44 protein-coding genes (1 of these 44 cut by a window edge) are annotated in these 54,960 nt (G+C 42.9%); 20 read left to right on the top strand and 24 right to left on the bottom strand.

Features of this window, described 5'->3' with window-relative positions:
• From atpH to glmS, 8 genes are all read left to right on the top strand, one after another.
• A protein-coding gene (gene atpH / locus L2703_RS11900; RefSeq protein ID WP_248971309.1) for a F0F1 ATP synthase subunit delta crosses the window boundary here: on the top strand, window positions 1–362 show its 3' portion. It extends 172 nt beyond the left edge of the window; the window shows 362 of its 534 coding nt (coding positions 173–534); its start codon lies beyond the left edge, outside the window; the stop codon is at window positions 360–362.
• Between the two features lie 14 nt (window positions 363–376).
• The gene (gene atpA, locus L2703_RS11905) at window positions 377–1,918 is read left to right on the top strand and encodes a F0F1 ATP synthase subunit alpha (protein WP_188739951.1); all 1,542 of its coding nucleotides are present in this window, start codon (window positions 377–379) and stop codon (window positions 1,916–1,918) included.
• A gap of 53 nt (window positions 1,919–1,971) precedes the next feature.
• Window positions 1,972–2,832 carry a F0F1 ATP synthase subunit gamma gene (gene atpG / locus L2703_RS11910; RefSeq protein WP_248971310.1) on the top strand — a complete coding sequence of 287 codons (861 nt, stop codon included), beginning with the start codon at window positions 1,972–1,974 and terminating at the stop codon, window positions 2,830–2,832.
• 34 nt (window positions 2,833–2,866) lie between these two features.
• The gene (atpD, locus tag L2703_RS11915; RefSeq protein WP_188739949.1) at window positions 2,867–4,258 is read left to right on the top strand and encodes a F0F1 ATP synthase subunit beta; all 1,392 of its coding nucleotides are present in this window, start codon (window positions 2,867–2,869) and stop codon (window positions 4,256–4,258) included.
• Between the two features lie 36 nt (window positions 4,259–4,294).
• Window positions 4,295–4,723 carry a F0F1 ATP synthase subunit epsilon gene (locus tag L2703_RS11920; RefSeq protein ID WP_188739948.1) on the top strand — a complete coding sequence of 143 codons (429 nt, stop codon included), beginning with the start codon at window positions 4,295–4,297 and terminating at the stop codon, window positions 4,721–4,723.
• 147 nt (window positions 4,724–4,870) lie between these two features.
• Entirely contained in the window at window positions 4,871–6,235 is a 1,365-nt protein-coding gene (glmU, locus tag L2703_RS11925; protein ID WP_248971311.1) for a bifunctional UDP-N-acetylglucosamine diphosphorylase/glucosamine-1-phosphate N-acetyltransferase GlmU, read from the top strand.
• A gap of 159 nt (window positions 6,236–6,394) precedes the next feature.
• A complete protein-coding gene (locus L2703_RS11930; protein WP_248971312.1) occupies window positions 6,395–7,165 on the top strand; it encodes a DeoR/GlpR family DNA-binding transcription regulator in 771 nt (256 codons plus the stop codon).
• Between the two features lie 29 nt (window positions 7,166–7,194).
• Entirely contained in the window at window positions 7,195–9,024 is a 1,830-nt protein-coding gene (gene glmS / locus L2703_RS11935; protein WP_248971313.1) for a glutamine--fructose-6-phosphate transaminase (isomerizing), read from the top strand.
• Window positions 9,025–9,132: 108 nt separating this feature from the next.
• On the opposite strand, the gene L2703_RS19095 is transcribed toward glmS, so the two are convergent.
• The 3 genes from L2703_RS19095 to L2703_RS11945 form a co-directional block, all read right to left on the bottom strand.
• Complete coding sequence (locus tag L2703_RS19095; RefSeq protein ID WP_418357819.1) at window positions 9,133–9,315, bottom strand: transposase; 183 nt, start codon at window positions 9,313–9,315, stop codon at window positions 9,133–9,135.
• A 128-nt stretch (window positions 9,316–9,443) separates the two neighbouring features.
• Window positions 9,444–10,094, bottom strand: coding sequence for a hypothetical protein (locus L2703_RS11940; protein WP_248971314.1), 651 nt, complete (start codon window positions 10,092–10,094; stop codon window positions 9,444–9,446).
• A gap of 2 nt (window positions 10,095–10,096) precedes the next feature.
• Complete coding sequence (locus L2703_RS11945; RefSeq protein WP_248971315.1) at window positions 10,097–10,954, bottom strand: hypothetical protein; 858 nt, start codon at window positions 10,952–10,954, stop codon at window positions 10,097–10,099.
• A 676-nt stretch (window positions 10,955–11,630) separates the two neighbouring features.
• Here L2703_RS11945 and L2703_RS11950 point away from each other — a divergent pair.
• Window positions 11,631–12,317, top strand: coding sequence for an RHS repeat-associated core domain-containing protein (locus L2703_RS11950; protein ID WP_283107871.1), 687 nt, complete (start codon window positions 11,631–11,633; stop codon window positions 12,315–12,317).
• 346 nt (window positions 12,318–12,663) lie between these two features.
• Here L2703_RS11950 and L2703_RS11955 read toward each other — a convergent pair whose 3' ends face one another.
• Window positions 12,664–13,785 (bottom strand): ISAs1 family transposase, encoded by a 1,122-nt coding sequence (locus tag L2703_RS11955; protein ID WP_248971316.1) that lies wholly within the window; start codon window positions 13,783–13,785, stop codon window positions 12,664–12,666.
• A 150-nt stretch (window positions 13,786–13,935) separates the two neighbouring features.
• On the opposite strand from L2703_RS11955, the gene L2703_RS11960 reads away from it, so the two are divergent.
• Window positions 13,936–14,388, top strand: coding sequence for a hypothetical protein (locus L2703_RS11960; RefSeq protein ID WP_248971317.1), 453 nt, complete (start codon window positions 13,936–13,938; stop codon window positions 14,386–14,388).
• Between the two features lie 169 nt (window positions 14,389–14,557).
• The gene (gene tnpA, locus L2703_RS11965) at window positions 14,558–14,698 is read left to right on the top strand and encodes an IS66 family insertion sequence element accessory protein TnpA (RefSeq protein ID WP_248971318.1); all 141 of its coding nucleotides are present in this window, start codon (window positions 14,558–14,560) and stop codon (window positions 14,696–14,698) included.
• Between the two features lie 329 nt (window positions 14,699–15,027).
• Here tnpA and L2703_RS11970 read toward each other — a convergent pair whose 3' ends face one another.
• The 3 genes from L2703_RS11970 to L2703_RS11980 all read right to left on the bottom strand — a co-directional run bounded on the left by L2703_RS11970 (window position 15,028) and on the right by L2703_RS11980 (window position 17,707).
• Complete coding sequence (locus tag L2703_RS11970; protein ID WP_248971319.1) at window positions 15,028–15,252, bottom strand: tyrosine-type recombinase/integrase; 225 nt, start codon at window positions 15,250–15,252, stop codon at window positions 15,028–15,030.
• A gap of 165 nt (window positions 15,253–15,417) precedes the next feature.
• Complete coding sequence (locus L2703_RS11975; protein WP_248971320.1) at window positions 15,418–16,476, bottom strand: CDP-glycerol glycerophosphotransferase family protein; 1,059 nt, start codon at window positions 16,474–16,476, stop codon at window positions 15,418–15,420.
• A 37-nt stretch (window positions 16,477–16,513) separates the two neighbouring features.
• Complete coding sequence (locus L2703_RS11980) at window positions 16,514–17,707, bottom strand: class I SAM-dependent rRNA methyltransferase (RefSeq protein WP_248971321.1); 1,194 nt, start codon at window positions 17,705–17,707, stop codon at window positions 16,514–16,516.
• 401 nt (window positions 17,708–18,108) lie between these two features.
• Here L2703_RS11980 and L2703_RS11985 point away from each other — a divergent pair, with 401 nt between their 5' ends.
• The 3 genes from L2703_RS11985 (at window position 18,109) to L2703_RS11995 (ending at window position 20,709) form a co-directional block, all read left to right on the top strand.
• Complete coding sequence (locus tag L2703_RS11985) at window positions 18,109–19,284, top strand: porin (protein ID WP_248971322.1); 1,176 nt, start codon at window positions 18,109–18,111, stop codon at window positions 19,282–19,284.
• A gap of 121 nt (window positions 19,285–19,405) precedes the next feature.
• A complete protein-coding gene (locus tag L2703_RS11990) occupies window positions 19,406–19,930 on the top strand; it encodes an FMN-binding protein (protein WP_248971323.1) in 525 nt (174 codons plus the stop codon).
• 20 nt (window positions 19,931–19,950) lie between these two features.
• Window positions 19,951–20,709 carry a PepSY-associated TM helix domain-containing protein gene (locus L2703_RS11995; RefSeq protein WP_248971324.1) on the top strand — a complete coding sequence of 253 codons (759 nt, stop codon included), beginning with the start codon at window positions 19,951–19,953 and terminating at the stop codon, window positions 20,707–20,709.
• 112 nt (window positions 20,710–20,821) lie between these two features.
• Here L2703_RS11995 and L2703_RS12000 read toward each other — a convergent pair whose 3' ends face one another.
• The gene (locus L2703_RS12000; protein ID WP_248971325.1) at window positions 20,822–21,973 is read right to left on the bottom strand and encodes a hypothetical protein; all 1,152 of its coding nucleotides are present in this window, start codon (window positions 21,971–21,973) and stop codon (window positions 20,822–20,824) included.
• A 162-nt stretch (window positions 21,974–22,135) separates the two neighbouring features.
• Here L2703_RS12000 and L2703_RS12005 point away from each other — a divergent pair, with 162 nt between their 5' ends.
• On the top strand, window positions 22,136–25,756 hold the full coding sequence (locus tag L2703_RS12005; RefSeq protein ID WP_248971326.1) for a hydantoinase B/oxoprolinase family protein: 3,621 nt from the start codon (window positions 22,136–22,138) through the stop codon (window positions 25,754–25,756).
• A 45-nt stretch (window positions 25,757–25,801) separates the two neighbouring features.
• Window positions 25,802–27,031 carry an Nramp family divalent metal transporter gene (locus L2703_RS12010; RefSeq protein ID WP_248971327.1) on the top strand — a complete coding sequence of 410 codons (1,230 nt, stop codon included), beginning with the start codon at window positions 25,802–25,804 and terminating at the stop codon, window positions 27,029–27,031.
• Between the two features lie 43 nt (window positions 27,032–27,074).
• Here the strand turns inward: L2703_RS12010 and L2703_RS12015 are convergent, their stop codons facing one another.
• The 9 genes from L2703_RS12015 to L2703_RS12055 all read right to left on the bottom strand — a co-directional run bounded on the left by L2703_RS12015 (window position 27,075) and on the right by L2703_RS12055 (window position 41,159).
• Window positions 27,075–27,596: a winged helix DNA-binding protein gene (locus tag L2703_RS12015; RefSeq protein ID WP_188958513.1), complete on the bottom strand. Its 522-nt coding sequence runs from the start codon at window positions 27,594–27,596 to the stop codon at window positions 27,075–27,077.
• A 290-nt stretch (window positions 27,597–27,886) separates the two neighbouring features.
• Window positions 27,887–29,488, bottom strand: a complete 1,602-nt coding sequence (locus L2703_RS12020) for a methyl-accepting chemotaxis protein (protein WP_248971328.1) — start codon at window positions 29,486–29,488, stop codon at window positions 27,887–27,889.
• Between the two features lie 1,004 nt (window positions 29,489–30,492).
• Entirely contained in the window at window positions 30,493–31,944 is a 1,452-nt protein-coding gene (locus L2703_RS12025) for an SLC5 family protein (RefSeq protein ID WP_248971329.1), read from the bottom strand.
• Between the two features lie 34 nt (window positions 31,945–31,978).
• Window positions 31,979–32,740: a SapC family protein gene (locus L2703_RS12030; protein ID WP_248971330.1), complete on the bottom strand. Its 762-nt coding sequence runs from the start codon at window positions 32,738–32,740 to the stop codon at window positions 31,979–31,981.
• A gap of 9 nt (window positions 32,741–32,749) precedes the next feature.
• A complete protein-coding gene (locus L2703_RS12035) occupies window positions 32,750–34,273 on the bottom strand; it encodes a tryptophan halogenase family protein (protein WP_248971331.1) in 1,524 nt (507 codons plus the stop codon).
• 117 nt (window positions 34,274–34,390) lie between these two features.
• A complete protein-coding gene (locus tag L2703_RS12040) occupies window positions 34,391–37,153 on the bottom strand; it encodes a TonB-dependent receptor (RefSeq protein ID WP_248971332.1) in 2,763 nt (920 codons plus the stop codon).
• Window positions 37,154–37,513: 360 nt separating this feature from the next.
• Entirely contained in the window at window positions 37,514–38,860 is a 1,347-nt protein-coding gene (locus L2703_RS12045; protein ID WP_428848657.1) for an alpha/beta hydrolase family protein, read from the bottom strand.
• Between the two features lie 108 nt (window positions 38,861–38,968).
• On the bottom strand, window positions 38,969–40,117 hold the full coding sequence (gene galK / locus L2703_RS12050; RefSeq protein WP_248971334.1) for a galactokinase: 1,149 nt from the start codon (window positions 40,115–40,117) through the stop codon (window positions 38,969–38,971).
• Entirely contained in the window at window positions 40,110–41,159 is a 1,050-nt protein-coding gene (locus tag L2703_RS12055) for a UDP-glucose--hexose-1-phosphate uridylyltransferase (RefSeq protein WP_248971335.1), read from the bottom strand. The genes galK and L2703_RS12055 overlap by 8 nt, the downstream gene beginning before the upstream one ends.
• A gap of 242 nt (window positions 41,160–41,401) precedes the next feature.
• Here L2703_RS12055 and glpD point away from each other — a divergent pair, with 242 nt between their 5' ends.
• Window positions 41,402–42,925: a glycerol-3-phosphate dehydrogenase gene (glpD, locus tag L2703_RS12060; protein WP_248971336.1), complete on the top strand. Its 1,524-nt coding sequence runs from the start codon at window positions 41,402–41,404 to the stop codon at window positions 42,923–42,925.
• Window positions 42,926–42,969: 44 nt separating this feature from the next.
• Here the strand turns inward: glpD and L2703_RS12065 are convergent, their stop codons facing one another.
• From L2703_RS12065 to L2703_RS12075, 3 genes are read right to left on the bottom strand one after another with little or no spacing between them, the layout of a single operon-like run.
• Window positions 42,970–43,887 carry an SMP-30/gluconolactonase/LRE family protein gene (locus tag L2703_RS12065; protein WP_248971337.1) on the bottom strand — a complete coding sequence of 306 codons (918 nt, stop codon included), beginning with the start codon at window positions 43,885–43,887 and terminating at the stop codon, window positions 42,970–42,972.
• Window positions 43,877–44,842 carry a 2-dehydro-3-deoxygalactonokinase gene (locus L2703_RS12070; protein WP_248971338.1) on the bottom strand — a complete coding sequence of 322 codons (966 nt, stop codon included), beginning with the start codon at window positions 44,840–44,842 and terminating at the stop codon, window positions 43,877–43,879. Before L2703_RS12070 ends, L2703_RS12065 begins: the two co-directional genes overlap by 11 nt.
• A 1-nt stretch (window position 44,843) precedes the next feature.
• Entirely contained in the window at window positions 44,844–45,611 is a 768-nt protein-coding gene (locus L2703_RS12075; RefSeq protein ID WP_248971339.1) for an SDR family NAD(P)-dependent oxidoreductase, read from the bottom strand.
• Between the two features lie 195 nt (window positions 45,612–45,806).
• Here L2703_RS12075 and L2703_RS12080 point away from each other — a divergent pair, with 195 nt between their 5' ends.
• Window positions 45,807–46,505, top strand: a complete 699-nt coding sequence (locus tag L2703_RS12080; RefSeq protein WP_248971340.1) for a FadR/GntR family transcriptional regulator — start codon at window positions 45,807–45,809, stop codon at window positions 46,503–46,505.
• An 87-nt stretch (window positions 46,506–46,592) separates the two neighbouring features.
• On the opposite strand, the gene L2703_RS12085 is transcribed toward L2703_RS12080, so the two are convergent.
• A complete protein-coding gene (locus L2703_RS12085; protein ID WP_248971341.1) occupies window positions 46,593–48,728 on the bottom strand; it encodes an alpha-galactosidase in 2,136 nt (711 codons plus the stop codon).
• A gap of 278 nt (window positions 48,729–49,006) precedes the next feature.
• Here L2703_RS12085 and L2703_RS12090 point away from each other — a divergent pair, with 278 nt between their 5' ends.
• The gene (locus L2703_RS12090) at window positions 49,007–50,971 is read left to right on the top strand and encodes a beta-galactosidase (protein ID WP_248971342.1); all 1,965 of its coding nucleotides are present in this window, start codon (window positions 49,007–49,009) and stop codon (window positions 50,969–50,971) included.
• A gap of 49 nt (window positions 50,972–51,020) precedes the next feature.
• Here the strand turns inward: L2703_RS12090 and L2703_RS12095 are convergent, their stop codons facing one another.
• The 3 genes from L2703_RS12095 to L2703_RS12105 form a co-directional block, all read right to left on the bottom strand.
• Complete coding sequence (locus L2703_RS12095; RefSeq protein WP_248971343.1) at window positions 51,021–51,242, bottom strand: DUF2061 domain-containing protein; 222 nt, start codon at window positions 51,240–51,242, stop codon at window positions 51,021–51,023.
• 546 nt (window positions 51,243–51,788) lie between these two features.
• Window positions 51,789–52,703, bottom strand: a complete 915-nt coding sequence (locus tag L2703_RS12100) for a 1,4-dihydroxy-2-naphthoyl-CoA synthase (RefSeq protein ID WP_248971344.1) — start codon at window positions 52,701–52,703, stop codon at window positions 51,789–51,791.
• Between the two features lie 91 nt (window positions 52,704–52,794).
• The gene (locus tag L2703_RS12105; RefSeq protein WP_248971345.1) at window positions 52,795–53,142 is read right to left on the bottom strand and encodes a hypothetical protein; all 348 of its coding nucleotides are present in this window, start codon (window positions 53,140–53,142) and stop codon (window positions 52,795–52,797) included.
• Between the two features lie 76 nt (window positions 53,143–53,218).
• Here L2703_RS12105 and ccoG point away from each other — a divergent pair, with 76 nt between their 5' ends.
• Entirely contained in the window at window positions 53,219–54,646 is a 1,428-nt protein-coding gene (ccoG, locus tag L2703_RS12110; RefSeq protein ID WP_248971346.1) for a cytochrome c oxidase accessory protein CcoG, read from the top strand.
• Window positions 54,647–54,960 lie beyond the last annotated feature (314 nt).

The raw sequence follows: 54,960 nt of genomic DNA on the forward strand, positions 1-54,960 counted from the left end.
CCTCACTGTTTATTAAAATTTGCGGTGAGCAAGTCAACGAGCAAGGTCAGAACCTGATAAAGGTAATGGCTGAAAACGGTCGTTTAGGGATACTGCCAACAGTATCGCTACTTTTTGCTGAATACCGTAATGAGTGGGCAAAAGAAGTTGAGGCCGAAGTGGTTTCTGCTACTGAGCTAAGCTCTGAGCAACAGCAGCAAATTAGTGTTTCTCTAGAGAAACGTCTCGCACGCAAAGTTAAGCTGAATTGCAGCATCGACGCATCGCTTATTGGCGGTGTGATTATTAAATCAGGCGACCTAGTCATTGATGGCTCGGTAAGCGGTAAATTATCGCGTTTGTCTGATAAGCTGCAGTCGTAATTGGGAGTTTGAGCATGCAACTGAATTCCACTGAAATCAGCGATCTGATTAAGCAGCGGATCGAGCAGTTCGACGTCGTTAGTGAAGCTCGCAACGAAGGTACTATCGTTGCAGTAAGTGACGGCATCATTCGCATTAACGGCCTTGCCGATGTAATGCAAGGTGAAATGATCGAACTGCCTGGTGGCCGTTTTGCAATCGCGTTGAACTTAGAACGTGATTCTGTAGGCGCCGTAGTAATGGGCCCTTATGCTAATTTAGCAGAAGGTGCAAAAGTAAGAACCACTGGTCGTATTCTTGAAGTACCAGTGGGTCGTGGACTACTTGGTCGTGTTGTTAACACCCTTGGTGAGCCAATCGACGGTAAAGGACCTATCGACAACGATGGTTTCTCACCTGTTGAAGTGATTGCCCCTGGTGTTATTGAGCGTAAATCAGTAGATCAACCAATCCAAACTGGTTATAAAGCTGTTGATGCCATGATCCCAATTGGTCGTGGTCAACGTGAATTGATCATTGGTGACCGTCAGACTGGTAAAACAGCGATGGCTATCGATGCAATTATCAACCAGAAAGATTCAGGTATTAAATGTGTTTATGTTGCCGTTGGTCAGAAAGCTTCTACCATCGCTAACGTAGTACGTAAACTTGAAGAACATGGCGCACTAGCTAACACTATCGTTGTTGTTGCATCAGCTTCTGAAGCTGCAGCACTGCAATTCTTAGCACCATATTCTGGTTGTTCAATGGGTGAATACTTCCGTGACCGCGGTGAAGATTCTTTAATCGTATATGATGATTTGTCTAAGCAAGCTGTTGCTTACCGTCAAATTTCATTGCTATTGAAGCGTCCACCAGGACGTGAAGCATACCCAGGTGACGTATTCTATCTACACTCGCGTTTATTAGAGCGTGCATCACGCGTAAACGTGAACTATGTAGAAAAGTTCACAAACGGTGCAGTAAAAGGTCAAACCGGTTCGTTAACCGCGTTACCTATTATTGAAACCCAAGCTGGTGACGTATCAGCGTTCGTACCGACCAACGTAATTTCTATTACAGATGGTCAGATCTTCCTTGAGACTGACTTGTTTAACTCGGGCTTACGTCCAGCAGTTAACCCAGGTATTTCTGTTTCTCGTGTTGGTGGTGCAGCGCAGACTAAGATCATCAAGAAACTGTCTGGCGGTATCCGTACTGCACTTGCACAGTATCGAGAGCTTGCAGCGTTCTCACAGTTTGCATCTGATTTAGATGATGCAACACGTGCTCAACTTGAGCATGGTGAGCGTGTAACCGAACTAATGAAGCAAAAGCAATATGCTCCTATGAGCGTTGCAGCCCAAGCTGTGTCAATTTTCGCAGCTGAAAAAGGCTACCTAAAAGGTGTTGCTTTAAATGAAATCGGTCGCTTCGAAGCCGCTCTGCTTTCATACATGAACAGTCAACATGCTGAGCTAATCAAAACCATCAATGCTACTGGCGATTATAACGCTGATATCGAAGGTGAGTTGAAAGCAGGCATGGACAAGTTCATTGAAACCCAAACCTGGTAATAATGAACAAGAGGTGTCATTAGGCACCTCAGGTCCCAGATTGGAGAGTAGAGATGGCCGGCGCTAAAGAGATTAAAACCAAGATCGCGAGTGTTAAAAACACTCAGAAGATCACTTCAGCTATGGAAATGGTTGCAGCCAGCAAAATGCGTAAAGCGCAAGAACGCATGGCAGCGAGCCGTCCATATGCAGAAAATATGCGTAAGGTGATCGGTCACGTAGCGCAAGGTACTCTCGAGTATAAACACCCCTATTTAGAGGTGAGAGATGCCAAGCGGGTTGGTTACATTGTTGTAGCAACCGACCGTGGCCTTTGTGGTGGTTTGAACGTCAACCTGTTTAAAAAGGTTGTGTCAGACGTGAAGAAATGGAAAGAGCAAGGTGCTGAAATCGACTTTTGTCCAATCGGTGCTCGTTCGGTTCAATTCTTCAAAAGCTTTGGTGGTAATGTGACTGCCCATGCAGCTGGTTTAGGCGATTCGCCAAAACTTGCTGACTTGATTGGCACGGTTCGTGTCATGTTAAAAGCTTACAACGAAGGTAAACTGGATCGTCTGTACATTGTGTTTAACAAGTTTGTTAATACAATGGCCCAGACTCCTGTGATCGAACAGCTGCTACCTTTACCTAAGTCAGATGAAGAAGTAGCGAGTTACCCTTGGGATTATATATACGAGCCAGATCCAAAAGAAATTTTGGATATGCTGTTAACTCGTTATGTTGAGTCACAAGTGTATCAAGGTGTTGTTGAGAATCTTGCTTCTGAACAGGCTGCCCGAATGGTAGCGATGAAAGCAGCAACAGACAACGCTGGCGAAATGATCGATGATCTGCAATTAGTCTATAACAAAGCCCGTCAGGCTGCGATTACGCAAGAACTGTCGGAAATTGTTTCGGGCGCTGCAGCGGTTTAGGTTAGGTAACGAATTCAAGTTTAGAGGATTAATCATGAGCACAGGTACTGTTGTCCAAGTAATTGGCGCGGTTGTGGACGTCGAGTTTCCACAAGATTCTGTACCTCGGGTATATGACGCTCTGAAGATCACAGGTGAAGGCGCCTGTAATGGTTTGGTGCTGGAAGTTCAGCAGCAACTAGGTGGTGGTGTTGTTCGTACCATCGCTATGGGTTCTTCTGATGGTCTGCGTCGTGGTCTAGAGGTAGCAAACTCAGGTTCACCAATTTCTGTTCCGGTTGGGGTCAAGACCCTTGGCCGTATCATGAACGTATTAGGTGAGCCGATTGATGAAGCGGGCGAAATCGGTGAAGAAGAGCGTTATGAAATTCACCGTGCTGCACCTTCATACGAAGATCAATCAAACACAACTGAGCTTTTAGAGACAGGTATTAAGGTTATCGACCTAGTATGTCCTTTCGCTAAGGGTGGTAAAGTTGGTCTGTTCGGTGGTGCTGGTGTTGGTAAAACAGTTAACATGATGGAACTGATTAACAACATCGCTAAAGCTCACTCAGGTCTTTCTGTTTTCGCTGGTGTAGGTGAGCGTACTCGTGAGGGTAACGACTTCTACTACGAGATGGAAGATTCTGGCGTATTAGACAAAGTAGCCATGGTATATGGTCAGATGAACGAGCCTCCAGGAAACCGTTTACGCGTAGCGTTAACCGGTTTGACTATGGCTGAAAAGTTCCGTGACGAAGGTCGTGACGTACTGTTGTTCGTTGACAACATTTACCGTTATACCCTAGCCGGTACTGAAGTATCTGCACTATTAGGTCGTATGCCTTCTGCGGTAGGTTATCAGCCAACGCTAGCTGAAGAAATGGGTGTTCTACAAGAACGTATTACTTCAACTAAGACTGGTTCGATTACTTCTGTACAAGCAGTATATGTACCTGCGGACGACTTAACTGACCCGTCACCAGCGACAACCTTCGCTCACTTAGATGCGACAGTTGTATTGTCTCGTCAAATTGCTTCATTGGGTATTTACCCAGCCGTTGACCCGTTGGACTCGACTTCACGTCAGTTAGATCCACAGGTTGTTGGTCAAGAGCATTATGATGTTGCAAACGGTGTACAAACTGTATTACAGCGTTATAAAGAGCTGAAAGACATTATTGCTATTTTGGGTATGGATGAATTGTCAGATGATGACAAAACAACCGTATTCCGTGCACGTAAGATTGAGCGTTTCTTATCTCAACCTTTCTTCGTAGCAGAAGTGTTTACTGGTTCTCCAGGTAAGTACGTTTCTCTAAAAGACACCATCCGTGGCTTTAAGGGTATCTTGGACGGTGAATTCGATCACATTCCAGAGCAAGCGTTCTACATGGTTGGCTCAATCGATGAAGCTATCGAGAAAGCGAACAAAAAGAAATAACTAGGCCGTAAAGCTTAGTTCTTTAAGGAGAACTTGATGGCAGCCAAAACAGTCCAACTTGATATTGTTAGTGCAGAAGACAGCATCTACCACGGCGAAGTGAGCTTTTTTGAAGTGAACGGCGCTGAGGGTGAGTTAGGTATTATGCCTAACCACGTTGCTTTACTAACAAAAATCAAGCCTGGTATGGCGCGCTTTATCAAGCAAGATGGTAGTGAAGAAGTGTTGTACCTTTCTGGTGGTTTACTAGAAGTGCAACCTACTGCAATCTCAGTACTTGCTGATGTAGCATTACGTGCCGATGATATTGATGAGAAAGCCGCTTTAGAAGCGAAAGAACGTGCTGAGCAAGCAATTGCTAATGCTGGCGCCGACTTCAACTACGAAGCAGCAGCTATCGAATTGGCCAAGTCTTTGGCTCAATTGAAAGTAGTTGAAACCATCAAGAAAAATATCACCAGATAATCTGATTATTTGACGCAATAAAAGGCGACTCATTATGGGTCGCCTTTTTTATTGCTATTTTACCCGGTTGTCAGCTTTTCCATTTACCACGAGATTAAGCTAAAATAGCGCCAATTAGAATTTACGTTGTTTGAAGGGATCAATTTTATGTCGTTAAATGTTGTTATCTTAGCTGCAGGCAAAGGAACTCGCATGCGCTCAGATTTACCCAAGGTGCTGCATCCCATCGCCCATAAAAGCATGGTTCAGCATGTTATTGATACCGCGAATTCGTTAGGCGCACAGGGTATTCAATTAGTGTATGGTTACGGTGCTGAAAAATTACAGGCAACCTTAGGTGAGCAAGCGCTTAATTGGGTGTTGCAAGCTGAGCAGCTAGGTACTGGCCATGCTGTAGCACAGGCCAATCCTAACATTAACGACGACGATACCGTATTGATCCTTTACGGTGATGTACCGCTTATTCAACAATCTACACTCGAAAACTTGCTCGCCGCACGTGAAAAAAATGGCCTGGCGATTTTAACTGTTAATCTTGCTAACCCAACAGGTTACGGTCGTATCGTAAGAGAGTTTGGCAAAGTAGTGGGGATTGTGGAGCAAAAAGATGCTAATGCGGACCAGTTAAAAATTACCGAAGTTAACACAGGTATTATGGCGGTCCCCGGTAAGCAATTAAAAGCATGGTTAAATCGGTTATCAAACAACAATGCTCAAGGCGAATACTATTTAACTGACATTATTGCCATGGCACATGCTGATGGTGTCGCGATAACCACATCACAACCTCAGTCTGCAATTGAGGTAGAAGGTGCCAATAACCGTGTGCAACTAGCACAGTTAGAGCGAGCATACCAAGCCCGCGCCGCTGAAAAACTTATGTTAGAAGGTGCTAATTTACGTGATCCTGCTCGTATTGATATTCGCGGTGAAGTGAGCGTGGGTATGGATGTGATGATTGACGTTAATGTTATATTACAAGGTAAAGTAGTATTAGGTAATAATGTCACGATTGGCGCAGGTGCTATTCTGATTAACTGTGAAATAGCCGATAACGCAGAAATTAAGCCATACACTATTGTAGAAGGCGCAAAACTTGGCCAAGCAGCAAGTGCGGGACCTTTTGCCCGTTTACGTCCAGGGGCTGAATTAAAACAAGACGCCCATATCGGTAATTTTGTTGAAATCAAAAAATCAGTATTAGGTGTAGGCTCTAAAGCGGGTCACTTAAGTTACTTAGGCGATGCTGTCATTGGCTCAGGGGTCAATATTGGCGCAGGTACTATTACCTGTAACTACGACGGGGCTAACAAGTTTATTACCACCATTGAAGACGGTGTGTTTGTTGGCAGTGACACGCAATTAGTTGCGCCAGTCACTATTGGCAAAAATGCAACCTTAGGTGCTGGATCTACTATCACTAAAGATGTTGCACAAGATGAACTTGTTATCACTCGTGTAAAACAGCGTCATATCACTGGCTGGCAACGTCCAGTAAAAATAACCAAGTAATACAATAAACAGTACTTGCAATATCCCCTAAAACCTCTGCTTACCACAGAGGTTTTTTTGTACTTTTATTTCAAATTTCGCGATTAAAAACTAGAAAAAGTTTCATTTACTGTTAAAATATCTTTCGTTTCGAAACTTATATGAAAGATTTTTAATCAAATGACTAAACGTAATACCCAGCAACGTCGCCATTCGATCATTAAATTGGTTAACGAGCAAGGTGAAGTCAGTGTTGATGAATTGGCCAATATGTTCGCGACATCTGAAGTCACAATCCGAAAAGATTTAGCCATGTTAGAAACCCATGGCTTATTGTTACGCCGCTTTGGTGGGGCAGTTCCTGTACCACAAGAAATGACACAACTAGCCAACGAAACTTTGTCGCTTAATAAACAGGCGATTGCTGCAAAAGCAGCTGAGCTTATTCGTGATCATAATCGGATTATTATTGACAGCGGCAGTACCACCTCGGGGATTGTGCAGCAGCTTAACGATAAGCGTGGCCTCGTGGTGATGACTAATTCGTTGCAATTAGCCAATGCCATACACGAGCTTGAAAATGAACCCACATTATTGATGACCGGTGGCACCTGGGACCCACATTCAGAGTCTTTTCAAGGGCAGGTGGCAGAGCAGGTATTACGCTCTTATAACTTTGACCAATTATTTATCGGTGCAGACGGCATCGATCTTGAACGGGGAACCACCACGTTTAATGAGCTTACAGGCCTCAGTAAAGTGATGGCCGAAATGTCGCGTGAAGTTGTGGTGTTACTTGAGTCAACCAAAATAGGCCGGCGCATTCCCAACTTAGAACTGCCGTGGGATGTCATAAATGTAATGGTAACCGACGACAACATTAGCTCACAAGCCGTAGAAACTATTTCAGCACATGGTGTAAAAGTCATACTTGCGCCATATGCCAACTAACTTAAATTGATACAGTAAAGGAAAATAACATGTGTGGAATCGTAGGCGCTGTTGCGCAAAGGGATGTTGCAGAAATTTTAGTAGAAGGCCTGCGTCGCCTTGAATACCGTGGCTATGATTCTGCAGGTGTTGCAGTGATTAACCAAGGTGAATTAAGCCGCACTCGCCGTTTAGGTAAAGTACAAGAATTATCTTCAGCCTTAGATGCAGCGCCACTTGCTGGTGGTACCGGTATTGCTCACACTCGTTGGGCGACACACGGAGAACCAAGTGAACGTAATGCTCACCCACATTTATCTGAGGGTGACATCGCGGTTGTACATAACGGCATTATTGAAAACCATAATAAACTTCGAGAAATGCTTAAAGGTTTAGGTTATGTGTTCTCATCAGATACCGACACCGAAGTCATTTGTCATCTAGTGCATCATGAGCTTAAAACAACGGGTAATTTATTGGCAGCTGTTCAAGCAACAGTTAAACAACTTGAAGGTGCTTACGGTACTGTCGTTATCGACCGTCGTGACAGTGAGCGTATGGTTGTGGCTCGCAGTGGTAGCCCATTAGTGATTGGTTTTGGTCTTGGTGAAAACTTTGTAGCTTCAGATCAATTAGCATTATTGCCAGTAACCCGCTCATTTGCCTTTTTAGAAGAAGGTGATGTAGCCGAAGTGACGCGCCGTGAAGTCAATATTTTTGACGTAACAGGAAGCCCAGTTAAGCGCGAAATTAAAGAGTCTGAAGTGACCCATGACGCGGGTGATAAAGGCGAATATCGTCATTACATGCTTAAAGAAATTTACGAGCAGCCAACCGCCATCACCCATACTTTAGAGGGGCGTATTGCCGGCGGTAAAGTATTAGATTCAGCTTTTGGTGAAAATGCCGCAGAGTTTTTAAAAGACATTAAACACGTGCAAATTATTGCCTGTGGTACCAGCTATCATGCAGGTATGGCAGCGCGTTACTGGCTAGAAGACTGGGCTGGCGTATCGTGTAACGTAGAAATTGCATCTGAGTTCCGTTATCGCAAATCGCATTTATTCCCAAATAGCTTATTAGTGACCATTTCACAATCGGGCGAAACTGCTGACACATTAGCGGCAATGCGCTTAGCAAAACAGATGGGCTACAAAGCCACACTCACTATTTGTAACTCACAAGGTTCATCATTAGTGCGTGAATCTGACATGGCTTACATGATGAAAGCCGGTGCAGAAATTGGCGTAGCTTCAACCAAAGCCTTTACCGTGCAACTTGCAGGTTTGTTAATGTTGACCACAGTTATTGGTCGTTACAATGGCATGTCTAGCGAAATGGAGGCGGCGATTACCCAAAGCTTACTGTCAATGCCCGCTAAGGTTGAGCAAGCTCTAGGGTTAGACGATGCGATTGCTGAATTAGCAGAAGACTTTGCCGACAAGCACCACGCACTATTTTTAGGTCGTGGCGATCAATATCCAATCGCAATGGAAGGCGCACTTAAACTTAAAGAGATTTCGTATATTCACGCCGAAGCTTATGCATCAGGTGAATTAAAACACGGCCCATTAGCACTGATTGATGCTGATATGCCTGTGATTGTGGTTGCACCAAACAACGAACTGCTTGAAAAGCTAAAATCAAACGTTGAAGAAGTGCGCGCCCGTGGCGGTTTAATGTACGTATTTGCCGACAAAGACGCTGAATTTGAGTCAGACGACACCATGAAGGTTATCCCAGTACCACATTGCGATGAATTCATGGCACCACTGATTTACACCATCCCATTGCAGTTACTGTCATACCACGTGGCATTAATTAAAGGCACGGATGTGGATCAGCCACGTAACCTAGCAAAATCGGTGACGGTTGAGTAGGGAGTATGTGTAAGCTTTCCTGTTTGTGTGTTGAAAAAATAGTTTGACCTAAATTCATATAATTAAGCCTCCAGTTAATATCTATTATTGGAGGCTTTTTATGCGCGCTCAAAGAGCATCAGAACGATTACTATCAGCCAAACCCGCACCTGCTTTTAAATACTTATTTTGCCAAGAATACAAAGTCGATAAGTTGATATTTTCTCGCTTTGTGAATTGACTTAATGATAAGCCACTTTCAAGGAGCTTTCTAATGACAACTTGCTTGTGCTCTTCTGGGTAGTGCTTCACTCATAACTAACTTACCGCTCCCTGTTTTATTTTGATGAAAAACTTAGGCGACAACTATCCTGACACAGGGGGAAATAGCCGGTGCTTCTACTTTATAAAATTCGTTATTTAGAACAGCCATACATCACCTAAGCAGGTTCAGTTGAAAAATATTTAGCACGCGCAACAGTGACATCAATAAACTCTTGCGCCCTTGATACTAATACATCAACCGCACCGTCTTCCATTACGTCGGCTAGTGGAACCTCAAACGAGCTGTAATAAGCCTCACTATCAAAATTTTGCATTGGGTTGGGATCTTGTGTCGCTGGGAAATTAGGACACGTATTCCACATACCATAATGCCAGTTTTTCTCACTATCTTTATATGGAGCATAAATACTTATTTTTAGTGTACTTTTAGCTTCATCAACACTGGTGGAAAGACTTAGTGCATTTGGTTCCGATCCATTATTCGAATTCGACATCACAGCAGAGTCAGAATTAACTAAAAATTCAACCAGATATTCACCCACTCTCACTTTGTTATTATCTTCAACGTGTTTGAATACATAGTAAGTTGATAAAGCAGGCAACATATCCCAACCCCAGCGTTCGAATGGGCTTGTTGTCAGTTGCGCTGGGCGAGTAAACTCTTTAGGTGACCAGGTGTAAAAATCAACATTTAAGCCTTTCGCAATTTGCGCTAATGTTGGTAACAAGCGTTGGTAATACGCAGCTAATAATCGACTAGCGCTGCGGACCTGAATAAAAAGATCATCAGTTTCTGAATTTGGCATATTTAATCCTTTAAAATATTTTTAAAATAAGATGGTACGGAATGTAACTCAATCGTTTTAAGTGAGTGTGCCCAAAGGCTTTTCATCGTAAAAGGCTGGGGCTCACCAGCTACTAGCTCAACAAAATTACCTTCTAAAACATCATGATGCAGTGACAAATTATACAATGAGTGAGACTTCAGCTCTGCCCACTTAAAGGGTGATATCTGCAATCCATATAAACTTAACCCCTCCAACATATCAAACAGAATAAATCGATCTTGCTTTGACAAATTAAGGTTAAAACCTGCGCTCTCTTCATTGATTAACTCAACAAGTTGCTCGGTCACAACCGACCATTCTAAAGCAGCAATACTTTTTAAACTCTCAAACTTATCTAATAATGGCTTAGCCCATTTACTGGCATCTGCTGGTTTAATTCGTCCAATGGCTAAAAAGTATAAATCCTTACCCTGCCCTTGTTCTGACTGAATAAAAGACTCTATTTCTCTCTGCCACTGCACTAAGTATTGATCACCACCAGTAGGAGGTTTTACCTCGACGATAATATTACATAAATCAAAATGAAAAATTGAGTCAGGCTCAACTTGATTTGAAAGTGAAGCTTGATGAAGGGAGAAGCGTGGCCAATAAGTGATGCCTTTAAACTCACCAAAAACATCAGTGGGCTTGCCATGGTGTGACTTAAACCAATGACCTAGTAAACAGGCTTGCACTGCATCAGATAAATACGCAAAACGCTCAAACACGGTCGAAGTAAGTAAATCTTCACGTGCTTTAAAAAGGCTAGACCAGCTCACTGATTCATCAGTGTTTTGTTCAATGCGCCCAGCTTTGCCATGCAATATCGCTTTTAGCACTAATTAGTCCCTTAATTTCATATCCTTAAACCTAGCAGTGATATTACACCAACTTAGGATTCGAAGTTGTTAAATATCAACTCGCTAATTAAAATTTTTTAAACGAAATTAATAAGACACCCAAGATTGTTGGCTTGAGCCGTTTAAAAGCGTCTAACAGTGCGTTTGGGAATATTACATTCAAATATTATGCTGTCGGGAACTTACGCAATCGGACAATTACTGGCGGTAATTCATTAGGCGGTTCGCAGCATAATGCGACCATGAATTTCAACAACTTAAATCAAGTATCAAGTGTTGTTACACCTTCAGGGACTCGAAGTTTTGGCTACGATAGCCGAGGTAATGTTACAAATAATGGTATCTACTCCTTCAGCTATGATTTAGCTAACCAACCAACATCGCAAGGTTCGAGTATTTTCGTTTACGATGGGAATCTGAAGAGAGTTAAAAAACAGCCAATGGGAAAACCGTATATTTCGTATACACCAAAGAAGCTGGACTTGTCAGTCAATATAACAAAACGACCAGCCTACACACAGACCTTGTTCGACTCGGTAAGCAGTTAATTGCGAGAGTAGAGAGCGCAGGAAGCATTGTCGACAGTAGTACATTACCTTTTAATGACACAATCTATTCTAAACCTGCAGGTGGGTTATCTGGTTATGATTATTATCTGCCATTTGGAAAATCGATAAGTGATGAAAACAGTAGCGACAATGCCATCGGCTTTACTGGGCATGTAAAAGATGACTCTGGGTTAACTTATATGCAGGCACGATACTATGATCCAGTCATAGGTCGTTTCTATTCGAATGATCCGGATGGTACTATGGATCATTTAAGTATTGGCAATATTCAAGGGTTTAATCGCTATGCTTATGGGAATAATAACCCTTACCGATACATAGACCCAACTGGTATGGCACCTGAAGATATTGATGAGCCAAAATCGCAAGGGAATACTGAAAAAGCAATTGAAATGATTTCCGATTTCTTTAGTAGTACACAAGAAACTGCTGATACAGTACAAACTGAAATAAGTGAAGTCGCAGAAGAGATAACACCAAGCAGAGAGAAGGCTCATGCTGTTGGTTCAGTTACTGCTGTAGGATTAACTGTAGCTTCTGTTACAACACCTTGTACCGCTCTATGTGGAGGTGCAGCAACAGCAATAAGTGCAGCTCAGGCCACAGATCATGCAATACAAGGAAAACCTGTTGATGCTGCTCTTGCGTTACTGCCAGCAGGAGCAGGTAAAATAACATCGGCAACATTTAAGGCTACCCAACAGGTATCTAAAGCCGAAGCTGGTGCAATTGTGGATGCAACTTTAAGTGCGGTTCAAATTATTGATAAATAACAAAATGAAAAACATATATAAAATTTTATTTTTAGCAGTTAGTGTAGCTTGGTTGGTAATTAGCAGAATATTTTATACTGAGAATACTTCTATTGAGTATTGGGCTTTAGTAACTGTTATTTATTCGATAGGCATACATTGGATGTATGCATATGTATTTAACTTAGATATGCATTACAATGTTGGCAAAGTGAAACCTAGTGAAAATAAAATAGCACGTTTGTTATTGTTTCTTGCTGGGGCGGCAATATGTGTTGCTATAACTTGCTATGTTTAAATAAAATTTTTCCGTAATTCGTTAGATTGTTCTCAATGCCTCGGAAACCCAGAGCGACCGCATGAATGCTTAAATTTCAATCAAGCTAGCAAAACCAGCTCTTAATACATCTTCTAAATACTCAGGTTTCATCCATGCTCGTTTTTGTTTCATCGGGATACTTCCCTTAGAGGGTTCTGAGCGGAGCATATTTAACGATAGTTTGCGTAATAATGACCAATTCTCTGCTGCATGATTTTGATAAATCTGGCAATGGTCTTCACCCATTGAAGCATCTAGCACCCAGTGTAAACTGTTTTCGATAGACCAGTGAGAGCGCACGGCATCTGCAAATTTTTGCTCTGGTAATTCTGCCGAACTTATATAGTATCGATAAGTTAATGCTCCTTTACCATCGCAATGTCTATAGCTCATCGCCATACCAATTGAACGTAACCCTAGCCATTCACTAAAGTCACCTTCAAGTTCATTTGCACTAAGTACATGATAAGCTCGCGCTTCAACTCTACCGTGTTTGTTCTCGATAGCTAGCGGTGATAAAGGGGCTTGCCGTATTGAGGAAAAAGCCGAAACTATCGCATCATGCAATGATTTTTGATTCGATTTTACAGCAAGTAGATAATCACCATCTTGCTTTACTATTTGTGCCGCAATTGATTTCTGGCACCCCATCGCATCGATGGAAACAAGTTTTTCATTTATGTCTAAGAGTCGTAGTAAATCTGGAATGGCGGTGATTTCGTTAGATTTGTTACTGGTCTTTAATTGCCCCAGCACTAACTTATTTTCGCAAGCAAATGCGTTGACCATGTGTATCGTTGATAAACGGTCATTACGCTGATAAGAACCTTTTAACGTTTTTCCATCTATCGCTATAAGTTGGCCATCACTTGCATTGTGGACTGCTTGCATCCATTGTATGAAACATGCACTAAACTCATCGGGATCAATGCGAGAAATAATTCGTGCAATGGTATCATCAGCAGGTACACCTTCTTTTAAGTAACCGTGCTTTTGAAACCACGCTATATGACCATCAGCATAACAATGTATATCAGACCAACCTTCTGCGCCCGCGATGACGGCACATAAGCTCACAAATAATATATCCTCTAAAGGGTATGTTACCTTGGCCGTTTGGCGCTGGTCGATGATGTGACTAAAGTGGCTTGTGAAGGCTTCGATATACATGCTTATACTCCTGAAAAGAGAGTATAAGATCACGAACGCTGTATTAGGTCAAATAAGATTTAATCGATAGCGTATTTTGTTTAAAAAACGTTCGCGATCTCACCCTGACTACACAAGCAACTTTAAATGAAAATATAGATAAGGTTGAAGATGCAATTATCGAAATTGAAGAGTAAATTAAAAGCTTTGGGATTAGTTATTTTAATCTTTATTACGGCGTTTTTTTGGTTTGCATTTTTTAACTCTATATTATCTTCTGATAAAAATGTTGAAGGCGTTCTTATTGGATTTAATTGTGAAATAAACACCAAATATAAAACAAAATATGATTACGATATCTTTATCGAAGGTGGAATACATTACAGCAGTAGAAACATTATCGCGTGTGGTTCACTAGATAGTGCTATCATAGGTGAGCATATTTCTTTAATAGTAAGAGGTAATGAATTTCTATCAGTTTCACAAAATAATAGAGAATTACTCAGCTATTCTAGTTTAAGTAAAAACAATGCTAATGGGCTAGCAGGTATATTCATTATTTCATTGCTCCTTACAATGTTTTCTATTAGAGAATTTCAAAATTTTGTTCGCAAAAATGATTAAGCTGTATGCATTGAATCCAAAGCCTCGCACTCGCGGGGCTTTGTTTTTTCTTGCTCAGTGTGCTATCTGAGAGATTGAGTCATTTAGAGGTAAGCGTCTAGCCAAAGACACATACCTTTCACTATGCTGCTGATTTATGTTGTTCCCATATTTTATTGGGAGATACATAATGAAAACCTTTCGTAATCAACAGCAGTGGCAAGAGCTTATTCTTGCTCAGCAGCAGAACGGCTTAAATATCAGCGCTTATTGCCGCAAACATAGATTATCAACATCAAGTTTTATGCTCACAAAAAGCGCTTGGCATTGACTGAGGGCGCTTTCGTCTGCGCCCAAATTTCACAGCATAAAGTCACTGAGCATCAAGTGACCCAACTCGAACTCGTGCAGCCACAAGCGGCTATCATGTTAGAGTTTGCTCATGCTAAATTGCATTTGCCTCACTCAGCCTCGCCATGTTTTCTTGCGCAACTATTGCGAGAGCTTGCGCCATGAAGATGTTTATCGACCCGCCTGCTATTTATTTGCATCGTGATGCAAATAATTAAGATACCCAAGATTGTTGGCTAAATATTGTTCAAGAAATGGGTGGCTTAAGAAATGTTATAGAAAATTGAATGCTCAGTTTGTTATGGCAAACTAAAATAACCCGCTACCACCTTCAGCAGAAGGGTGAGTCGCTTCATAAACTTCAGACAATTTCTTGCGCCTAACGTGAGTGTATAACTGAGTCGTGAGGGTACTGGCATGACCTAGTATTTCTTGGATGTGGCGAAGGTCAGCGCCATTGTCTAACATCGTTGTTGAGGTGTTGTGGCGGTATAAATGACACGCGCCACTACGATCAAACTCTGCTAACTTCACATACAACTCATCCACTAATTAAATGAATACCTTGTGTGGCATCAATGGTAAATATGCACTTTCTATGAAGCAGGATGCTTAGGGCTATTTCATTTGTTGGCTCGGTTTTTTACTCTTTTAGATTGTAAAAAACCGAGCCAATTAGGTTGCGCTGTTAAAACTGAATTAACTCCATCGGTAATACTTTAATTTTTTTCGTATTTTTATTCTACGGATTAAATTTAAAGGTTTGGCTTTAAGGTGAGATGTTCCTGAAGCAACCAACTTATCAATAGCGTTTAATGTTCTGTCGCTCGACAGGCCATCTTGATAGGGATGAATAGCATTACAATGAGACGTTATGTTCTGTAAAAGTTCTTCGTTGCCTTGTAGTGCATTGTCTAGCATATTTTCTAGTTCGCTGGCTTGCTGAAAATTGATCATCCATTGTTCAGGCCGGCGATTATTAAATGCTACTACCACTTTTTCCTGTAATGCAAATTCTGCGAGTATTGACGAAGTATCTGACAATAATACATCTGCTGCTTGCAGTAGCGGTATGACATCTCCCGTTTCAATAAACTGCAACTTGTCATTTGATAATCCTTTAAACATTGCAATTTCTTCAGCGGTTGCTTTAGGGTGCAGTTTAACAATCCATTGCCACTCCCTGCTTTGCGATAATTGCTTGATATAAGGATATAACTCATGGGTGCTGGTTAAGCTTGGTGAAAATGTTGGCGCATACAAAATAACGGGTTTTTCTGATTTAAATTGATGCGTGTCAGGATGTAATGAAAATAATGGATCAAGTTTTGACCAGCCAGTCTCAACTACCTCACAAGTGCCATCATTAATTGCATTGAATCCCTGGGTAATGTTTGGCCCTTGGGTGCAATACAAATCAAAAAAGCCTCGAATATTAAATTTGCCTTTTTTGCCAGAGTCGAAACCATGAAAAACTTGTACTTTTATCCCAGGGAAAAAGTCTGGGATAAAATTACCTGGTGCAAGTGTCGCGTGCGGATTAAATTGTTTTACTTGGTATACATCGAGTAGCCGCACATCCTCTGGCTTTAAAAATTTTTCAGCTTCACTGCCATGGGGAATAAACCACGCGACTTTACCGCCACGTTTATTTATCGCTATTTCTAGGGGCCTAAGTACGCTAAAAGAGTATGACAATGTCACATAAAATAAATAGCGCATTTGAATATCTGTCTTATTATCTACTTGATTTAACATTATTTAATCCTACATTAACCGTAACAACTACACCTTGTTACCAAACACGCGCAATTAAGCCTTTTAGGTAATATCCTTCAGGAAATGCGCTGCTGATAGGGTGGTCGCTTGCTTGATGCATTCGCTCAATAAACTGGACATCTCGTTTGGCATCTAATGCGGCGTCAGCGACTACTTTTTGGAACAGTTCTGATTGCATTAAGCCTGAACATGAGAAGGTGAGTAATATTCCGCCAGGGTTAAGTAACTGCATGGCAATCATATTGATGTCTTTGTAGCCACGACAAGCACCGTCAAGTTGTGACTTATTTTCGGCAAATTTAGGTGGATCGAGTACGATAACATCGAAGGTTTTACCTTCATCTCGGTATTGGCGCAGTAGCTTAAATACGTCGGCTTCGTTGTAATGTACATGGTCATCATTAAGATGATTTATGGCCATATTGTCACGCGCCGTTTGTAGCGCTAAACCTGACACATCGACGTTTTCAATACTGGCTGCGCCCGCTTTAGCGGCGTATAAACCAAACGTGCCAGTGTAACAAAAACAGTTGAGGACCGATTTACCTTTAACGAAACGAGCCGTCATTGCGCGGTTGTCACGTTGGTCTAAATAAAACCCGGTTTTATGGCCTTTAACCACATCGACCGCGATTTTTATGCCATTTTCTTCGATGATGACAGGCATAGGAGGCAATTGACCGTGCAGTAAACCGACAACAGGCGCTAAACCTTCTTTTTTACGAGAGTCAACGTCGGAGCGTTCGTACACGGCGCAATCTGGGTATTGCAGTACAAGTTGTTCCACAATGGTGTCACGCCACTTTTCGGCGCCAGTGCTGAGTAGTTGGCATACTAGTACATTTGCATAGCGGTCAATGGTGATACCGGGTAACCCGTCTGACTCGGCGGCAACTAAACGGTATCCGGTAAGCCCTTGTTCAATAATCAGTTCATCGCGCCCGGCTTGGGCACGTTTAATGCGCCTTGCAAAAAAGTCGCTGTCAATTTCTTCTTGTTTATCGAAGGTCCATATTCTGACTTGAATTTGCGATTCGGGTGACCATGCACCGCGTCCTAACCAACGTCCATCGTGAGCCACGACATCAACGGTATCACCAGCTTGAGGTTTACCACCATTGACATTATGTATGCCGTTGGAAAACACCCAAGGGTGACGACGATCGAGTGAGCGTTCACGACCGGGTTTAAGTTTAATTCTGATAGCCATGGTGTTGCCTAATGTCGATAAAAAGTGAGTAACGTTTTCGCGATGCTTGTCATCTTTGCCGTTGTGATAAGAGATGTCATAAGCCTTGAGCGATGTGTGCTGATCATAGCGTGTTTTGTCTGTAAAAACCTGACAAATAATTATATTAGCCTCAATTATTCGGTTTGTTGTTAGGGCGATTAAGGCAATTTATTTTTGACAGCGACTTGAGCATTTGAATTGCGGTTGAGTTGTTGCAGCAAGGTGTAAATTGTTTATTACGTGATCTGTGTCACCACGAAGCTTAATGATAATAATTTGTATTAACACAGTTAATGTGTATAATTCGCGCGCCTTTACAATCTTTACACTTCTTTACATAAGTTTACGATATTATTCACATTGACCTATCAGGATAAAAAATGAAAAAAACGTTAATTGCGGCAACTTTATTAAGCCTGTTTTCTAGCCAATACGCTACGGCATCTGACGACACAACCGAATTACGCCAAATCATTGAACAACAACAAAAAGTATTAAAAGATCTTGAGAAGCGTCTTGAGCAAACTGAAAAACGCGTAGAGACAACTGCTGATGTTGTTGAATCAACAGCATCTAGTAAATCTGCCACTACCATTGGTGGTTACGGTGAATTGCACTACAACAACATCACCGACAACAAAACGGGTAAAGATAAAAAAGAATTCGATTTCCACCGTTTTGTATTATTTGTTGGCCATGAATTTAATAGCACAACCCGTTTTTTCTCTGAACTAGAAGTTGAGCACTCAATTGCTGGTGAAGGTAAAAAAGGTGAAGTTGAGTTAGAGCAAGCCTATATCGAACATGACTTTAACGAGATGTATACGGGTAAGGCGGGTCTATTTTTAATGCCAGTGGGTATTATTAACGAAACTCACGAACCAGATACTTTTTATGGCGTAGAGCGTAACCCAGTTGAAAAAGACATTATTCCAGCAACATGGTGGGAAGGCGGTTTAACGCTAAATGTTAAAGCGGCTCCTGGTTTAGCCTTTGACACAGCAGTGACCTCTGGTTTGTATTTAGACCAAAGCTCGGGTTACAAAATCCGTAATGGTCGTCAAAAAGTATCTGAAGCCAAAGGTGAAGATTTAGCTTACACCGGCCGTGTTAAGTACACTGCCGTGCCTGGTTTAGAGCTTGCTGCTACTGTTCAATATCAATCTGACTTAACTCAAGGTGAAGCTGCGGTTGATACAGCCTCTGCAACCTTGTTAACGGCACATGCTATTTACAGCATTGAAGACTTTACCGTTAAAGCGTTATATGCACAGTGGGATATTGATGGTAAAGAAGCTGAAGCATTAGGTCGCGACAAGCAAAATGGTTTCTACATTGAACCTTCTTACCGTATTAACGAGCAGTTTGGGGTATTTGCTCGTTACAACGAGTGGGATAACAATGCTGGTGACAATGCAGAAACAAAGAAAAAGCAAACTAACCTAGGTGTGAACTACTGGCTACACGAAAACGTAGTGTTTAAAGCTGACTTTGAAAGAATCACAGGCGCTGCTGATTCAGACGGCTTTAACCTAGGTGTTGGTTACCAGTTCTAATACCGATAAAGGTTAACGACATTGATTCGTTAAATGTCGATTATCGTTAAAATGGGTGTCAGCAGTATAGTATATTGTCGGCACCCTTATTTTTATGATTGTTTACGGATGGTATGTACCAATGTTTCGTTCAGCGTTAGTGTTTTTTATATTGTTATGTCTAGGGTGTTTGTCAACGCATCGCGCGCTGGCAGCGACTCAGTATCAGTCAAATGATGCGTTTATCAGTCAGGCATTTAACGGCAATAGCGGTGAAGCTAAGGTATTATGGTTAGATGATAATTTAAAACACGCGGTAGAGGCTATTTTGGCGCATCGCTTTAATAAAATGCGTGTGCGATACTGGCAACATAACAATGAAACTGTGTGGATTATGGATGAGATAGGTAAAGAGTCGCCGATCACCGTAGGTATCCATGTAAAAAATCAGCAAATTGCGCAAACTAAAGTGTTGGTATATCGAGAAAGCCGTGGTGATGAAGTTCGTCATGATTTTTTCACCGATCAATTTAAAGCCGCTAAGTTAACTGAACAACATCAGCTTGATAAACACATTGACGGTATTACTGGTGCGACGTTGTCGGTCCGAGCGCTAACCAAACTTTCGCGTATTGCACTGTTGCTTGATGCCCATATCAATCAATAAACCATGTTAAGCAGGTTAGTGTGACAAAACCCTCTAGAAACAGTCTACGAATTCAATTTTTACGCATACTCCGGCCTTGGCATCGTCGCTTGGGCTTGGCGAGTGCGTTATTTATTTTAGTGTTAACCTTAACGGGTGTGGCCATTAATCACAGCGACGATTTTGGGTTAGATAAAACCGGTGTAACCCAGGCATGGTTGTTGGATTATTACGGCATTGCAGCACCTAAGCATGTCGCTCAGTTTGGTGTTTCCCCTTCTGCTTTATACATTACCGATAACCTGTTGTGGCAAAACCAACAAATGATGTTAGAAGCTGCCGACACTCTGATAAGCGCGGCTCGCACCAGTAATATGATCATCGCGATAGACCCGCAGCAATTATATTTGTTTGATAAGCAAGGCCAGTTACAAGAAACACAAAATAGCAGTACAGGGCTGCCGTCTGATTTGCTTGGGCTTGCGGTTGTGGATGATCGAGTTTGGCTTAATACAAAAAACGGTGTGTACCAAGCCGATGAGCAGTTGATTGACTGGCAACATGCCACATTACCTGTTGGGTTTCATTCTTGGGTGAGTGCAAGTCGTGAGACTGATGGGGCGATAATTAATTTGGCCCGCAGTGCCAATTTGAGCTGGCAACGGGTGATGCTTGATTTACACAGCGGGCGCTTGTTTGGTCATTTAACAATATGGCTCTGGGACTTGTTTGCCCTAGCATTGTTAATGGTTTCATTAAGCGGATTTTGGATTTGGTTAAAACAAAAACCGCCAAGATAAATTAACACGATTAACCGGTAAGCCAATACCTGCTCTCACCGGGTGTTAAAAAGTGAGTTTGTAAGCGTTATTCGTTTAGACGATAACGCTTACAGCAATACACATCTTTTCGTTATAGCGCGCTTAATGAGTGTGCCAACATAGAGCGTATTTGCTCAACAATTTGTTTTTCGATTTCGGGCTCGTACTGCTGTATACGTGGGGTATGAATATGCCCTGTAGGAATGGTTGAGTTAAGTTGATTTCGTAAACGAATACTGCGGTAAGATATTTCATTGGACAAGTATCCCCCACCTGAGCCATTAACGGCTATTTCTTTGTCTAATTCAGCAAGTGAGTTTGGTTTATGTGTTTGCTTGTTAAGGCTGGTCACTTGATGATTGTCGATGACGTTATAAGGGCCTTTTGCTTGCTGCATTTGCTTAACTGGTAGGCTAAATTCAACAAACTCATCACCGGGCAACGGCCTATCGTTAAGTTTTGAAATAATAGGCTTTGTTTCGGTGCCACCAGCAATCACGTTGAGATTGTCTGGTGCGGTAACACTACGTCTTTTTCCTGGAAAACGTTCTAAATCGAAGTGCTCTCGACCCATACTCACAGTCACAATCATGTCGACATTATTAAGAGCGTAATATGGCGCTAGGATTGATTCGATTAATCCTTGATCAAAATCGGCATATCTAACGGGCACTATCACGGTATTTATTTCTGCTGTTATGCCATTGAGTTCAATAATTTGTCCGTCAAGTGCGATAGCAGCAATGCCTGATGGGTTGCTTTGGTTGATGTTTTTATCAAGTAAAAAGGGGTCAAAACCCGTAAGGAGAATTTTTTTATGGGTCTCTTGCGTGTACAGCAGATCGTGTTGGCCTCTTGAACCTTGCTCTAACATCTCCAGCAGTGCTTGGCGTTGGCCGGAGGTTATTTCAAATACAGGTTGTGCGCTTCTAATCACTTTGCTTGATGCAAGCCGAGTCCAATAAAGCGGTCTGTCATCCAATTTTGGGGCATTGCGCAGTTGCTTTTTGGCCCGTTGCCAAAGTTGATGTGAATACTCTGTCACTAGCGCTGATGCGGCATCAAAAGAGGCGGCTTTTTGTAAGGCCAACTGAAATGCTTTGGTCTCGTTGCTAAACACATTGGTCACGGCTGGGTGCGCGGCTTGCATTTTTTCAATGCGTAATTCTTCAACGGTAAGATCGGCTGCTAGAGTGCTAGTGCTTAAACTGATTAGGCTTAAAAAGAATAATTTTTTTAACATTTTTAGTTCTTTCAAGTTTGAGGTAGGTGCTTGAATTTCACACAACTGGTATTACATGTCAATATGATAACAACATAACGTTGATGATTTGTCATTGTAGTGTTATTTTTTAGTCAGTTCTGTTTATAAGTCGTTATGGATGTCATGCCATTTGGGAGTGTTATGAGTAACAATAATTTGATATCACCATCACAAGGTCGGTGGCAGTTTTGGATAGACAGAGGTGGTACTTTTACCGATATTGTTGCTAAAGATCCTGCAGGCACGCTGCATACTAAAAAGCTGTTATCTGAAAACCCTGAAGCATACGCAGATGCTGCACTGCAAGGTATCCGCGAGTTTTTAGGCATAGGTAAGCATGACCCTATCCCTGCGGAGCAAGTGAAAGTAGTCAAAATGGGCACCACAGTTGCCACTAATGCGTTGCTTGAGAAAAAAGGCGAGGCTACTGTGTTAGCCATTACTGCAGGGCTTGGTGATATTCTTGAGATTGGCCATCAAGCTCGCCCCAACATTTTTGCGTTAAATATTACCAAGTCACCGCTGTTATACAGTGATGTTATTGAAATAACTGAACGTGTTCTTGCCAATGGTGATGTTGAAACTCCCCTTGATGACAACCAAGCCCGCCAGGCATTTAAGCAGGCTTATGATAAAGGCTATCGCTCAATTGCGATTGTGTTGATGCATGCTTATCGTTTTCCTGAACATGAACAAACTCTTGCGCTAATAGCAAAAGAGATTGGGTTTACCCAAATATCGACTAGCCACGATGTCAGCCCACTGACAAAAATTGTCCCCCGTGGTGAAACCACCGTCGTTGATGCTTATTTAACGCCGATTTTAAGAAAGTACGTTGACCGAATAGAGTCGGCAATTAGCAATGACAACGAACAGGGTAAATTGTTGTTTATGCAATCGTCTGGCGGACTTACTGATGCAAGTAAATTTAGAGGCCGCGATGCGATATTGTCAGGCCCTGCTGGTGGCATAGTGGGCGCAGTACACACGGCAAAGCTTGCTGGGTTTACTAAAATGATTGGCTTTGACATGGGCGGCACGTCAACCGATGTGTCGCACTTTGCTGGCGAATACGAAAAGGTATACGAAACCGAGGTTGCAGGTGTGCGCATGCGCGTGCCTATGATGTTTATCCATACGGTTGCCGCGGGTGGTGGTTCGGTGCTGTCTTTTGATGGCAGTCGTTTTCGCGTTGGCCCAGATTCGGCGGGCGCTAATCCCGGGCCTAAGTGTTATCGCCGTGGCGGTTTGCTTGCCGTTACAGACATTAACGTGTGCCTAGGTAAGGTTCAGCCTGATTTTTTCCCGCATATTTTTGGCCCCAATCAAGATCAAGCCTTAGATCAACAAGCCGCATTTGATGCCTTTGTAGACATTGCCAATGAGGTCGCCGACGGACGCAGCGCCGAACAAGTCGCCCAAGGCTTTTTAGACATAACCATTGAACACATGGCGCAGGCGATTAAGAAAATTTCGGTTGCCCGTGGTTATAATCTTGCGCAGTACGTTTTAAATTGTTTTGGTGGTGCAGGTGGGCAACATGCCTGCTTGGTAGCCGAGCGGCTCGGCATGGATAAGGTGTTTTTGCATCCCTTTTCTGGGGTGCTGTCGGCTTATGGCATGGGGTTAGCCGATATCAGTGTTGAGCGTCAAATCGTCTTAGAGCAAGTATTAAGTGCGACGATGATGGCTGAATTACAAGACAGTATTGACGAGCTTACCGCGGCGAATGTTAGCGAATTAATTGAGCAAGGCTTAGCAGCTGATGAAACGACCCATACCGCTTGGGCACAGCTAAGGTACAAAGGCACTGACACTAGTCTTAAAGTGTTGTGCGCCGACCATGAATTAATGCGTGAAGAGTTTGAGCGTAACCACAAACGCCAATACGGTTTTATTATGTTGGATAAAGCCATTATTGTTGAAATGGCGGGGGTATTATCTTCTGGTGGCGGCGAGGGCATCGCTGAGGAAAAAGCGAGTCATAAAACCACCGCTAGCCCTGAGCATATTGCGTTAAAACCCATGTATTCAAAAGGGGCGTGGCATCAAACTCCGGTATATAACAGCACTCAACTCAGTTACGGCCATCTAATTACCGGACCTGCCATTATTATTGAGCCAACAGGCACCATTATTGTGGAGCAAGATTGGCAGGCTGAAGTGACCCAGTATGGGCATATTATTTTAAGCCACATTAATCAGGCCCAAACAGGGGCTGCATTAGCGGTTAAGTCAGATCCTGTCACATTAGAAATTTACAATAATCTGTTTATGTCGATTGCCCAACAAATGGGTTTTGTGCTGCAAAATACGGCTCAATCGGTCAACATAAAAGAACGGCTTGATTTTTCGTGCGCTATTTTTGATAAAACCGGCAGCCTGGTGGCAAATGCCCCTCATGTGCCGGTGCATTTAGGCTCAATGGACTCCAGCGTTAAGGTGATTATTAACAGCGGGCAAACCATTAACCCTGGTGACGTGTTTGTACAAAACAATCCTTACAATGGCGGCTCGCATTTACCCGATATTACCGTGATTACGCCAGTATTTGATGCAGACAATAAACAAGTGCTGTTTTATGTGGCAAGTCGTGCCCACCATGAGGACATTGGTGGGATAGCGCCAGGGTCGATGTCGTCACTGGCTAAAACCATTTATGAAGAAGGCATTGTGCTCGATTCAATAAAACTGGTAGACCAAGGCGTGTTTTTACATGATGTCATTCAGCAAAAACTCAGTGAAGGCCCATACCCTGCGCGTAATATCGAACAAAATATTGCCGACTTAATGGCGCAAATTGCGGCTAACAACACTGGGGTTAATGAGTTATTGAAGCTGGTGGATACCAATGGCATCGAGTCTGTACATGCCTACATGGGCTACATTCAAGACAGCGCCGAAGAAGCCGTAAGGCAGGCCATTACGTCGCTTAAAGACGGTCAATTTACCTATAAGATTGATTCGGGTGCAGTGATCCAGGTTGCAATCACAGTTGATAAAAATAACCGTAGTGCCACCATTGATTTTAGCGGTACAAGCAGTCAACAACCGTCTAATTTTAATGCTCCACAAGCGATTACTCATGCGGCGGTATTGTATGTATTCCGTTGTTTAGTTAACGATGATATTCCGTTAAATGCAGGCTGCATGAAACCGCTAAATGTGATTGTGCCTAGTGGCTCTATGTTAAACCCAGAGTTTCCTGCCGCTGTGGTCGCGGGCAATGTTGAAACCAGCCAAGCGGTCACCAATGCGTTGTTTGCAGCCTTAGGTGCACTTGGTACGAGTCAGGGCACCATGAACAACCTCACATTTGGTAACGCCAAATATCAATATTACGAGACAATTTGTTCGGGTAGCCCTGCAGGTAAAGGGTTTAATGGTACCGCTGCTGTGCACACACACATGACCAATACACGCATGACAGACCCAGAAATTATGGAGCAACGCTACCCAGTGGTGTTAGATGAGTTTTCAATTCGTCGTGGCTCAGGTGGAAAAGGGAAATGGGATGCTGGCGATGGTATTTATCGCAAAATTCGATTTAACGACACCATGGTGTGTTCGATTTTATCTGATCACCGAGTCACTCCGCCTGTTGGTGTATTAGGTGGTGAAGACGGTCAACTAGGCCGAAATTGGGTAACCCGCAAAGATGGCTCGATTGTTGAGCTTGGTGGTTGCGGACAGGCTGAAGTTCATTGCGGTGATGCCGTGAATGTTATTTCTCCTACCGGTGGCGGTTTTGGTAAGCGATAAAGCTTATTAATATTTGCAATTAACGCTCAATAAAAGGGATGTGCCATGTTTGCGAAGTTAAAAAAAATCGGCCCTGGGGTAGTGGTTACCGCCGCGTTTATTGGCCCAGGTACGATTACCGCCTGCACATTAGCAGGGGCAAAGTTTGGTTATTCACTGCTATGGGCGTTAGGTTTTGCGACAATAGCGACCATTATTTTACAAGAGATGTCTGCGCGACTTGGTGTAATTACCCAAAAAGGGTTGGGTGAAGTGCTGTGGGATGCATTACAACACTCTATTTTTAAATGGCCGCTGTTTTTACTGATTATGGTGGCGCTTTACATTGGTAATGCAGCGTATGAAGGAGGTAATTTAGCGGGCGCTGCGCTGGGCATTCAAGCCATTGTTGGCGAAAGTGACAGTATTTATCAATTGTCTATCCTGACCCTTAGTGTTATCGGCGCGCTTATTTTGTGGCGTGGTAGCTATAAGCAAATCGAACGAATATTGATATTCCTTGTGTTGTTGATGGGCGTTTCATTTGTGGTCACATTTTTTGTGGTTAAGCCCGATTTACTAAGCATAGTCAATGGCTTATTAAGTCCAAGTATCACAACGGCTAATCTGCTAACGGTTATCGCGTTAATCGGTACCACAGTGGTGCCTTATAACTTATTTTTACATGCATCGGCAGCCAAAAGTCATTGGCAAAGTGCTGCACAACTCGGTGAGGCAAGAGTTGATAGCGTTATCTCAATAGGCTTGGGTGGCGTTATCGCGTTGCTTATTGTATCTACAGCTGCGGCCAGTATGTTTGCGCATGGATTGGCGGTAAATGGTGCCGCTGATATGGCCAAACAGTTTGAGCCGCTATTTGGGGTGTATTCTAAATATTTATTGGGAATGGGTATGTTTGCCGCGGGCTTAAGCAGTGTGATAACAGCGCCATTAGCAACCAGTTATGCTATTTCTGAAATTTTGCGAATAGAGAAAGGCACTGAGTCTAAAGTATTTAGAGGGATCAGTTTAAGCATTTTGTTGATTGGCGCATGCTTAGCTTTGACAGGCATAAACCCTATCGAGATTATTGTATTGGCTCAATTTGCCAATGGGTTGTTATTACCTATTGTGGCCAGCTTTTTATTATTTGCGATTAATCATAAAAAACTATTAGGCCAACATACTAATGGGTGGTTGTCTAATGTATTGGGGATTAGTGTGGTGATTTTTACTACCTTTTTAGGGGTTAGGATGGTGGCCCATTCAATGGGGTTTTCACTTTTCACGTCTTAATAAAAAGGAAAATGAGGTAAGGTTTACCTCATTTTTCTTAATGCTAAAGGGTTGCCGCGGCCCGGGCTGCTTGGTCGTAAATACCGGATAACGACCGTAATACAGAAGCCATTTGTGACAACTCCTCGGCATTTTGCTTTAATCCAGACATAGACGAAATCAAACACTCTTCTCTAATTAGTCTGTATTCTTCACACAATGCATTACCTTGCTCTGTTGTGGCGTAATACATTTCTTTACCGCGTTTGGTGCCTGTGATTAGCGATAATTTAACTAATTTTTTTAACGAGTAATTAACGGTATGTGTGTCTTCAATGTTTAACATAAAGCAAATATCGATACGGCGCTGAATATTGTCTCGATAGTGAATGTTATGCAAGGTCAGCACATCCACAGGGCTAAGATCATGACAACCCGCAGCGGCGGCACAGCGAACGATCCATTTAGTAAATGCGTTATAAAAAACCGTTAATCCCAACTCGACTTCAGACAATGGCCAAGCCTCGCTATTGGCTAAATGCTTAGATGACACAATTTTGCGTTTTTCATTCAGTTCTGAGGTCATATAACTATCCACGTTGAAGTAAGGCGTATTGGTTATCGGTTGTTTTTAAAAACGAACTATTTGCAATCAGTTCGTTTGAGTCAGTTTACTCTAATTTGTTTAAAATCAATAATACCAACTCTAGGGCCTGTTGCACTTTCAAGGTTGCTTGTGTCAGCTATTACTCACATATACCACTGCACGGCAAAGACATTGAGTGCTACATAAAAAGTCGATACCCCACTCAGGCCCTAGTATTGTTAATGATTTCGTTAAGTGGTTTTTGGTCTTGGTTGATGCAAAAACCATTATTACCGTTCAAATTGATCAACGGTTTTAGTTAGTTTGTTGGCAAGGCTACTTAATTTATTACCCGCTTCGCTGATCTGTTGATTTCCTTCTGATACAGATTCACCGAGTAAGGTAAAGTCTTGTACTTTACGCTTAACGGTATGCGCCTGTTGTTGAGATGCTTGTGCAAGCATGGCCGACTCTTGGCTCACCGTTGCTAACGACAAGATGAGTTGACGGCTTTGCTCAAGCGTGAGGACTAGCTGGTTTGCTAATGACACAGACTGCTGAGCTTTTTGTTGATTTGAAGCCATATTGTCAACTGCGGACTGAATGGAGTCGACTATATTGGCGAGCATCGCGTTGATTTCAACTGTCGAGTTATGTGTGCGGACCGCTAATGTGCGAACCTCATCAGCGACTACCGCAAAGCCTCTGCCTGTTTCGCCAGCTCGTGCCGCTTCAATAGCGGCATTTAATGAAAGCAGGTTTGTTTGTGAGGCGATCTCTGCAATGGTTTTAACGACCGTTGCGACTTGTTTACCTGAATGTTGTAATGCCAATAACATCTTGGCTGTCGTTTCGATATCTTGAGCCAGTACACCAATACTTTCAGCCGTTTGCTTAACCTCTTTTTGTCCATCAACCATACTTTGCGCCCCCTCTTGAGCTGAGTCGGCTGCACTTTGTGATTGCTCTACACTTTGTTCCATTTGTTGCTCAAGCTGCGACATAACATCGACTAAATTGACAATGGTATGTTGAAGTTCATCAACAGAGGCCGATGATTTGCCACTGGTGGTTTTGAGTTGGTTAACTGTTTGACTCATGCTGGCTATCGCGTCATGGACCTCATCCATTCCCAAACGAAATACATTAATTAATCCATTGACGCTGGTAGCAACATTGCTAATTTCTACTATGCATTCATCAGCCAGTTTGGCTTTTAGGTTTCGACTCTGTGCTATGCGAGTCAGATCGTTAGACAGGTTAGTAATGGGGTTGGCTATTTGTTTTTGTGCTGCTAAATAAGCACCCAGAGCAACCACCACCATTAACCCCACTAAAACATATATTAATAAGGTGTTGTCACCCAGTTCATTTTGAATATTGCTGGCATTATGATTGGCTTTAGCTGAAATATCTTGAACTAGAGTATCTAGCCTGTCTTTGAGCTCATTGGCACTATTATTTAATAAACTCAGCTGCTCGCGGGCATTATCCCAATCAATTGACGGCTGACTCATGGTTGATTCAAGTGCAGACAGGGCAGCGTATAGTGCGTCAATTTGTGGCATTAATGGTGTGGATATGACGCTGTTGAGATACTGATATTGTTGATTTAAATTTTGCGCAAGTTGAGCTTTTTGTTCGTTAAACTCAGTCACACTGATTGTTGTGCCATAAAGAGAATATCCAATTAGCACCAGTTCTTTGGCATGGCTTTGAAGTTTGGTAATGCTTTTTAGGGCGGGCAAGGTGCCATCGACAAACCCGGCCACTTCGTGTTTTACAGTCTGATTACTGTTGCTGAGCAATCCCGCTGCAATTAAGGTCATTAATACCGTTGCAGTGTAGCCTAACAAAATACGCGCTTTGATTGTGTTAAAAGCATTAAGCATGGTGAAGTACCCTAATGTAATTGTTGTCGATTAATACCAATGGTATTTATACCCATTTCATTCAATATCTGGTCATTTAGCGTCTGCTAGGTAAGTAATAGGATGGTAGGAATAAGGCTCAAGGCAATATCTCCTATGCTGTAGACGCTCATCCAGTCAATGTTGTTGCATTGCCTCAAAAGAGAATGACCATTGTGTTAACAATGCACCCTCAAGCTTAGCAGCTTAAGAGGCTTTGATGGGTGATATCATTAATTCAAATGGTATTAATATCGGCAGAATGAGTTACTTCTTTAAGTAATACCATTGCGCATTAATAAGTGGCCACTCAGAATGCGTCCAGCGGTTTTTGATTAAGGCGTCGCAATGCAGTAATGGTTGTTCCCTTTCAAATAGCGAGAACGTAAAGCAAAAGCCGCTGGGGCATTCCTTTTTGGCGAGTTTTAAAAGGGCTTATACTGCGTTGCATGACTTTGAAAGAGAATAACTATTCATTCAGTCATTCGCCTTGTTTAAGCCCTTTTAAATTCTCGCTGAGAGATCACTTACTAACGCGCAATGGTATAAGATAACAAACGTCTTCCAAACAGCCCCTTTTCTCACTGAATTATTTAACCTGAGCTCGGGATGATAAATGCCTTTCAAACAGTCCTTTGTCCTGCTCACTGCGTTGAATCGACTTACAATAGGCTAGCTATTGACACGTCAATTCGCCTTGTTAGCAGAACAAATGACAAGCTTGAAAGTGATAGTGGGTAACATGTTGATTTTAAATAGTATAAGTTCATCCCTTATCCCGAGATCAGGTTATTTAACTTGCAATAGACCTGCTATTGGCGCGTTCATTCGCCTTGTGATTAATACAAATGCCAAGCTTGAAAGTAGGTAAGGGTTAACGTATTGATTTTTAATATGCTATCAATACATCTCTTATCCAGAGTTGAGGTTAAGTAAAAAAATGAGCACCATAATCGGTGCTCATTTTATTGGGCTTTGGCCAAAGTTTAAGCCGTCTCTAAATCACCACCAGAGGCAAACTGGATTTTATTGCCAAAAACAAAGCGATTTGCCAACAATGCAAAAGAAACACACGCGGCTAAGGTCACGGGCATTAAGTGAATATAATGCCATGTCGAGTAAAACGGCGAAAACTCGAACGTTAGCGACGCGTAAAGTAATACGCCAAAAATAACGGCCCCAATACCGGCTCTAGCATCGACATTTTTAAAGATTAAACCAACAATAAATATTGATAAAATCGGCATACTGAGTAAACCATTTAATTGTTGAAGTAGGTTGATGATACTTTCAGCTTGTTGGTAAATGGGCACTAAAGTGAGCGTAAGAATACTCAGTAATAAGGTTACCCAACCACTTAAACGCACTACATTGGGATCTTTTTTGATGTAGGCTTCGTGAATATCACAGACATACAATGCCGTTGCTGAGTTTAGTAAGCTGTTGTAGGTCGACAGAACTGCTGCGGCCATCGCGGCAGCAAATACACCGGTTAACCAGGTGGGCATTAAATCACCTACTATGCGCCCATAAGCCGCATCACCAATATCACCGTATAACTTGTATGACACTATGCCTGGGATCACCACAATCGCTGGAACGATTAAAATACGAATACCAGCGGCCGCAAACACCCCTTTTTGGGCTTCTTTAAGGGTGGGTGCTGCCATTGCACGTTGGGTAATGGTTTGATTGGTTCCCCAGTAATACATTTGAATGAAAATCATCCCGGTGAGTAAGGTGTGCCAAGGTAATGGAGAATCATCATCACCTATAAAGGTTAAACGCTCGGCCGGAATGTCTGAAAAATCATAATTGATTGCATTTAAGGCTAAAAATACAACAAAAATGGCCATGCCTAATAGTAATACCCCAGAGTAAGTGTCTGACACTGCAACCGCACGCAGGCCACCAAAGAAGGCATATACTGCACCTAGGGTGGCAAACGCTACTGCAATGTACATTAGTGGAATGTCGACATTAAACATGGTTTGCATAAATAATGCCCCAGAGTAAATAACTGCTGGCATGTAAATAAAGGCATTACCTAAAAAGAAAATTGCACCAATAACTGCGCGTATATGTTTGTTGTTATAGCGTTTTTCTAGCAGTTCAGTTGTGGTTGTACAGTTGTATTTGTAATACACAGGTAAAAACACTTTAGCCAAAATAATTAACCCAATAACAGCAGCAAACTCCCACCAGGCGAGTAACGCCATTTGGTTGCCGTTCATCCCCACGAGTTGGTCAGTACTTAAGTTGGTTAAGGTGATTGAGCCGGCAACAAATATCCAACTTAACCCTCCACCAGCTAAAAAGTATTCTTTATTTTGTGAGCTCTGTTGACGGTTGGCGCCGCGACATTTTAAGTATGTTAATAAACCAATAATTGCCGTAACAAAGGCAAATACCGATAATTGAATCATGTTTTCAGACATTGTTTTTCCTTTCCCAATCGTGTGTTGGGTATTGTTATGCTGCCGTTGTTTTACTGACTTCTAGTTTTATATTTTTTATTGGCGTTAACGTTTGGAGCTGGTTGTGTTTTTTAATGAGTGCATTCAGTTGAAATAACGACATCAACAGGGACTGTATTGGCGCTAAATAACCTTTTTGGTGCAGGGTAAATAAGGTCTCTTTATCCAGAGATTGCAGCTTGTCTTCATCGATGGTGTATAAACCAGATAAACTGGGTGTGCTGCCGTCTTGATAGTGAACTAATATCGTGACCGGGCGTAATAAACCTAGCTGGTGAATGTATTGATTAAACTCCTGGGTGCGGAGATCGTTCTTGATATCGGCTTCTAGTAGCGTTTTAACCCTGGATAAATGCAGTGATGCTTTGCCATTTGCTTCAAAAATACGCTGGCCGCTGGTGTTTGAAAACGCTGGGTGCGTTTGATCAATACCAATTGTATATTGGTGCGGATTTTCTGGTGACGCCATCAAAAAAAATGGAAAGGTTTGCATGTTGGCCGGCGTGTGCAGCGCTGTCCATTGGCCTTGTTTAATAAACAAATTACTGCCTTGCTCAAAACTGGTAAAACCGGTTAGCACCCATTGACCATTTTGGCTATTACGTACATAAAAAATAGGCATGCAACAAGCTGCTTGGCTGACCTCGGTGACACGTAAATTCATGATGTTTTGCTGCTGGGCAAACAGAATCGCGCAGTCGTCGGTAATGCGTAAGTCATGATGCTGTTGCGGGGTTAATTCTGTCAGTGTTTTCATATTATTATTCTACTGTTGAGAGTGAGTTAACCATTGTTCAATATAGTCACGATGAGGCGGCAAGGTATTAAGCATCTGCTGCGTGAGTTGAACATTACGGTGTAAAATTTGTGATGCCTGGGTGTGCTGTTGGTATAAATGGGCATGTTGTGAGTAATCTGGCGTAAACTCCATGCCATAAAGCACATACTGATAACTGGCTGCAGGAAACAGCTCGTTGGGGCCATTAAAGTCTTTGCTGGTGGGGCCTCTATATGCCCACATGTTGAGATCGTCTTGTAAACTTTGCGGGATTGTTTCTGGATTACAGTGTGCTTGCCAGTAAGGTTCTGGGCGCTTTGTTAGCATGTAATGCAGTTTTAAAAAGTCGACGATCCGGCTCCAGCGGTAATCCATTTGTTGGTTAAAACGTTTAGCGGTTAAGGGCATTATTTGATCGTTTACAGGTAAGTTTTCAGCGATGTAACGGGCTGATATTTCAATCAACATAATGGCTGTTGCTTCAAGTGGTTCTACAAATCCTGCCGCCATTCCTACTGCAACACAGTTATTTTGCCAAAAACGTTCACGGTGGCCGCTTTCGTAGTGGATTTTTTTGACCATTAGCCCGTCTGCTTGAGAGCCGATGTAACGTCGTAAGTTGGCTTCAGCTTGCTCGTCGCTCATAAAGCGGCTGGAGTAAACATGGCCCACGCCGCGGCGGTGCGTTAAGCCAATATCCCAAATCCAACCAGAATCTTGTGCGGTGGCAATGGTATGCGAGGCGATGGGGCTGTCTGCATGCTCATATGGCACTTGCATGGCGATAGCGCGGTCATTAAACAATATGTGGTCGAGTTTAATAAATGGCACATTAAGGGTTTTACCAAGCAGTAACGAAGCAAACCCGGTGCAGTCGATAAATAAGTCGCCTTCAATTGGCGCGTGATCAATAAGCGCTACCTTGCTGATGTTGCCTTGGTTGTCGACACTGGCATGGTCGACAGTGCCAATGATGTGATTGACCTTGAGCTGTGTTTTACAGTGTTGTTTGAGCATGTCGGCGAAGGCGCCAGCGTCGAGGTGGTAGGCATAGTTACATGTGCCTTGATAGTCACCCTCTGCCATGCTGCGCGGAGCAAGGCCAGACTCACAAATAGCGTGTTGAAAATTAGTTTGTTCGGCGTAATCTTTAATGTTGTCAATATAAGGTGCCAAATCGAGGCGACCATACCCTAAAGGTACGGTAAAAGGATGATAATAAAAGTCGCCATTGCCATGCACCCAGCTGACAAATTTGCCGCCTTGCTTAAAGGTTGCATGACACTTTCTGAATACTTCGCTTTCGTTTAGCCCTATTTGTTGTAGGGTGTTTTTCATGGTTGGCCAGGTGCCTTCACCTACTCCAACGGTTGGAATATCTGACGATTCGATTAAGCTAATGTCTATTGCTTGATCTGTTTGGCTTTTATGATGTGATGCAATGATTGCTGCGGTTAACCAACCAGCGGTTCCGCCGCCCACAATGATTATTTTTTTTACTGCTTTTGCCATTGGGTTAACATCCTGTTTGCAATTGAGTGCTTAGACACTATCACAAGGTGAGGGTTGTCGGTCTTGTTAAAACAAAAAGACAGGTGCACTTGCACCTGTCTTTTTACTGTTTATAACTTAAAACTTGCCTCTTAACCCTACTGCGTAGCGTGAACCGTTGTCTTCAACCGAGTAAATCTGGTTGGCGAAGCGGCCCGTTTGCACTAACTCTTCTTCAGTGATGTTAATACCTTCAACAAATACAGAGATGTTTTCGTTGATATCGTAGCTCGCGCTAATATCCCACTGTCCAAAGGTTTCTGTATTGATTGGCTCACCGTTAAATCCGTTATCTAGCTGACGTAAAAAGCCCTCACGGTTGTTAAATGCAACACGTGCTTGCCAGTTATCTTGCTCGTAAAACAGGATTAAGTTTTGTGAGTCGCCTAACCCCTCAAGCGCAAAGCTTTGGGTTGAGTTAGCATCAACTTTAACGTTGCTGTCTACTACGGTGGCGTTAGCTGTAAAACCAAAACCGTTTTCAAATACGTGAGTTAACGCTATTTCGTAACCGGTAATACGTGCTGATTCGCCATTTTGTGGGCGTGTCACGGTATACAATTCTGACTGACCATTTAACTCTTCTGTGGTTGCCACAACATCACTGGTACATAGATCTGAGTTGGTGGTGCTACAGTTAAAGTCAGGACCTGTACGGTCGGTCATTAGGTATGTTTCTTCACCGGTTAAGCTCACGATGAAATCGTCAACTTCTTTGCTGAAGAAGGCAAAGCTAAATAAACTTGCATCGTCGTAATACCATTCGTACGACACATCCCAGTTTTCTGAACGGAATGGTTCAAGCGCTGGGTTACCGCCAGTTGCCGTTAAGTTTTGACGACGTGGCTCGTTAAATGTTGTGGCTGGTGACAGTTGTGACATTGTTGGACGCGTTAATGAATCGTATGCCGCAAAACGCAATACCATGTCATCTTGTAAGTCTAACTTAATGTTTAAGCTTGGTAATAAGTTAGCATAAGACGTGCCTTGGGTAATGTTTTCTGCTGGGCCATAAAAGTTTTGAAACAAGGTTGCGTCGCTTGTCGGGGTAACGTCTGATATATAGCTTTGTACAGCACTCACGTCGATACTGGTATTTGAGTAACGCGCACCAAAATCAACAGTTAATGGCATATCACCAACGTCATACACAAAGGTAAAGTTCATGTATAAGCTGCTGATGTCTTCGTTAATGGTGTAACGGTTGTTTTGCAGCGTTGGCACGATTGGATAACCTTCTGCGGCTAAGTAATCGACCATGGCATCACCGTCGTAGGTGTAGAATGTGTCAATTAACCCTGAGAAGTAGTTATTGGCTGTGTACGGTCTAAAGTCAATCACGTCAATCGGGGCTTGTGTGCCATAACCGCAAAACTGACATTGGTTACCAAAAATTTGGAAACTTGATTTTTCACGTTCTTGACGATACACACCAAACTTGGCTTTAGTGAACACTAATGAGTCTGGGGTGTATTCAAAATCGGCTTTGAATTCAGTTATTTCATCTTCGTCGCTAAATTGATTACCTTTTTCGTTGTAGTGTAAGCGAGCTAGGTTAGCGTCGGGCAAACTACCATTAGTAAACCCATCATGTATAACCGTTGGTACACCACCTGTGCCGTCAAAGGCATAGCTATTTGTGATACCGACAACGTTAAAGCGGTCACGACCAGCGCGATCGTTTTCTGCATTTGAGTTAGATACGTCAAAATTGGCTTTTAGTTGGTCGTTTATATCCCATTTCACGTTTAAGCCAACACCGCTGTTGGTGACATCGCGAGAGTTACGTGTGTGTGATACAAAGTCAGTTGCTGGATCGCCACTACCTTGGTGTAAACCAATATCCTGGCTAAACGTGAGCAGTGTACCGGTTGCAGGGTCAATCGTAGCACTGCCAACGCGATCGGGTTCAAACCATGAGGCTAAGTCGGTCACTTGTGAGTCGACTTCAAACTTAGAGATAAAGCCGTCTAAGGTAATGCTGACATCATCAGATGGCGCATACTGAAACACTAAACTGGCGTTGGTTCGCGTGCGGTCTTGCTCATCTACGATTTGATCCCAGTTACGTGGAATGTATGCATTGGTAAATAACACGCCATCACGTGAGTTAGAAATGGTTTGGCCGCCGCGCCAGCCGGCTGTGTTGATTTGGTTGATTTGAACACTTCGTTCTTGGTGGCTTACTGCTAATAACACCCCCATGGTTTCGTCATTAAAGGTGTTGCTGATTAGGCCTGAAACCGCAGGAGATACGTCTTCTGAAAGACTTTCGTACATGCCTTTTACAGAGCCAACAATTTGCAAGCCGCTGTAATCAAATGGGCGTGCCGTTGTTAGGTCGATAGTACCGCCAATGCCGCCTTCTTGCATGCTGGCATTAGTGGTTTTGTATACGTTAGCCCCGGTGATTTGCTCGGCGGCTAAAATGTCGAAGTTAAATTCGCGACCTGCGCTGTCGGTAGCCATTTGGCGGCCGTTAACCAGTACAGTGTTAAATTGTGGACCAAAACCACGAACGGTAACGGCTTGACCTTCACCACCACTACGGTCAATAGAAACCCCTGTAATACGTTGCAACGACTCGGCAACGTTTAAGTCTGGAAATTTACCCAGATCTTCTGCCGAAATACCATCTGAAACCACAGATGCGGTTTTTTTGTCGGCCATTGAATTTTTTAAACTGCTGCGGATCCCTTTTACCGCAATGACTTCAATTTGCTCATTGGCTTGTGTTTCAGCTTCTGCTGCTGTGACCCCGTGAACACTGCCAATTGCCCCAGCAATAGCAAGTGCTAACGTTGTCCTCTTGCCAAACGTCGCGATTCCTTTTGTAGACATTTTTCTTCCCCCAGTTGATGTTGTTGCTTTTTTATAAATCTTTTATTTTTCATTTAAGCTTATTTATCTTATAAATATAGTAATTGGAGCTAGATATCAACCTTTTCTTAACAATGTGACGCTAATCTCTTACTGTTTTTTGTTCACTTTTAAACCTAAATGGCATAGGTATCTGGCAGCGTTTTGTCTTATTTGTTTTTTTGTTTATAAAATTCAGTCTGTTATTTTTTTTTTTTTAAGTAAGCCTAAATATGCTTTAGTTTAATGCTCGTTAATGGTGAGTTAATTCAGAACAGTGATTCCTTGAAACAAACCGCCTTGAATAAACAGTTTTCTTTCAAAACGGTAATGGTTAACGCCCTAAGATTTAGGCTTTTTCATATCCCATGACATGCCTGTCGCATAGCGAGGGGCAAATCCTTTCCAGGTTGGTGTTGGGTTGCCTTGGGCATCTTGTTCATTCGATTGGCCATTGAGCTGTAAAAAGCTGCACTTATCTTTTTGATTTTTAACGTGGCAGTCCATCATGGCTAGGGCAAAATGCTTGTTGATGGTGTTTAGCTGCATATTGCTCCAAGCGGGTTCAAAGTAATGTCCGAGATCTATTTCATTTTTGTAAGCAATCTGTGGGGCAGGGTGCGGTGCGATGTTATGGCGGGCGTTGTGATAAGTGAGCATGTAAGTGCTGTCACCGCCGGTTTGTTGATATAGCGATTGGATGCCTTTATACCCAGAAATATCATCAAGATCGCCGGCAACGTACAATGTTGGCGTGGTGATTTTGGCAAGAGACTCGGCATTAAACAGTTGGTAGTTACCGCCCCAAGGTGCGATGGCTATCATGGCTTTCCACTTGGGGTCGACTTTAGCGGGTGCTTTTTGGCCACCCGCACAGGTGTTAAGTAGCTCAATGGCGCCGTTAATCACATTGACATCTTTACTGCCAGTAAATGTGGCAGCGGTTTGCTGGTTAAATTGATAACAACCACCAACAGTATTAACTGCCCCATAGCCACCCATTGAGTAACCAATTAATCCAGCACGTTGAGTGTCGATTATGCTGCTAACAAAGTTGTTTGTGCCGCTAAAGTAGTCCAGGGTAAATTGTTGATCGCGTGAGCGATTAAGTAATGTGCTAAAAAAACCACTAAATGGTGCCTTAACCATGTCGACCTCTGCATTGGTTGAGTCGGTATGGTCGAGCGCTACAACCACATAGCCGTGTGAGGCTAAATGTTCGGCTAAATAAAACATAATAGTGCGATAACCAGTATAACCATGCGATAACACCACTAATGGAAAGGGTTGGCCGGTTAAGTTAACTACTTCAGCATTGCGAGTGGCATTACCTTGTAATACAAAAGGTAATCCTAAGCGTGTCTCGTCACGGTATATCGCTTTGGGGGTGGTTGTAGGGGTTTTATTTGTTGGGTACCAGACCTCTACCGCTAATTTACGGTCTTCTAAGGTTTGGCTGCTAGGGTTAAATTGTTTTTTATTTACCAGCTTAAGCGTTTTTACGCCAACAGGATACTGGCCGATTTGAGCTAATTCAGGCAGAGCTTCTTTGGGCAGTAACGTGGGGTATAGCTGTTCTGGTTGAGGTGTCGTGTTGGCGTGTTGAGTTTGTGTGTTTGCCGATACGACAATGGTGGTGCTTAACCATAGTAATGCTGCGCAGCTGAGCGTTTTTTTATACATTGTTATGCTGTCCTTTTCTGTGGTTTTATTCCATCAGCATCAATTGAAGATGATGCAAGGCGGGCGCGACATTGACGCCCGCATTGTGTATCGATACAAAACGATGGTGTGTTGTTAATAGTGTTGTACTGTTAGTCCGTTGCCGGCAGTGCACACATAGATGTCAGCTTGTAGATTAAATTGAGCAAAATAATGTTGCTCAACAGCCTGTTGAATCACCGCCACGTCCTCGTGGCGACATAAACACACAATTGCACCACCAAAACCGCCACCCGTCATACGAACCGCGCCGCGATCGCCCAGTGCTTGTTGGCAAATTTGCACTAGGCCGTCGGTGGCAGGTACGGTGACTTCAAAATCATGCTTGAGTGACTGGTGCGATGCGGTCATCAATATCCGCAGCTGTTCAATGTCGTTATTGGCTAGCGCTTTGGTGGCGGCAATCACGCGGTCGTTTTCGGTAATAACATGATGGGCGCGGGCAAATTCGTTTGCACTCATTTGCGGTTTTGTTTGTGCGAGTAAATCCAAATTGGCATCGCGTAATGTGGTTAAGCCCATTTTGCTTGCGGCTTGTTCGCAGTCTATGCGGCGTTGGTTGTATTCGCTGTCGACTAATTTACGTGGGTAATTTGAGTTCACAATGACAATTGATAAGTCGGTAGGAATGGTGACCGCTTGAGTTTGTAGGTTTTGGCAGTCAATCAATAAGGCTTGGTCTTGTTGACCTTTAGCTGAAATCAGCTGATCCATAATGCCGCATTGGCAGTCCATAAAGTCGTTTTCTGCTTCTTGGCCAAATAATGCAATTTGCTCTTCGTTAAGGTTCAAACCACACACGTGATTGAACATGCCTGCAATGGCGACTTCAAGGGCGGCTGAGGATGATAACCCACTGCCTTGAGGCACGTTACTTTCAATAAGTAAATCCACCCCTTTTAGCAAATGGCCAGCGCGGTTTAGCACAAATGCCACAGCGCGAATGTAGTTACCCCATTGTGAGTGGCCTTCTTGAATCGGTTGATTAACTTCAAAGCTTTCTTGCTCATTGGGGTACATGGTTGAGATAACATTAACCCGATTGTCGTTGCGCAAGCGGTATAGTACTTGAGTGCGAAATGTTAATGCACAGGGTAAAACATATCCCTGGTTGTAATCGGTAAATTCACCAATCAAGTTAACACGACCCGGTGCGCTGACTACACCTTGTGCATCTGATCCATATTGTTGGGTAAACAATGCCTGTAGCGCGTTGTTAGTCATGTTGATTTCCTTCGGTGTAGTGTACGTCGCTGGCATTTTTTAATATTTTTGCAGCGGTTTCTGGACTTAAATCGCGTTGGCTTTCGGCGAGCATTTCATAGCCGACCATGTGTTTTTTTACCGTAGCAGAGCGCAATAACGGTGGATAAAAATGTGCGTGCATGCGCCAGTGGCTGTCATCGTCTAAGTCACTTGGGGCACAATGCCATCCCATAGAATAGGGGAAGCAGCAATTAAACACGTTGTCATAGCGAGTGGTGAGTACTTTGATGGCGTCTGCCAGTGCAGTTGATTGGGCTTCAGTTAATTGCCCAAAATGACGTACATCGTCTTTACTCACTAATAAGGTTTCAAACGGCCATGCAGCCCAAAATGGCACAACAACTAGCCAGTGGTCATTTTGATAAACCACTCGTTCACCGTCGACTCGTTCATGCTTAACATAGTCGGCCAGCAAATTGCTGCCGTGAGTCTGTTGATACTGGAGTTGGCTGGCTTGCTCTAATTGAATTTCTGTTGATAAATGGTTGTGGGCCCAAACCTGCCCGTGTGGGTGCGGCTGTGAGCAGCCCATCACTGCACCTTTATTTTCAAAAATGTGTACACAAGCATACTGAGCAGACAGCTCTACATAATTCTGCTTCCAGGTATCGACAACGTCTTTTATTTCGTTAACCGATAGCTCAGGTAGGGTTTTGTTGTGTTTAGGTGAAAAACAAATCACCCGGCATTCGCCTGTGGCTGCTTCTATTGCAAATAGCGGGTTTGTTTCAAGTTGTGCTGCCTGCGCTGCAACTTGTGGCGTGAGCGCACCAAAGTCGTTAGTAAACACAAACGTGTTGTCATATTGAGGGTTTTGGGTGTCATTAGCTCGTTGGTTGCCGGGGCATAAAGGGCATGTTTCATCATGTTCTGGTAGGTTTGAAGGGGCACTTTTTTCTGTCGCACCTAACCATGGACGGTTATTTCTGTGAGGCGACACTAATACCCAATTACCCGTTAACGGGTTTTTTCGTCTGTGGGTAAATTCAAACTGGCTCATGGGGATCCTTTTATCTATGTTGATGATGTCGCTTTACTCTTGAGTATGGCCACATTCATACGCTGATAAATTATACAAATTTAATTTATATGATAAATACTACTATTAAGTTTTTTATTTAACAAGATGTAATCTGTTTGGATAAGATCTTTCTAATTGTGCTTGTCAACAAGAGGTGAGTCACTCTATGATATGGTTAATATATACTATTTATCATATTTATTTTGCGGGCGGGTAAGTAAATGAAAGCCGATATAGAAATAGTCGATGTTGTCGTGATTGGTGGCGGCATAAACGGTGTTGGGATAGCGGCCGATGCAGTAGGACGTGGATTGAGCGTATTATTATGTGAACAAAATGATTTGGCTTCGGCTACTTCGTCTAATAGTAGTAAATTGATCCATGGCGGTTTGCGTTATTTAGAGCATTATGAATTTCGCCTAGTTAAAGAAGCCTTAGCTGAGCGAGAAGTGCTATTAAAAAAAGCACCGCATTTGATCACCCCATTAACCTTTAGGCTCCCGCATCAGCCGCATTTACGTCCTGCATGGATGATCCGCCTTGGATTATTTTTATATGATAATTTGGCCTCGCGTGCGACGTTAAGCGGCTCAAGAAAAATTGCTTTTAGTGCAGACAGCCCATTAAAACCAAGCTTTATTCAAGGGTTTGAATATGCAGATGCCTGGGTTGATGACTCTCGTTTGGTGGTGTTAAATGCCTTGGCAGCAAAAGAGCTAGGTGCGCAAATTTGCACTCAAACTCGATGTATTAATGCCGAGCGCCAGGATGATCTATGGCGTTTAAGCTTACAAAACCAAGCTGATTTATCGGTTCGAGAGGTGCTGGCTAAAACCGTGGTTAATGCCTCTGGTCCATGGGTGTCTAGCTTGTTTAGTAATGTTATCAAGCAGCCTTCACCGCAAAAAATCCGTTTAGTCAAAGGTAGCCACATTGTGGTACCTAAAATCCACTCGCAACCACATGCTTATATTTTGCAAAATGAAGATCAGCGGATTGTGTTTGTGATCCCATTTGAAGATGATTTTTCATTAATTGGCACCACAGATGTTGATTTTGTTGGTGATCCAATGAAGGTGAAGATAGATCAGCAAGAAATTGATTATTTGGTCAATATCACCAATCATTATTTTAAAACAACCATTAGCGAGCAAGACATTGTTCATACCTTTTCTGGTGTGAGACCGTTAATGGATGATGAATCCGAGTCGGCACAATCTGTTACACGTGACTACACCTTTATTGTCGATGCACCTAAAGGTAAAGCGGCATTGTTGTCGGTATTTGGCGGTAAAATTACCACGTATCGAAAGCTGGCTGAGGCTGCGGTTAATCGCCTTAAGCCGTTCCATCCCCATATGGGTAAGGCTTGGACGGCAAAGCAGGTATTACCCGGTGGTGACTTTAGTCATTTAGCCGAGTTAACGCGTATTTATCAGCAGCAATACCCTTGGTTAGCGCCAAAATATCTTGGCCGTTTATTGCGTACCTATGGCACAAAAACCCAATTTATTTTAAATGATGCGACCTCGGCAGATGCGTTAGGTATCGATTTTGGTCACGGGCTCTATCAAACTGAAGTGGACTATGTGATGGCAAGTGAGTGGGCTTGTACTAGCCAAGATGTGCTGTGGCGTAGAACTAAGCTTGGATTACATTTTTCGGCGCAGCAACAAGCGTTTTTGAGCGACTATATGCAAGCGGCTCAATTTAAAGGTGTGGCACCTGCACAACACGCGGGTTAACAGTATTGAACGCCAATATCATGTACTGATATTGGCGTTGTGGTTTAGGGGGTGAGTAAGTCACATTGAGTGTCGACAATACCTGTGACGTTATGCAGTTGGTAAATGAACACATTACCCGACAATGGGTAGTCTGCTAATTGTTGCGGTGACAGGGTAATTCGAGATGTGGTGACAATTAGCCAATCTAAGTTAGGTCCACCTATTGCTACGCTGGAGGGTTGCACCGCAGGAATAACCAGTTTTTCAACTATCTCACCATCAGGGTTATAGCGCACCACGCTATGATCGCCCCATTGCGCGTTCCAGATAAAACCGTCAGTATCCACCGTCGAGCCATCAGGAAATGCATGGTTTTCTGTCGCGGCAAAGAGCCGCTTTTGGCTTAAAGTATGGCTTTGCTGGCAATAATGGTACTGATAAATGCTGTGACGCTCAGAGTCCGCATGGTACATGATGTTACCGTCTGGGCTCCAACATAGGCCATTGGATATCATGATATCGCTAAAATACTTATGGGGTTGCCCATACTGATCTATACGGTATAGGCTTCCTTGCTGCTGTGGTGTGTGGCGTGTTTCTACCATGGTGCCTGCCCAAAAGTGGCCACCACGGTCGGTGCGACCATCATTAAAACGATTACCAAGTTGCGTGACTTCCGGTTGGCTTAGCCAAGTTATTGCGTGAGTTTCAAGATGGTACAGTGCGAAACCTTGCTCGAATGCCACTATTACTTGATAAGTGTCTTGATGGGCTAAAAATGCAAAACTGCCGATACGGTAAGGTAGATGATATTGCTGGTGGGCTTGGTCATCAACCGTGTATTTATGGATGTCGCCAGCCATGATGTCTATCCAATAAATAGCCCTTTGCTTCGGGTGCCACAAGGCATTTTCGCCTAGTTGATTTTGTGACGCAATAACGTGGATAAGTTTGCCAATACAGGACGTACTATTCTTCATGGGGTAATGGAATGCCTTGTTGATATACCACATTGAACCCCGCTAATGTGGCGTCAGTTACGTTCCACAGGGTTGTTTTTACATGGCAAAGACTAAGCGCTTTGGCGAAGCATTGGTTTAAATGGGTTGGACCAATTATGGCAATTGAACTGAGTTGGCTTAACGCCCACTCGGTTGCATGTTTTGCTGCTCTCACATCGTTTCCGATTAATATACCAGACAAGTATGCATGTGCCTGTTTAGTGGTAAACCCCTCAAACAATTGTTTGCTGCGTACGCTGAACAGACCATGGGCAAAACTGTCGGTAGCAGACGATAAACTAAAGTCAGCACCTTGAACAAAGGCGTCGAAGTCAAAGTCTAAATCAGACACTTTCTCTTGGATTAATACACTGTTAGATGACAACAAATCATACAGTTCACCAGTGAGAGCCGTTTTAAAGAGGATTACTTTTCCTTCTTCAATTAACACCCATTTTGTGTGTGTGCCAGGCAAGCACACTAGGTGTTTTCCTGTAAGGTGTTGCGGTGCCATGGCAAGCCATCCGAGCAAATGAAATTCTTCGCCGCGCATTGAGTCATGTAAGTGATTATAAAGCTGACAACGCAACCCCGGAAATATGGTGACTTGGTGGCCTTGGCAGTTAAAGCGGGTGCCAGCAGAAATCACTTCTGTTGGTGAAATAGGGCAGTGCAGATATTGAGTTTCTTTCCAGCCAATGCTTGAGCCAATTTGGCCAATCATTAATATAGGAAGGTGTCCAAAGCGTTTAGCCCAAGGTGCAATACTGTCCATTAATGTGGTTTGAAAATCAGTCAGCACTTTTTTTACACCGACATTATTAACTTGCTCAAGTACCTTGAGTGGTTTACTCGCTTCAGCGAAACACAGGTAAGCTCGTAAATGACTTGTCCCCCAATCTACGGCAATAAAATGTTGATGTTCAGTAAACAAACTAAGCTCTCCCACCGTCAATATTGATACACTGTCCGGTGATGAGTTCACTGTTATCAGATGCTAAAAACAGAGCCAGTTTAGCGACATCCTCTGGTGTTATGCGGCGTTTTAGTGCCATTGCATCAGTCCACTTTTGCTCTTCTTGTTCGGTCAGCCAACTGGCAAGTTGTTTTTCTGTCGCCACCCATCCAGGCAAAATGGCATTTACCCGAATACCGGCTTCACCAAACTCACGCGATAGTGATCGTGTCATGCCGATAAGGCCTGCTTTTGCCGTAACATAGCCGGTCATTTGCTGTGAACCAAGCAATGCGGTAATAGAGCTGAAGTTAATAATACTGCCCGAATGCTGGAGCTTCATGTGGCTGTAGGCTGCTTGTGACGCAAAAAAGGCAGGGTCTAAGTTGATTTGCATACATTTATGCCAGTCGTGTGCTGAAATAGTTTCGACATCTTGGCGTGCATCGTTGGCCACATTATTAATAAGCACATCAAAACGACCAAAATGCTCAGCAACATCTCTAATGGCTAATTGTAGCGATTCTGAATCGGTGGCATCGACAGCGCGAAACCATATTGAATTAAGGTCATATTGTGACAAATTTTGCTTGAGTGCATCAGCGGCTTGTTGGTCTATATCAATAAAGGCCACTTTGGCGTGTTGGCGGGCAAAGGCTTCTACCATTGCCGCACCAATACCACTGGCTCCGCCGGTAATAAAAATGACTTTGTTTGTTAAGTCTTGGTACTGAGTGGACTGACTCACAGATAACGCTCCAAACCTATTATTTTTGATTATGGTTAACTAGCGGTATTTTGAGGATTAACGGATTAATCCGATAAATAATGTTAATGATGAGCTTATTTTTAACATTAACAACGAGTAAAACAAAGTTATATCGTAATTGCATTTAAATATGATATAACAGATTTATGTACTAAAGATTGGACAGCAACAGGCATGAGCACTTCACCGCGTCAAAATTTAACCCACCAACTCACTCACGATTTAGGTATCGCCATTGTAAAAGGGGTTTACCCAGTGGGCGAGGGGTTGCCGTCTGAAGCCGATTTGTGTATCGAGTATGATGTGAGCCGAAGCTCAACCCGCGAAGCAGTAAAAATGCTTTCTGCTAAAGGGTTAATATCGTCACGGCCAAAGCAAGGTATTCGAGTGTTGCCTGAAAGCAATTGGAATATGTTTGATACTGACGTATTAAAATGGATTTTGAGTAGTAAGCCGTCATTATCGTTATTAAAAGAATTTACCCAGGTGCGCGTTGCGTTAGAGCCACAAGCGGCGGCATTAGCAGCCATGAATGCGTCGGACGAGCAAATCGCTTCAATTGAAAAAGCCCTTGAGCGCATGGTTGAAGCAGAGCAGGGATTAGACGACCCATTAGAAGCCGATATTGCTTTTCATACCAGTATTTTGATTGCCAGCGGTAATCGCTTTTTTGTGCAGTTGACTGAATTTATCAGCACCGCGCTTAGGGTAAGTATTCGCTACACTAATAAAATTAAAGGTGTACCTGGTGCTGATGTGCAAAAACACGCTGAAATTTTTGAAGCGATTAAAGCACGTAATCCCCAACAAACACGCGCTGCGGTGTCGATGATTTTAGAAGAAGCGCTTGAGTTAATTGAGTCAAAATTATAAGCGCTAATTGATAGGCTGATAATAAAAAGAGCATCTAATCTAGATGCTCTTTTGCTTATGGGGATAAGTTGAATGCGTAAAACCTTGTTATTTCACTTGGTTTAACTCAAAAATCAGTGATGTCTGCGGGAAGGTGATAGGCAATTGCATACCAAAGGTCATCAATGCTTCGCCGCTATAGGTTTGTTTTTCTATTACGCTCAATACCGATGGCGAATAGAATGAGAACCCCGCAGGCCACACCAGTGATAAGGTGTAATCTTTGTCAGCGTCTAATCCGGCAAAATGGTATCTGGGTGGGTTAGTGCGTTGGGTTTCTTTTACGCTGTTATAAGCAAATAAGCCTTGGCTTTGATCTGCATTGACAATACCAAAGTTAATCGAGTCGCCATCGCTATTTAAGCGCACGAGCTTACCACTGTGGATCAATTGACGATGCTGTTTGTGCAGTTTGATAATCTGCTGTAACTGCTGACGTTCATCGTCGGTTAATTCGCGTGGGTCCATTTCTATGCCCATGTGGCCAAAAAATGCCACAGCGGCGCGCATGGCAATACTGATGTTGCGCCCAGTAATATGGCAATCGCGTGGCCCCACATGTGCCCCCATGACTTCTGCAGGGAAAAAGAACGAACAGCCGCGCTGAATACTGAGTCTGTCTAGTGCGTCGTTTGAATCAGATGTCCACACGCGGTCGGTATAACGCAGTACGCCATAATCAACTCTGGCCCCTCCAGATGAACAGCTTTCAATTTCAACATGACTATGCGCCTGCTTTAAGCGATTAATTAACGCATACGCAGCCAGTGTTTGCTGGTGGACGGCAGGTTTACCGGCAAAGTTACCTGCATGGTTTAAGTCGCGGTTCATGTCCCATTTTATGTAGACAATTTGCGGGTACTCTACCAAAATGTCGTTAATGGCATTGAATAAGTAGTCTGTTACTGCAGGGTTGGTCATGTCTAGCACCAACTGTTTTCTAAACTTAAGTTGTTCGTTACCGGCAGTTTGCAGCGCCCATTCTGGGTGTTTTCGATACAAGTCACTGTCTGGGTTAACCATTTCTGGTTCAAACCATAATCCAAACTCCATGCCCACCTTATTGACATGGTCAATTAACGGTTGCAAGCCGTCGGGATAGATTTCTCGGTCAACAGTCCAATCACCTAAACCTGCAAAGTCACCACGACGGCCTTTAAACCAACCATCATCAAGTACAAAACGTTCTGCGCCAATGTCTGCTGCTTGAGTGGCCAACGACTGTAATACCGCAACATCATGGTCAAAATAAATGCCTTCCCAGGTGTTGTAATGCACAGGTCGTGGTTTTTGGCGCACTTTGTCGGTAATCAGTGATTGGCGAACAAACTGGTGAAAATGATGCGACAACCCACTAAAACCTTGATTTGAATAAGCGCAATAAAGTGTTGGGCTGGTATAGGATGCATTGGGTGCTAAGGCGAGTTCACCCGGCATTAATAACTCACCTAATTGTGCGTAACTGCGACCTTCTGCGAGTAACTCAGCGCGCATTTTGTGATTACCGCTCCACCCCAAGTGGAAACCGTAACATTCACCACCTTGTTCATGGGTCAATTTGTTGTGCATGACCATTCCTGGGAAGTTGTCGTGAGACGTTTTACCTTTACGGTTTTCACGGACAAAGCTGCCTAAAAACATATCGAATGTCTTACGTTGAAACTCATTTGACCAACGGCCTTCAAAAGACATGATTTGGTCGATGTGTAATGGCATTGGGATGGTGGGGGCTGCACACCAGTTAACATTAACAGGGTGACCGCCTAAGTTTGTTAACTCAGTGGTGGCACTGAGTACCTCTGAATGTGGATCTAACGTGAGGTGATGTTTAACACTCAAGTGGCGCAAATTGTCGATTGACTCAAAAATGACTTCGTTGGCAGATGGTTGAGTTATCGAGGTGAGTGTACCACCAATAGACCATGCAATATTGTTGTCAAAAATCTCAATACCGGGAGCGCCAGTAAACCCTTCGCCCATTAAAGGTGATAATGATATTGGAGCCTCAACAACCACAGAGCACTTTGCTTCTTGGCGAGTGCTGAGTTGTTTCATCATGTCATAGGTGGTTTTTGATGATAGCTTTTTGCCAAAATATAAGATTGCTGGAGTTTTGTTTGAGCAATCAACAACTAAAGTGTTTTTTTGGCCATTTAACAAAACGAACTGTGGGTGATGTGACATGATTTAACATTCCTTGATTGGGAGTATTATTCTACAAACAATGCTACATAATGCTGTTGCCGGGTAGTGGATTGAGCCATAGGTACCGCTAGCAGCATTAAGGATTTATACTCAGTTTATTTAAAATACTATATATCATATAAATACTGGGTTAGTATATTGTTCATCATTAAAAATTCGTCAAGTAACCTGGTAACTTGGTTGGTAACGATAGGATATGATTTACATTATATCGAGGTTCAACCAGTGGTTTTGCGTGCTATTTATTGGAGATTAACATGTTAGGAGTTTGCTATTACCCAGAGCATTGGCCTGAATCTATGTGGCAACAAGATGCAAAAGAAATGCGTCAGCTCGGATTACAGTATGTGCGCATTGGTGAGTTTGCGTGGTCTAGAATAGAAGCTCGTGATGGCGAGTATTCGTTTGAGTGGTTAGACAGAGCGATTGAAACACTTGCCAGTGAAGGGCTACAGGTGATCATGTGCACCCCAACCGCAACGCCTCCTAAGTGGTTAATCGATAAATACCCAGACATTCTACCTGTTGACATCAATACGGGGACCACACGTGGCTTTGGTTCGCGTCGTCATTACGATTTTTCTAGCCAAAATTATTTTCGCGAAGCCATGCGTATTTCAACCGTGATCGCAGAACGTTACGGTAATCATCCAAGTGTGTGTGGTTGGCAAACCGACAACGAAATTGCGTGCCATGACACCACCCATAGTGGCTCACTGGTGGCCAAGTTGGCGTTTCAGCAGTGGTGTAAAGACTATTATCAAGGCGATATTGAAAAGCTAAACAGCGCATGGGGTAATGTGTTTTGGTCTATGGAATATCAAGACTTTGCACAAATCGACCTGCCTATTTTAGCGGTGACCGAAACGAATCCTGCTCATCAATTGGCTTATCGTCGTTTTAGTTCTGATCAAGTGGTTAAGTTTCACGATGCCATGATTGATATCATTCGTGCTCATTCTCCTAATCGTTTTGTCACCCACAATTTTATCCCGCTGGTTGACACTCAGGCCGATAATTTTGCATTGGCCAAAAATCTCGACTTTGTTAGCTACGATAATTATCCGTTAGGCCGTTCTGACATGTTCTTTAAACACATGCCAGCGGAGCAATTTAAGCCTTATATGCGTACCGGTCACCCAGACTTTTCAAGCTATTCATTTGACCAAAGCCGTGGCGTAAGCAATAAAAACTTTTGGGTGATGGAGCAACAACCAGGGCCAGTAAACTGGGCGCACCATAATCCGCGTCCCGAAACCGGCATGGTTAGGTTGTGGTCGTGGCAAGCATTTGCTCATGGCGCTGACTGCGTATGCTATTTCCGCTGGCGCCAAGTGCCATTTGCGCAAGAGCAAATGCACGCAGGTATTAAGCGTAATGACAATTCAAAAGCGGCTGCCTGGGCTGAAGTTGAACAAATGCGTGATGAATTAGCCAAGGTTGACTTTAGCATTAGCGACCCAGTACAAGCGAAAGTGGCGATAGTAACAGGTGCTAATAGCCAATGGGTGACCGAAATTGAACGCCAGGGTGACAGTTATAATCATCAACGGGTTGAGTTTGCTTACTATTCTGCGTTACGTCAGTTAGGGTTAGCCGTTGATTTTTTGTCAGTAGACCATGATTTAACTCAGTATAGTCTCGTGGTTGCACCATGTTTACCGATTGTGCCACAAACATTTGTTGATAAATGTCAGCAAGCGAATGTGCACCTAGTGATTGGCCCGCGCTCAGGCAGTAAAACCGATGAGTTGTCATTGGTGCCGACGTTAGCGCCAGGAGTATTACAAGCCTTAGTGCCAGTGAAAGTGCTCTCAACTGAAACCATTCGACCAGATTGCAGCGAAGTGTTGCATTTTAACGGGGCGAAATTTGAAAGTCAGTGTTGGCGAGAAGAGTTAGCATTTGCTGATGAGGTGAAGGTTGTGGCGACTTATCATGATGGTACCCCAGCTGTTGCGCGTCATAATAATACCAGCTATGTGGCCACACTGACGTGTGATGGGTTTCTACTCGAATTCTTTACCGTGCTAGCCGCAGAATTGGGTTTAGCAACAATTGCATTACCAAAAGACATGCGTTTGGTACAGCGTGGTAATTATGCCTATTTATTTAACTATGCAGGTTACTCACAAACCGTGCCGAGTGCGATACAAGGCCAGTATGTGTTGGGCAGTGCTAATCTTGCTGCTTATGACGTAGCCATCGTTAAACTCGTATAATCTTGTTTGTATCTGGTTACCTCATGGCAATCAATTCACCATGAGGCGACTAGTTAGCAAGCTGAGCAGGCTCTGCTGATATCGCTACAGAATGAGCCTGTTTGGATTCAATGTTTTTCCAGACTTTGTCATGGAAATAAAACACCACGGTATTCACAGCTGGTTCTAGCAAAGCAATCGCACCACCGATAACAACGCTACCTGTTAACAAATAAGTAATCGAAAATGCGACGCTAAAGTGTAATATGGCAAAGCTAATGGTCTTTTTCATGATGAATCCCCCTGTTTGGTTTAATTAAATGATAACAGTTCTCATTATCATGTAAAGGGGGGGTGATTCGATTGTTTTAAATGGTAATTCCGATTGGATTTTGTTATTTAACCTAAAAAAGCTCTTAAATAAAGGGCGAAATTGATAAAATCGTGTCGCTTTATTCAGACTTTTAGCATGTAATACCAATTCCACTAATTATGTGGTCAATCAGAGCGACTCAGATTGTTCAGTTTGAGGCGCATTGTTGAAATAATGGTTATTCCCTTTTAAGGCAATGCAACAAAGAAATGGACAGTCTGAGTATCTCCTGCAAGGCGGGTTTCTGTGCCCTCTATGCTGTTTAATAGCATTTTGACTTACGACTGCATGGACGCAGGAGGTAGAACAACGCAGGAGCAGTTGTCGACGACTGCATGGACGCAGGAGGTAGAACAACGCAGGAGCAGTTGTCGAGAGCAACTATGCCTACAATACTATTACTTGCCTAGAAGGCACAAAATTCCCGCTGAGTGATCAGATAGTTAGTGGAATTGGTATAAGTATTTAATAGTGCCAAGGAAAGCGCGAAAAATCTTGGTCGCGTTTTTCTAAAAACGCATCCCGACCTTCCTGAGCTTCTTCGCTCGCATAGGCTAAACGTGTGGCTTCTCCCGCAAAAAGTTGCTGACCCACTAAGCCATCGTCGGTCATATTAAAGCCATATTTAAGCATACGCATGGCTGTTGGCGATTTTGAGTTAATCTCTTTGGCCCAAGCTAATGCTTGTGTTTCAAGTTCAGCATGAGGGATCGCGCGGTTAACCATGCCCATATTACAGGCTTCTTCTGCGGTATAATTAAAGCCAAGGAAAAAGATTTCACGAGCACGTTTTTGGCCAATCATCTTCGCTAAATAAGCGCTGCCGTATCCAGAATCAAAACTTCCCACATCTGGGTCAGTTTGCTTAAATACAGCATGCTCTTTAGATGCTAAGGTTAAATCACACACCACATGTAAGCTATGGCCGCCACCTACAGCCCAACCGGGCACAACAGCAATCACTACTTTAGGCATAAAACGTATGAGTCTCTGTACTTCCAATATATGCAGACGACCCATACGGGCAACATCGGGCTGGCCTGCTTCTGCACCTTCGTATTTATAACCATCTTTGCCACGAATACGCTGATCGCCGCCAGCACAAAATGAATGCTGCCCTTTAGCTGAAGGGCCATTTCCCGTTAATAGTACGCAGCCCACATCAGACCATTGTCTAGCATGGTCTAATGCTATAAAGAGTTCGTCAACGGTTTTAGGGCGGAATGAATTAAGGCAATCTGGTCTGTTAATAGCAATACGAACAGTGCCTTGAGATTTAGCACGGTGATACGTAATGTCTTCAAAATTGAATCCAGCGACAACATCCCACAAGGCAGGGTCAAAGATGTCTGATACTGATTCAGGCGTTGCTTGTGTCATAAGAAAACCTAGCCTCTGTAGTAAATATTACCCAAAGGCTAGGCTTATTTGATATTTAGGTCAATTTGTTACCGCAAAAGCGTTAACTTACTCAGATTTTATCGCAGATATACTGCAAGTTTTCTTTTGAAAAAACAGGATGACGAGCACTGCTGTGACAATATTGACTTTTAAATTCTGCAATAGACTCATTACTTACGAAAATACCGTCTAGTTCGCGTATTTCAATTGTCGATAACCGTTCGTAAATTTCAGCTTTTACTTGCGGTATATGCTTATCAATCTTAATAATTTTTGTACCAGTCATCGAATCAAGCTTTTGATCTGCCTTTGAAAACATACTTTTGATGTCGTTAATAGGCTTATCAAGTTTGTCCGTTTCTGTCGCAAAGTAATAAATAACCCCTGCGATTATTGCTAAACCAATCCAACCTCTCATCTTTTTATCCAATAATGTGTTATTACCTATATAATAAGCTAGTTATCGTTCAATATTAAAGCAGTAAGGCTGTAAAATGACGAAAGAATCTAACCCCAAAGATTTCTCAAAACAACAACGTATTAAAATCCACCAACCAGATGCCAGTAAAGCAGACCGCTTTAATCCACGCAACCGTATTTATGTACGTGCAATTGATGGTATGTGGACAACATTACGTCGCCAAATGGGTTGGATAGCAATGTTATTTTTTCTGTTACTTCCCTGGATACCATGGGGAAACAGACAAGCTGTGTGGTTTAATCTTGCAGAACAAAAGTTTCATGTATTCGGCTTAACAATTTGGCCGCAAGATCTTACCTTACTTGCTGCATTATTCATGATTGCGGCATTTGGCTTGTTTTTTGTCACAACTTACCTCGGTAGAGTTTGGTGTGGCTACACTTGCCCTCAAACAGTATGGACCTTTATCTTTATCTGGTTTGAAGAAAAGTTCGAAGGTGCGCGTAATAAACGCATAAAGTTAGATCAAATGCCATGGAGCTTTGATAAATTATGGCGTAAAACAGCAAAACATACTTCGTGGATAGTTGTATCGTTATTAACAGCCACTACGTTCGTTTCTTATTTTGTACCAAGCAGAGAACTCTATATCGATTTCATTACCCTCAATGCAAGTGGTGGAATTTACTTTTGGGTTATCTTTTTTACACTCGCAACTTACGGTAATGCAGGTTGGATGCGTGAAATCATGTGTATTCACATGTGCCCATACGCTCGTTTTCAAGCAGCAATGTTCGACAAAAACACCTATATAGTGGGTTATGATGCTAAGCGCGGCGAAACTCGAGGACCACGTACTCGTAAGCAAGATCCAAAAGAGATGGGGCTTGGTGACTGTATTGACTGCGATCTATGTGTACAAGTCTGCCCAACCGGTATCGATATTCGTAATGGATTGCAATATGAATGTATCAATTGTGGTGCGTGTATCGATGCATGTGATAACACCATGGAACGCATGGGCTACAACAAAGGATTAATTAGTTATACCACCGAAAACAAATTAAATAATGTAAAAGAGAAAGTATTAAGACCTAAATTGGTCGGTTATGGCGTCGTGCTAACTGTCATGATTCTGCTCTTTGTTTACGCAAGTGCGACCATTGCGCCCGTACGCATGGATGTTATTCGCGATCGTAATTCATTATTTCGTGAGAACAACCAAGGAAACACCGAAAATACGTTCACCATTAAAATCCTTAATAAAACAGAACAACCACAAGAATACAATTTAAGTGTAGAAGGATTAACTAACCCACAATGGATTGGCCCACAACATGTGTCAGTGGGTGCTGGTGAGGTGCTAACTCTTCCTGTCAGTATTGCCGTTGATCCTGTTGAATTAAAAAGGACCATAACCAAGATTGATATCAAAATAGTCGCCACAATTGATGGAAGCCCCATCGAAATAAAACAAGAAACTCGATTTTTTGGTGGCTAGAATCAAGATAAACAGCCAAAAAAGGGACGAATAGTCCCTTTTTTGTTCTTTTCGATTGAAAAAACACCTCTCAGTCATCTTTTTGCAATATTTCTTATTTTTACGCTTGCACAATATTTTTAGCTCCCTATAATGCGCAACCACTGACACGGCAAGCGGCTCACGCCAATGAAGCGTTAGTATGAAGTCTTCTTTATGAAGAATTCAGCGCGAAAAGAAAGTTTGAAAAAACACTTGACGCGAAGATGGGAAAGCGTAGAATACGCAGCCCAAGCCGACGACCTAGCGTCAAAGGCGATGCACGAAACACGGCA

This window comes from Shewanella basaltis (genome assembly GCF_023283885.1).
In the GTDB taxonomy this organism is placed as follows: Bacteria; Pseudomonadota; Gammaproteobacteria; order Enterobacterales; family Shewanellaceae; genus Shewanella; species Shewanella basaltis.

Bases quoted from the DNA above. Each gene is read 5' to 3' on its own strand.
- L2703_RS12010 (WP_248971327.1), top strand. From the start codon at position 25,802: ATGTTTGCGAAGTTAAAAAAAATCGGCCCTGGGGTAGTGGTTACCGCC.
- glpD (WP_248971336.1), top strand. From the start codon at position 41,402: ATGAAAGCCGATATAGAAATAGTCGATGTTGTCGTGATTGGTGGCGGC.
- atpD (WP_188739949.1), top strand. From the start codon at position 2,867: ATGAGCACAGGTACTGTTGTCCAAGTAATTGGCGCGGTTGTGGACGTC.
- L2703_RS12105 (WP_248971345.1), bottom strand. From the start codon at position 53,142: ATGAGAGGTTGGATTGGTTTAGCAATAATCGCAGGGGTTATTTATTAC.
- L2703_RS11930 (WP_248971312.1), top strand. From the start codon at position 6,395: ATGACTAAACGTAATACCCAGCAACGTCGCCATTCGATCATTAAATTG.
- atpG (WP_248971310.1), top strand. From the start codon at position 1,972: ATGGCCGGCGCTAAAGAGATTAAAACCAAGATCGCGAGTGTTAAAAAC.
- L2703_RS12025 (WP_248971329.1), bottom strand. From the start codon at position 31,944: ATGTCTGAAAACATGATTCAATTATCGGTATTTGCCTTTGTTACGGCA.
- L2703_RS11955 (WP_248971316.1), bottom strand. From the start codon at position 13,785: ATGTATATCGAAGCCTTCACAAGCCACTTTAGTCACATCATCGACCAG.
- L2703_RS12035 (WP_248971331.1), bottom strand. From the start codon at position 34,273: ATGGCAAAAGCAGTAAAAAAAATAATCATTGTGGGCGGCGGAACCGCT.
- L2703_RS12065 (WP_248971337.1), bottom strand. From the start codon at position 43,887: ATGAAGAATAGTACGTCCTGTATTGGCAAACTTATCCACGTTATTGCG.
- ccoG (WP_248971346.1), top strand. From the start codon at position 53,219: ATGACGAAAGAATCTAACCCCAAAGATTTCTCAAAACAACAACGTATT.
- L2703_RS11985 (WP_248971322.1), top strand. From the start codon at position 18,109: ATGAAAAAAACGTTAATTGCGGCAACTTTATTAAGCCTGTTTTCTAGC.
- L2703_RS12005 (WP_248971326.1), top strand. From the start codon at position 22,136: ATGAGTAACAATAATTTGATATCACCATCACAAGGTCGGTGGCAGTTT.
- L2703_RS12090 (WP_248971342.1), top strand. From the start codon at position 49,007: ATGTTAGGAGTTTGCTATTACCCAGAGCATTGGCCTGAATCTATGTGG.
- L2703_RS11920 (WP_188739948.1), top strand. From the start codon at position 4,295: ATGGCAGCCAAAACAGTCCAACTTGATATTGTTAGTGCAGAAGACAGC.
- L2703_RS12030 (WP_248971330.1), bottom strand. From the start codon at position 32,740: ATGAAAACACTGACAGAATTAACCCCGCAACAGCATCATGACTTACGC.
- glmS (WP_248971313.1), top strand. From the start codon at position 7,195: ATGTGTGGAATCGTAGGCGCTGTTGCGCAAAGGGATGTTGCAGAAATT.
- galK (WP_248971334.1), bottom strand. From the start codon at position 40,117: ATGACTAACAACGCGCTACAGGCATTGTTTACCCAACAATATGGATCA.
- L2703_RS12040 (WP_248971332.1), bottom strand. From the start codon at position 37,153: ATGTCTACAAAAGGAATCGCGACGTTTGGCAAGAGGACAACGTTAGCA.
- L2703_RS12085 (WP_248971341.1), bottom strand. From the start codon at position 48,728: ATGTCACATCACCCACAGTTCGTTTTGTTAAATGGCCAAAAAAACACT.
- L2703_RS12000 (WP_248971325.1), bottom strand. From the start codon at position 21,973: ATGTTAAAAAAATTATTCTTTTTAAGCCTAATCAGTTTAAGCACTAGC.
- L2703_RS12015 (WP_188958513.1), bottom strand. From the start codon at position 27,596: ATGACCTCAGAACTGAATGAAAAACGCAAAATTGTGTCATCTAAGCAT.
- L2703_RS11960 (WP_248971317.1), top strand. From the start codon at position 13,936: ATGCAATTATCGAAATTGAAGAGTAAATTAAAAGCTTTGGGATTAGTT.
- L2703_RS11975 (WP_248971320.1), bottom strand. From the start codon at position 16,476: ATGTTAAATCAAGTAGATAATAAGACAGATATTCAAATGCGCTATTTA.
- L2703_RS11940 (WP_248971314.1), bottom strand. From the start codon at position 10,094: ATGCCAAATTCAGAAACTGATGATCTTTTTATTCAGGTCCGCAGCGCT.
- atpA (WP_188739951.1), top strand. From the start codon at position 377: ATGCAACTGAATTCCACTGAAATCAGCGATCTGATTAAGCAGCGGATC.
- L2703_RS12020 (WP_248971328.1), bottom strand. From the start codon at position 29,488: ATGCTTAATGCTTTTAACACAATCAAAGCGCGTATTTTGTTAGGCTAC.
- L2703_RS12100 (WP_248971344.1), bottom strand. From the start codon at position 52,703: ATGACACAAGCAACGCCTGAATCAGTATCAGACATCTTTGACCCTGCC.
- tnpA (WP_248971318.1), top strand. From the start codon at position 14,558: ATGAAAACCTTTCGTAATCAACAGCAGTGGCAAGAGCTTATTCTTGCT.
- glmU (WP_248971311.1), top strand. From the start codon at position 4,871: ATGTCGTTAAATGTTGTTATCTTAGCTGCAGGCAAAGGAACTCGCATG.
- L2703_RS12080 (WP_248971340.1), top strand. From the start codon at position 45,807: ATGAGCACTTCACCGCGTCAAAATTTAACCCACCAACTCACTCACGAT.
- L2703_RS11980 (WP_248971321.1), bottom strand. From the start codon at position 17,707: ATGGCTATCAGAATTAAACTTAAACCCGGTCGTGAACGCTCACTCGAT.
- L2703_RS12055 (WP_248971335.1), bottom strand. From the start codon at position 41,159: ATGAGCCAGTTTGAATTTACCCACAGACGAAAAAACCCGTTAACGGGT.
- L2703_RS12095 (WP_248971343.1), bottom strand. From the start codon at position 51,242: ATGAAAAAGACCATTAGCTTTGCCATATTACACTTTAGCGTCGCATTT.
- L2703_RS11990 (WP_248971323.1), top strand. From the start codon at position 19,406: ATGTTTCGTTCAGCGTTAGTGTTTTTTATATTGTTATGTCTAGGGTGT.